Annotated in this window: 36 protein-coding genes, 2 pseudogenes and 1 other annotated feature (1 of these 39 only partly in view); of the genes and pseudogenes, 25 read left to right on the top strand and 13 right to left on the bottom strand. The window is 47.0% G+C overall.

The annotated features are described in order from the left end of the window. A protein-coding gene (locus GC096_RS14645; RefSeq protein WP_171631172.1) for an AraC family transcriptional regulator crosses the window boundary here: on the top strand, positions 1-687 show its 3' portion. It extends 99 nt beyond the left edge of the window; the window shows 687 of its 786 coding nt (coding positions 100-786); the start codon falls outside the window, past its left edge; its stop codon occupies positions 685-687. A 623-nt stretch (positions 688-1,310) separates the two neighbouring features. On the opposite strand, the gene GC096_RS14650 is transcribed toward GC096_RS14645, so the two are convergent. After that, positions 1,311-1,916, bottom strand: coding sequence for a DUF2087 domain-containing protein (locus GC096_RS14650; protein ID WP_171631174.1), 606 nt, complete (start codon positions 1,914-1,916; stop codon positions 1,311-1,313). Positions 1,917-2,063: 147 nt separating this feature from the next. Here GC096_RS14650 and GC096_RS14655 point away from each other — a divergent pair, with 147 nt between their 5' ends. From GC096_RS14655 to GC096_RS14685, 7 genes and pseudogenes are all read left to right on the top strand, one after another. Beyond that, complete coding sequence (locus GC096_RS14655) at positions 2,064-2,705, top strand: futalosine hydrolase (RefSeq protein ID WP_216626131.1); 642 nt, start codon at positions 2,064-2,066, stop codon at positions 2,703-2,705. 1 nt (position 2,706) lies between these two features. Further along, positions 2,707-3,549, top strand: coding sequence for a 1,4-dihydroxy-6-naphtoate synthase (locus GC096_RS14660; protein WP_171631176.1), 843 nt, complete (start codon positions 2,707-2,709; stop codon positions 3,547-3,549). 219 nt (positions 3,550-3,768) lie between these two features. After that, on the top strand, positions 3,769-5,526 hold the full coding sequence (locus tag GC096_RS14665) for a sensor histidine kinase (RefSeq protein ID WP_171631178.1): 1,758 nt from the start codon (positions 3,769-3,771) through the stop codon (positions 5,524-5,526). A 3-nt stretch (positions 5,527-5,529) separates the two neighbouring features. Then, positions 5,530-6,270 (top strand): response regulator transcription factor, encoded by a 741-nt coding sequence (locus tag GC096_RS14670; protein WP_171631180.1) that lies wholly within the window; start codon positions 5,530-5,532, stop codon positions 6,268-6,270. Positions 6,271-6,430: 160 nt separating this feature from the next. Next, positions 6,431-7,750, top strand: coding sequence for an ABC transporter substrate-binding protein (locus GC096_RS14675; protein ID WP_171631182.1), 1,320 nt, complete (start codon positions 6,431-6,433; stop codon positions 7,748-7,750). A gap of 179 nt (positions 7,751-7,929) precedes the next feature. Then, positions 7,930-8,886: a carbohydrate ABC transporter permease gene (locus GC096_RS14680; RefSeq protein WP_171631183.1), complete on the top strand. Its 957-nt coding sequence runs from the start codon at positions 7,930-7,932 to the stop codon at positions 8,884-8,886. 82 nt (positions 8,887-8,968) lie between these two features. Continuing rightward, positions 8,969-9,673: pseudogene (locus GC096_RS14685) on the top strand (carbohydrate ABC transporter permease); the annotation flags it as partial. Here the strand turns inward: GC096_RS14685 and GC096_RS39555 are convergent. Further along, a pseudogene (locus GC096_RS39555) lies at positions 9,664-9,732 on the bottom strand (hypothetical protein); the annotation flags it as partial. The pseudogenes GC096_RS14685 and GC096_RS39555 overlap by 10 nt on opposite strands. Positions 9,733-9,757: 25 nt before the next feature. Between GC096_RS39555 and GC096_RS14690 the strand changes: the two are divergent. Further along, a complete protein-coding gene (locus GC096_RS14690) occupies positions 9,758-13,456 on the top strand; it encodes an Ig-like domain-containing protein (RefSeq protein WP_171631187.1) in 3,699 nt (1,232 codons plus the stop codon). Between the two features lie 134 nt (positions 13,457-13,590). On the opposite strand, the gene GC096_RS14695 is transcribed toward GC096_RS14690, so the two are convergent. The 3 genes from GC096_RS14695 to GC096_RS14705 form a co-directional block, all read right to left on the bottom strand. Then, positions 13,591-14,547: a D-2-hydroxyacid dehydrogenase gene (locus GC096_RS14695; protein ID WP_171631189.1), complete on the bottom strand. Its 957-nt coding sequence runs from the start codon at positions 14,545-14,547 to the stop codon at positions 13,591-13,593. 47 nt (positions 14,548-14,594) lie between these two features. Beyond that, on the bottom strand, positions 14,595-15,605 hold the full coding sequence (locus GC096_RS14700; protein ID WP_171631190.1) for an RluA family pseudouridine synthase: 1,011 nt from the start codon (positions 15,603-15,605) through the stop codon (positions 14,595-14,597). An 87-nt stretch (positions 15,606-15,692) separates the two neighbouring features. Continuing rightward, on the bottom strand, positions 15,693-16,718 hold the full coding sequence (locus tag GC096_RS14705) for a LacI family DNA-binding transcriptional regulator (RefSeq protein WP_171631192.1): 1,026 nt from the start codon (positions 16,716-16,718) through the stop codon (positions 15,693-15,695). Between the two features lie 158 nt (positions 16,719-16,876). On the opposite strand from GC096_RS14705, the gene GC096_RS14710 reads away from it, so the two are divergent. The 5 genes from GC096_RS14710 to GC096_RS14730 all read left to right on the top strand — a co-directional run bounded on the left by GC096_RS14710 (position 16,877) and on the right by GC096_RS14730 (position 22,879). Continuing rightward, entirely contained in the window at positions 16,877-18,220 is a 1,344-nt protein-coding gene (locus tag GC096_RS14710) for an FAD-dependent oxidoreductase (RefSeq protein ID WP_171631194.1), read from the top strand. Between the two features lie 304 nt (positions 18,221-18,524). Next, positions 18,525-18,749, top strand: a complete 225-nt coding sequence (locus GC096_RS14715; RefSeq protein ID WP_171631196.1) for a hypothetical protein — start codon at positions 18,525-18,527, stop codon at positions 18,747-18,749. A gap of 166 nt (positions 18,750-18,915) precedes the next feature. Then, a complete protein-coding gene (locus tag GC096_RS14720) occupies positions 18,916-20,679 on the top strand; it encodes a B12-binding domain-containing radical SAM protein (RefSeq protein ID WP_171631197.1) in 1,764 nt (587 codons plus the stop codon). 121 nt (positions 20,680-20,800) lie between these two features. Beyond that, the gene (locus GC096_RS14725) at positions 20,801-21,226 is read left to right on the top strand and encodes a pyridoxamine 5'-phosphate oxidase family protein (protein WP_171631198.1); all 426 of its coding nucleotides are present in this window, start codon (positions 20,801-20,803) and stop codon (positions 21,224-21,226) included. A gap of 153 nt (positions 21,227-21,379) precedes the next feature. Then, positions 21,380-22,879: an IMP dehydrogenase gene (locus GC096_RS14730; protein WP_171631199.1), complete on the top strand. Its 1,500-nt coding sequence runs from the start codon at positions 21,380-21,382 to the stop codon at positions 22,877-22,879. An 88-nt stretch (positions 22,880-22,967) separates the two neighbouring features. On the opposite strand, the gene GC096_RS14735 is transcribed toward GC096_RS14730, so the two are convergent. The 3 genes from GC096_RS14735 to mnmL form a co-directional block, all read right to left on the bottom strand. Further along, the gene (locus tag GC096_RS14735; RefSeq protein WP_246302756.1) at positions 22,968-23,933 is read right to left on the bottom strand and encodes a type I phosphomannose isomerase catalytic subunit; all 966 of its coding nucleotides are present in this window, start codon (positions 23,931-23,933) and stop codon (positions 22,968-22,970) included. 72 nt (positions 23,934-24,005) lie between these two features. Then, positions 24,006-24,578: a tRNA 5-(aminomethyl)-2-thiouridylate-methyltransferase MnmM gene (gene mnmM, locus GC096_RS14740; RefSeq protein WP_171631200.1), complete on the bottom strand. Its 573-nt coding sequence runs from the start codon at positions 24,576-24,578 to the stop codon at positions 24,006-24,008. A 92-nt stretch (positions 24,579-24,670) separates the two neighbouring features. Next, positions 24,671-25,651, bottom strand: coding sequence for a tRNA modification radical SAM protein MnmL/YtqA (mnmL, locus tag GC096_RS14745; RefSeq protein ID WP_171631201.1), 981 nt, complete (start codon positions 25,649-25,651; stop codon positions 24,671-24,673). Positions 25,652-25,822: 171 nt separating this feature from the next. On the opposite strand from mnmL, the gene GC096_RS14750 reads away from it, so the two are divergent. Continuing rightward, complete coding sequence (locus GC096_RS14750; protein WP_171631202.1) at positions 25,823-26,455, top strand: WGxxGxxG family protein; 633 nt, start codon at positions 25,823-25,825, stop codon at positions 26,453-26,455. Between the two features lie 148 nt (positions 26,456-26,603). Further along, positions 26,604-27,368 carry a tRNA (guanosine(46)-N7)-methyltransferase TrmB gene (gene trmB, locus GC096_RS14755; RefSeq protein ID WP_171631203.1) on the top strand — a complete coding sequence of 255 codons (765 nt, stop codon included), beginning with the start codon at positions 26,604-26,606 and terminating at the stop codon, positions 27,366-27,368. Between the two features lie 57 nt (positions 27,369-27,425). Here trmB and GC096_RS14760 read toward each other — a convergent pair whose 3' ends face one another. Then, on the bottom strand, positions 27,426-28,553 hold the full coding sequence (locus tag GC096_RS14760) for an MGDG synthase family glycosyltransferase (RefSeq protein ID WP_171631204.1): 1,128 nt from the start codon (positions 28,551-28,553) through the stop codon (positions 27,426-27,428). A 3-nt stretch (positions 28,554-28,556) separates the two neighbouring features. Then, a complete protein-coding gene (locus GC096_RS14765) occupies positions 28,557-29,087 on the bottom strand; it encodes a phosphatase PAP2 family protein (protein ID WP_171631205.1) in 531 nt (176 codons plus the stop codon). A 690-nt stretch (positions 29,088-29,777) separates the two neighbouring features. Here GC096_RS14765 and GC096_RS14770 point away from each other — a divergent pair. The 4 genes from GC096_RS14770 (at position 29,778) to rplT (ending at position 32,392) form a co-directional block, all read left to right on the top strand. Next, the gene (locus GC096_RS14770; protein WP_171631207.1) at positions 29,778-31,013 is read left to right on the top strand and encodes a glycosyltransferase family 2 protein; all 1,236 of its coding nucleotides are present in this window, start codon (positions 29,778-29,780) and stop codon (positions 31,011-31,013) included. Positions 31,014-31,042: 29 nt separating this feature from the next. Continuing rightward, positions 31,043-31,187, top strand: a sequence feature (ribosomal protein L20 leader region). 52 nt (positions 31,188-31,239) lie between these two features. Further along, positions 31,240-31,740, top strand: a complete 501-nt coding sequence (gene infC / locus GC096_RS14775) for a translation initiation factor IF-3 (protein WP_056609101.1) — start codon at positions 31,240-31,242, stop codon at positions 31,738-31,740. A 32-nt stretch (positions 31,741-31,772) separates the two neighbouring features. Beyond that, positions 31,773-31,976, top strand: coding sequence for a 50S ribosomal protein L35 (gene rpmI, locus GC096_RS14780; RefSeq protein WP_028553997.1), 204 nt, complete (start codon positions 31,773-31,775; stop codon positions 31,974-31,976). Between the two features lie 56 nt (positions 31,977-32,032). Further along, positions 32,033-32,392, top strand: a complete 360-nt coding sequence (gene rplT, locus GC096_RS14785) for a 50S ribosomal protein L20 (protein ID WP_028553998.1) — start codon at positions 32,033-32,035, stop codon at positions 32,390-32,392. A 77-nt stretch (positions 32,393-32,469) separates the two neighbouring features. Here rplT and GC096_RS14790 read toward each other — a convergent pair whose 3' ends face one another. The 3 genes from GC096_RS14790 to GC096_RS14800 are packed head-to-tail and all read right to left on the bottom strand — an operon-like array spanning position 32,470 to position 36,393. Continuing rightward, positions 32,470-33,573 carry a GerAB/ArcD/ProY family transporter gene (locus GC096_RS14790; protein ID WP_246302757.1) on the bottom strand — a complete coding sequence of 368 codons (1,104 nt, stop codon included), beginning with the start codon at positions 33,571-33,573 and terminating at the stop codon, positions 32,470-32,472. Positions 33,574-33,609: 36 nt separating this feature from the next. Next, a complete protein-coding gene (locus GC096_RS14795; RefSeq protein ID WP_246302758.1) occupies positions 33,610-34,839 on the bottom strand; it encodes a Ger(x)C family spore germination protein in 1,230 nt (409 codons plus the stop codon). A 24-nt stretch (positions 34,840-34,863) separates the two neighbouring features. Then, positions 34,864-36,393, bottom strand: a complete 1,530-nt coding sequence (locus tag GC096_RS14800) for a spore germination protein (protein ID WP_171631208.1) — start codon at positions 36,391-36,393, stop codon at positions 34,864-34,866. A 520-nt stretch (positions 36,394-36,913) separates the two neighbouring features. Here GC096_RS14800 and ilvB point away from each other — a divergent pair. The 5 genes from ilvB (at position 36,914) to GC096_RS14825 (ending at position 43,284) form a co-directional block, all read left to right on the top strand. Then, positions 36,914-38,659, top strand: a complete 1,746-nt coding sequence (gene ilvB / locus GC096_RS14805) for a biosynthetic-type acetolactate synthase large subunit (RefSeq protein ID WP_171631210.1) — start codon at positions 36,914-36,916, stop codon at positions 38,657-38,659. Then, a complete protein-coding gene (gene ilvN / locus GC096_RS14810) occupies positions 38,656-39,144 on the top strand; it encodes an acetolactate synthase small subunit (RefSeq protein WP_171631212.1) in 489 nt (162 codons plus the stop codon). Before ilvB ends, ilvN begins: the two co-directional genes overlap by 4 nt. 146 nt (positions 39,145-39,290) lie before the next feature. Continuing rightward, a complete protein-coding gene (gene ilvC, locus GC096_RS14815) occupies positions 39,291-40,283 on the top strand; it encodes a ketol-acid reductoisomerase (RefSeq protein ID WP_028554004.1) in 993 nt (330 codons plus the stop codon). Positions 40,284-40,444: 161 nt separating this feature from the next. After that, positions 40,445-41,992 carry a 2-isopropylmalate synthase gene (locus tag GC096_RS14820; protein WP_171631214.1) on the top strand — a complete coding sequence of 516 codons (1,548 nt, stop codon included), beginning with the start codon at positions 40,445-40,447 and terminating at the stop codon, positions 41,990-41,992. A gap of 95 nt (positions 41,993-42,087) precedes the next feature. Next, positions 42,088-43,284, top strand: a complete 1,197-nt coding sequence (locus tag GC096_RS14825; RefSeq protein WP_171631216.1) for an aminotransferase-like domain-containing protein — start codon at positions 42,088-42,090, stop codon at positions 43,282-43,284. Positions 43,285-43,466 lie beyond the last annotated feature (182 nt).

The following is a 43,466-nucleotide window of genomic DNA, read 5'->3' on the forward strand; positions in this document are numbered from 1 at the left end:
ACACTGTGGCCAGATGGCTGCCAAGAGCTGATCTTTCATTATGGCGCCGATTATTCTGCTGGGGAGCAAGTCATGCCTAGGGCGTTTTTTATAGGCGCACTATCACGCTATCAGCCGCTTACCGCGGAGGGGGCCATCCGTTTATTCGGTGTGCGATTGTTACCATGGGGCTTGCGCGCCTTCAAAGAGATGGATCATCGTTCATTGATCGATAAGTTCCTGCCTCTCACTGATCTATTTCCCGAACAAGAACTTGCTGAGTTGGTTCCTCAGTTGGCAGAGGCAGATTTGGACGAAGGCATCGCTTTGCTGACGGCTTATCTCTATCGTCATTTCCAACCAGAAACCAAGCATGCCGCGATGATTAATATATTGTCCAAACTATATCGAACACCGATGGAGCAGGATGTTCCCATCAGCGTCGTCGAGAGTGGATACTCTCAGCGGCATTTTGAACGGATTTGTTCAGAGCTCGTTGGCATGTCACCCAAGCGATTAAATGCCGTATCCCGTTTTAACTTGGCTCGACTGCAAATTTTCTTCAACCCAACGATTGATATCGCCAGCTGTATGGGTCAGTTCGGCTATCATGATTACGCGCACTTTTCCAAGGAATTTAAGAGGTGTCTCGGCGTTACACCGACGGTGTATAAGAAGTGGTTGTTGGGGCTTGGGGTGGTACGTTAATGGTTTATGAGTGACAGCTGATACATATCGACCCAGCGGACACAAGCGACGTAATCGATGCAATCGACACACCAGAAACACCAGAAACACCAGAAACACCAGAAACACCAGAAACACCAGACACACCAGACACAGAGGAGTAGGAGGAGGACAGGCGGACGGACACACACACACAGAGGACACAGAGGAGGAGAGGACAGGGGACGGACACACACAGAGGACACAGTACAAGCGACGCAATCGATACAGTAGATCAAACGACACGGCTTCGGAACAGCAACCCAACAGAATCGAGCAACCCGACACCCCCGCCCCCCTCGATCCATCTGACTTTGCAAAAACACATGCCTTCAGATGGCCGTTTAGAAAAATAACTGTATTTTCTCCATCTAATTTAGGAGTATTTGGGCTAAGTTGTGAAGTAGCTGTATTTTCTCCAGTTAATATTGGCCATTTCCTTCTACAGGCGAGAAATAGATCATATTAACTGGAGTTTTTCCATTTAAATACCAAAAACTTTGAATAGTGTCGAAAATAGCTGGAGTTTTTACAGTTAAAGTTGCAGGGGGGAGAGGTGGGATTGCTAAAGAGTGACAAGACTGACAAGAGTGAAGTACCACGAATTACGAAAGTGTTTCCCACTTCGCCCACATTTCCCTAGGGTTCAACTCGTAAACTTCACTTTCCCGAAACATAAACTGGTGCATAATCAACTCGCGGCGCAAGGTAGCGAAATCTGGATGATAGTTTTTGAGGAAGAGGTTAAGCTCTTTTTCGGCGTAGGAGCGGCCTTTTTCTAGTTCAGTGACTAGATGCTCTAGGACAATTAGTTTTTTCTTGAGCTGAGCTGGGATATGTTTGAGCTTACCATCGAGCGTGAAAAAGTTCCGTAAAACAGACTTCTGAAGATTTGCATTTTTGTCTTCCGTTTCCATGGATGCGGGAGCCTCCTTTTTGTTTTTGAAAATCAGGTCAGCGGTCGTCTGACCGTAGCTACGAATGGAAGCGTCATTCAAGGTGAAATAAATCGTGTTTTTGTCACGGCGTTCATGAATCAAGTTGGCTTCGCGAAGTTTTGAGGCATGATGGGTAATGGTCGCGGGAGTAACGCTCAGCTTCTCAGCCAGAGTTTGCCCATTCGTTTCGCCGTCCGCCAACAAAATAAGCATACGAATACGCGTAGCATCCGACATGGCTTTGTGATAGGTGATGATTTTATCTAATTGCATAGACGAGAACAACTCCTAATAATCTAATTAGACATTAATCTAATTAGATAATAATTAAATTAGTTTGGCGTGTCAAGCGTGAAAGTTTCCTTCTAGACAGGGGTCATGTAAAATACAAGTAGGGAAGTCAAAGCTTAAAGGGGAAGAATGATGCGAATACTCGTCATGACAGCAGTTGTTCCTGAACGAGATGCCATACAGCGCGGTCTTGGTCAGGATAGCAGATTTGAATATGCTTTAGCCGGTGTGGGGCTTGCAGCAGCGGCGGTGAATGGTGCCGTTGAGCTTGCCAAAGCCGATTATGACTTATTGATTATCGCTGGTATTGCAGGTGGTTTCGTGGGACAAGCGGACATTGGCTCGCTTGTTATTGCGAGCGAAATCATCGCAGCCGATCTTGGCGTGGAGCTGCTGGATGGCTTCAGCAGCTTGGACGAGCTGGGCTTCGGCACCACGCGCATCAGCGCGAATACCGAACTGGCCCAGCGTGTGACGGCGGCGCTGCAAGCCGCCGGTTTGCAGGCGCTAGCGGCGCCGGTGCTGACGGTGGCCACGGCCACCGGAACAGCGGCAACCGCCGCTGCGCTGGCTGCGCGCGTGCCTGGCGCTGCCGCCGAAGCCATGGAAGGCTTCGGCATAGCGACAGCTGCGCAGCAGCGCGGGGTGCCCGTGCTGGAGATCCGCGCGATCTCCAACGCGGTCGGCCCACGTGACCGAGACGCCTGGCGGATCGGTGATGCCTTGAAAGCTTTAGAAGCAGCAGGTTCAGTCTTAGCGGAGGTGCTTTAACATGAAAATAGCGTTCTCACCTTGTCCAAACGATACCTTTGTTTTCCATGCCTGGGCGCATGGCTTAATTCCAGGTGCACCAGAACTCGATGTCCTCTACGCGGACATCGATATTACGAACCGTCTGGCTGCCGAAGGCACTGGTCCCGACGTGCTCAAAATCTCCTACGCAGCCCTCCCATGGGTGCTGCAGGATTACGCCCTGCTGCCCTGCGGCGGCGCCTTGGGCAGAGGCTGCGGCCCGCTTGTGCTGACGCAGCCAAACGGCAATGCCACCCCCGACCCGGCTGCCCTTAGCGGCCGCCGAGTAGCCGTGCCAAGCGAACGCTCGACGGCGTACTTACTGTTCCGCCTATGGGCAGAACAGAACGTGCCTGGCGGCGTTGGCGAAATCGTGGTCATGCCGTTTCACGAGATCATGCCCGCCGTGCGGGACGGCCTCATCGATGCCGGCCTCGTTATTCATGAAGCGCGGTTTACTTACCCGTCGTACGGGTTAGCGCTTCTAACAGATTTGGGCAGCTGGTGGGAGTCCGACACCGGGCTGCCAATCCCACTGGGCGCCATCATTGCGCGGCGCACCATGGATTTGAAGGCGCTCGCGGGCTGGGCTCGCGCCTCCGTTGAGTACGCGTGGGCGCATCCGGAAGCTTCGCGCGACTATGTTATGCAGCATGCGCAAGAGATGGACCCGCAGGTCGCGCAGCAGCACATCGACCTATACGTCAACGAGTTCACCGCTGATCTCGGCGATAGCGGCTATGGCGCTGTCTTAACCTTGCTCCAGCGGGCAGCGGAGACAGGTCTTGTGCCGCAGATGGATTATGCGGCTTTACTGAAATAGCATGGGTATGGAACTAGGCTGTCTTCCTCGTAGTTGAATCTACTTGGATAGACAGCCTTTTTGTGTTCTTTGTATACTCACGTAGCTCCGCGCAATACTCCTCATTTACATTTTTTTACACACTCAAATATAAAGTAAAGTTAAAGTAGATTTGTAGTCATCGAGCAATCATAATTGGCGTATGCAAGAACACTTAGGTTATGAGGTGAATGATTTAGCATGCCAACGAAGCTATTTTTATCTTTACGGGGCAAGTTCATTATTTTATTTGCTTTGCTCATTACGGTTCCCTTCTTTATTAGCGGGTGGATTACCTACTATCAATATATCTCGAATGTTGAAGAGGATTCCCGCAGATATACGCGCCAAATTATTGAGCAGGTCCACATTAATCTTGATCGATATATGAAGGACATGGATCGCATTACGATGGCGCCTTACTATAACCAAAACGTAATGAATATTCTGAGAAAGCACCCAAGGCAAAGTAACTCCGTATTTGTGACTTCCGATGAATACAGCAAGATGAATTTGATGATTTCTTCACTCACCTTTGATAGAAGTGAGATAAGGAGCATCTTAATTTTTGCGCTTGACGGGAACTTGTTTAGCAATCTGGAGACTACCATTGATCGTTACTGGGAAGCTTCAAGCAACCCGTGGATGGCAGATGTTCAGAAGGGGGACGGTTCAATTGTTATATTGCCGCCTCATGACGCAGGCTACTATTTGGATGGCAAAGAAAGGGTCATTTCCATTGCACGTGTTGTTAGAGAAATCTCCACCAATGAATATTTGGGGATCGTGAAAGTTGATCTGACTGAGATGGGCTTCAAAAGCTTGTTAGATTCCACGAATTATAACGGCAAGAGTCAAATTTATATTTCGGATCGTAATGGTGTTGTGATCTACCCGATTGATGGGGGGGATATGGATAGTTCATTGAGTTGGAAGGAAATTAACAACAGCAAAGAACAAATTTCGGCAAAAGTAAGCTCTGAATTTACGGGTATGCAAGTGACGGGCTTTATTCCGAAAAGTGAGGTGACCGCGGGGGCTCGCAAGCTAGTGAGGTCTACGATTATCGTTTCGGTTATTTCGATGCTAGTTGCTTACCTCCTAGCCGTTGTAGCTTCAAGCCGATTAGTGAAGCCTATTCGACATCTTCAGAAGAAAATGAAGAAGGTGCAGATGGGTGATTTCGGGGAACGAGCTGAAGTCGCCTCCCATGATGAAATTGGCCATCTGACAGGCGGCTTTAACATGATGGTAACAGAAATCGAGCGCCTGATTAAAGAGGTGTATGAAAGCAAGCTTCGTGAAAAGGATGCCCAGCTATCGACGCTCGAGAGTCAAATTAATCCCCATTTCATCTACAATACGCTGGAATCGATCAACCTGATGGCTCTGGAGTCGAATCATCCTAAGCTATCAAGTGTTGTCGTCAGTTTAGGCAGGCTGCTGCGATTTACGGTAGATAAGGATGAGCGCCTTGTCTATCTGAAGGACGAGCTGCTATTCGTGGAATCCTATATTCAGATTCAGTCGTATCGATTAGGTGGACAGCTTCAGATGGAGCTTGATGTCGACATGGGGCATGAGGAGTATCTCGTTCCCAAATTAATGCTTCAGCCTCTGATCGAAAATGTCATTGAGCATGCCATGGAAGAGGACCCTGTCATCGTCCGAATCGCCACATATGTAGAAGAGGATCACTTTGTCATCACTGTTTCAGACGATGGTAAGGGGATTAGCGAGGAAAGAATGAGGCAGGTAGAAGCTCATATCTACAAGGAAAGCAACGAACACGGCGCAAGGGATGGCTTCGGATTCAAGAAGAAAGGCTTCGCACTGCGAAATGTTCACTGGCGAATCCGACTATTGTTCGGACCGGAATATGGGTTGTTTTTGGATAAAACCGATAGGCAGGGCACTCATTTTATTGTGAGAATTCCATTGCAGTGGGAAGGGGAATGACCAATGCTTCGAATTTTATTAGTTGAGGATGAGATTAATCTTCGGAATGGTTTTCGTCATTTACTTGAGTATATCATAGGCGGCGTTCAGGTAGTTGGGGGAATGTCCAATGGTGTGGAAGCGATTGAATGGCTGAAAACAAATACGACAGATGCCGTCATTACGGATATCCGTATGAAGGAAATGAACGGGATTGAGATGATGCGGAGGCTTAGTGACCAATACCCTGAACTGCCAGTTGTCATCGTTAGCGGGTACAGTGATTTTGAATATGCACGGGACGCACTAAGGTATCATGCTGCTGATTATTTATTGAAGCCTGTAGACAAGGCCGAACTAGCCATTGTTATAGATCGATTAAAGAAGGAGCTTCTCAAAAATAATCCCCTGCAAGCCGAAATTGCCACTTCTGCAAAGGAAGGGCAAGAGGAGCGGCAAATCATAAGAAAAGTTAAGGAGCTTATCGATAGTCATCTAGATCAGAACATCTCACTGCAATACTTGGCTGATCAGGTTTTCTTAAACCATAGATATTTGTCCGCATTGTTCAAGTCGGAAACGGGACAGAACCTATCGGAATACTTGACGCAGCGCCGAATAGAGAAGGCCAAGCAGCTATTAAAGACGACACATATGAAGGTTCAAGACATCGGAAGAATGTCGGGATATCCCAATGGCAAGTATTTCATGTCATTATTTAAGCAGGTCGTTGGGTTAACGCCATCAGAATTTCGAGACCAATAGGAGTACGAATATTCATGCAGATTTTAAAACCAATATCGATACAATTCGAACCTATTCTGAATTTTAGGCCATAAAAGAGCGGGTTCGTTTTCTTTATAATAAAGTTTGTAAACGTTTCACTGAAGCGGTTACATAATACAAATTAAAGGGGAACCCGAATATGAATAAAAAGTTTAGCTTACTTATGGGCACGCTGCTAGTCACAACATCAGTAGTAACTGCCTGCGGTACCAAAACAGATACGCCGGCAGCAACCGGAGCTGCAACAGCACCAAGTTCGTCAACAGAGGTGAAGGCGCAGAAGCCTGTTACACTGAAATTCAGTATATGGGGCAACGATACCCACAAGAAAATGTATGAGGATATGATTGCTAAATATAAAGAGAGTAACCCGAACATCAGCGTGGAGATTACGATCATTCCTTTTGCTGACTACCAGCAGAAACTATCGATCATGCAAGCATCGAATTCAGCTCCAGACGTCGCATGGCTCGCAGAACGTATGATTCCGCAATTCATTCAGGGCGGTCAGCTTCTTGAAGTAACTTCTTTGAAAGCGGATACGGCGTATAAATTTGATGAGGTATATCCGACAACGCTTGAATTGTTAACCAAAGACAGTAAAATCTATGGCATTCCATTTTCTACACCTACATCGATGATCTACTACAACAAAACGATGTTCAAAGCAAAAGGACTGGCAACGCCAACTGAGCTGTATAAGCAAGGGAAATGGAACTATGAGGAGTTCCTCAAAGCGGCCAAGACATTAGCTGACCCTGGAAAGGGTGTATATGGAACGAATTTTGTACGCAATGGCTGGACCAACTGGCCGGATGCCCTGCAAACCGTATTTAATTCATACGGTGCCGAACTGTTAAGCAAAGATGGTGCGAAGTTTACTTTGAACTCCAAAGAGGGCGAGCAGGCGCTTCAGTTGTATTCGGATATGATCTTCAAGGATAAAGTGCATCCGAAGCCAGGGGATCAAACGACGTTCGACACGGGGAAAATTGCCATGCAAAAGGAATTGTTCAGCTATATGGGTAAAGCTAAGGCGATCAAAGACTTCGAGTGGGATATCGCGCCATTGCCTCAGGGACCTAAAGGTGCGGGCACTACAATGGGATATGCTGGCGTTGTCGTTATGAAGGACAGTAAATTCCCGAAAGAAGCAACAGACTTCTTAAAATATATTACGAATAATGAGAATATGAACATTACGAGCCAATATTTCGTGCCAAGCCGCAAGTCGATTTTGGAATCGGAATCATTCCTGAAGCAAGGGCCATCACCTGAGAGTGTGAAGCTTGCCGTCATCGATCAAATGGTAGGCGCTACTACGTTGCCAGCTCACAAAAATTGGCAGCAAATTGATACCAAGATGCAAACGATTCTTGATTTGCTCTATGCGCAGTCGGGTACGGTGAAGGATGTATTGACCAAAGCCGAAAGTGAAGTAAGCCCGTTGCTCAAATAAAGAAACGTCACGGTAGTGGAGAAGTTAGAGGAGAAGGAAGGTCTGACCGCGAGTGATGACCGGATTCTGACTAGATGCCTGAGCATGAGTCACATCCCTTTTACTCGAAGCTTCTTGCACTGCTATGGATTTCGTGCGCTTATGGATCGAATAACTTACAGAGAACGGAGAGAAACAACATGGATTCCGCAGGTGCGAAATTGACCCCATCCCTGCAGACAGGGCAACCCGTTTCCATCAGGAAACGTGCCAAGAGCCGCCTTGCTTCAAGTGGGGCATGGTATGCATACTTATTTATTTCTCCGATGGTACTCGGATATATCATCTTCTTATTGATTCCAATTGTGGCTGCATTTGGCATGAGCTTCACCAATTACTCTCTCCTTCACGATACGGAATATGTAGGGTTGGATAACTACGAGAAAGCATTTCTGAACGACCCTTTATTTTGGAAGACGGTTTGGAACACATTGTACTTTTCGGCGGGGCTCATTCCCTTGAATTTGATGCTCGCGCTTGGTTTAGCACTTCTGTTAAATAGAAAAATACCAGGAATCAGCCTGTTTCGAACCGCTATATTCACGCCGGTAGTGACTTCGATCGTCGTATGGGCGATTGTGTGGAAATACATTTTTGCGACGGATGCTGGCTTGATCAATCAAATACTGCTGTTATTTAACATACAGGGACCCGCATGGCTTTACAATTTTGGCTTGGCGATGCCAGTAGTTATTGTAGTTAGCGTATTGAAGAATGTAGGTCTGAATATGGTGATTTTCCTTGCTGCGTTGCAGGAGGTTCCCAAAATGTACTACGAAGCTGCCAAGATTGACGGAGCCTCGCGCATGAGAACCTTCTGGAATATCACCTTCCCGATGATCTCACCAGCGTTTTTCCTGGCGCTTATCCTAACCTTAATCGGTTCGCTGAAGGTATTCTCCCAAATCCAAGTCATGACGGACGGTGGTCCAGGGACTAGCACCTATGTGCTTGTGTACTATATTTATCAGCAGGCGTTTAAGCAATTTGAATTCGGTTACGCATCTTCAATCGCTTTCATTTTGTTTTTCCTAGTGCTGATCTTGACCATCGTGCAATGGAATATGAGAAAGAGGTGGGTGCATCATGAACAATAACCAACAGGGTATACTTCGAAACCTGCCTATTTATACAGCGCTTTCCCTTATATCACTCGTTATCTTGTTTCCATTCCTGTGGATGATCACGACTTCACTTAAGGATCCGACTAAAATATTTCTGTTTCCGCCGCAATGGATTCCTGATCCCATTTCTTGGTCCAATTTTAAGCAGGTTTTCGTTAAACAGCCTGAGTTTCCTCTTTATTTCTTCAATAGCGCTTATATAGCCATCGTGGTTACCATAGCTACTTGCTTGTTTGCGGCACTGGCTGGGTATGCGTTTGGCAAGATGAATTTTCGTTTCAAAAATATCATCTTCCTCATCCTCCTGACCGGCATGATGATTCCGACGGAAGTAACGGCGATTCCGATGTTCGTGTGGATGTCTAAGCTGCATCTGACCGACACACACTTCCCGTTAATTGTTCCTTCCGTATTAGGTGCAGGCGGAATATTCGGCGTATTTTTACTTCGCCAATTTTTCATCATGGTACCCGATGAGCTGGAGGAAGCGGCGAAAATTGATGGCTGCACACCGTGGACAACATTCTGGCGTATCATGCTGCCGCTTTCTACGCCGGCGTTATCCACGCTCGCTATTTTTACATTTCTTCACAGCTGGGATAACTATTTCGATCCATTAATCTACATTAGCGATAATAAATTATTTACTTTACCTGTTGGACTCAAGTTATTCACGGATACGGCAGGGACAGATTGGCACTTATTGATGGCAGCCTCCGTTATGGCGACTGTTCCCCTATTGCTTGTGTTCTTTATCGCCCAGAAGCGATTTATCGAAGGTGTAGCATTGACTGGTTTGAAATAAGTAGAGAAGACAATCTACCATTAAAAAGGAGCAAGACTGATGCTAAAAAAAGCGATAGCCAGTTTGATATGTTTTATCATGGTGCTGAGCATTGTAGTCGTTGTTAAACCTAAACCTGCATCCGCTTTAGCGGGTTTTCCAATTTTCAAATATCAGGGGCAAGTCTTGGATCCACTGAAATTAAAGTATAATCCGACAGACGAGATTATATTTCCGCAGGTTATTAACGCGAGGGAACATATCGCGAATCCGTTAGGCAATTATTATTTGTACTATGCTCCTCACGATGCGCCAGGAGGAATTAATCTGGCTTATTCCGATTCCTTGGACGGGCCCTGGACGGAATACGAAGCTAACCCGTTAATTTCCAATGTTTGGTCTCCTAATTACAGTGTGTCGCATGTGTCCTCACCATATATGATATGGAACGATGCAGCACAGAAATATTACATGTATTACCATGGGGAAAATACGACGACAAGGGTTGCCTCAACCTTAGACGGCATCAACTTTACGTATGAGCAAAAAGCGCTTGGCACTAGTGATTTTGTTGGCTTGATGGAAACCTCCTATGCCAAGGTGTTCAAGTACACGATTCCCTCCAAAAATAATACTTACATCATGCTGCTGATGGGTAATACCACAGCGAATAAAAGAAACATTTATCTGGCATGGTCGAATGATGGTCTCAACTGGACAACACAAAAGAATCCATTGATTACTTCCAATGCATCTGAAGGAACCAACTTGTCCGGTCCCACTTATTTTCCATGGAATGGCAAGCATTATGTAGCTTACCATGCGTCTTCGGGCAATGTGCATATTACCGAGGTTGGTGCTAATTTTGACCTGGAGAATCATCTGGGCATACTGCATGACTCTGATGACGTGATTGACCGGGGACGAACAGCCTCGGCTAACTTTGTATATGACGGCGAAGACTTATACATGTTCTATGAGCAGGGCGACCGATTAGGCGGGGTGCTTGCCTATGCCAAGATGGACCCGAATGCAGTTGAGCCTATAGACGAGATACCTCCACTGCCGCCAGGCCCATTCAAATATTTTAATGACGATATGAATAAGTATTCACGAGGCTGGTCCAAATTGGTCAATGGCCCTGGTTCCGTAACGCAGGACAGCGGGAATGTGAAAATTATAGACGCGAGCACCGGTTTTTCAACGTATTTACTGAAATCCGATTTCACACCTATGGTGGGAGCCTTCACTGTAGAGTATAGAGCCAAGGTAAATGCGGCAAACACCATAAACGAATTTACAATCAGAAGTGGAAATTATCAGATTGGACTTTATTTAAAGTATGGCGCACAAGGTACGGCACAAAATAAAGCGAGCAGCCCAACAAAGACAACTACTTTGGATACAACCGTGTATCATGATTACAGAGTAGTTGTTCACGCTAATTATACCTATGACTTATACATTGACGGTCAACTAGCCTGGGCTGGAGCAGCCAGTTTAGGTACCGGCGGCAATGTGATGAAAATTGGCGGAGACACGTCTCCGATCGCTGATATTACATTGGATCATGTCAAAATGGGCAGTGGAGAAATCATTCCAGGAACAGCGGTTATTAATGCGGTATCACCCGTGGACGTGAATACGTATGTCAACGTTGCTCCAACATTGCCTTCAACCGTTTCTGTTACGTATAGTGACGAGTCGGTCGAAACGCTGCCAGTTACGTGGGACAGCCTAACACCTGTTCAATATGCGGCAGAAGGTACCTTTACTTTACAAGGAACTGTAGCGGGGACAGCCATACGAGCGGAGGCGCATATCACAGTAGGAGCTAGTCCGGCTGCTATTGTCAGCTTCGAGCCTAAATTGGTTACGACCGCTGTAGGTACAGCGCCAGTATTGCCTACTCAGGTGACTGCCGTGTATGATAATCAGTCTCAAAAATCACACCCTGTCATCTGGGATACTGTGGCACCCTCGCAATATGCGCAGGCAGGAAGCTTTGTTGTGTATGGTTCAGTAGAGGGGACAGATGTGAGAGCGGTGGCTCAAGTCACAGTTAATCCTAACCCAGTGATTGTTAGTATCCATCCGATTGGGGTGTTAACAACGAAAGGCATAGCTCCAGAGCTTCCTACAGTAGTAACAGTCGTGTATGATGATCAATCTACTTCATCGCAGTCCGTTACATGGGATTTCGTGGAGGCTTCCCAGTATGCTGGGGCAGGCTCGTTTGTCGTAAATGGGGATGTCGCAGGCACAAGCATTCGTGCAGTAGCGAATATTACGGTAACGGAAATTCCGGCTGTTATTTTAGCGATAGAGCCTGTTGCCGTAAGCACGACAACCGGGATAGCGCCGATATTACCGACGGTTGTAACGGCCGTATATGATAATCAGCTAACCTCACAGCTTCAGGTTGTTTGGGACAACATCGCTCCAAAGCTTTATGCACAAGTAGGTGCCTTTGTAGTTCAAGGATCAGTATCCGGAACTGCGCTGCAAGCGACTGCGAATATAACGGTGACAGCCAGTAAAGACAATGGGGGAAACACGGATGATGGCACGGACAATACGTCTAACGGATCGGGTAGCGGCGGCGGTATCATAACTGTACCTGTCAAAGAAGAGCCCAAGGATCCGAATACATCTACAGTTACCATCCAAGATCTAGACATGGTTAACGCCATTGAGGGAGCTACGAACGGAACGATAAGCTTAAGCGTTCCAGCAGAGTCGACAACGAAGAAGCTTGTCATACAAGTTCCCGTTGCGTTGCTGAACAAAGCGGATGCAAGCCAAGTGAAACAGATCGCATTCCATGCAGGGACCTCTAAGGTCATCCTACCTATTCAAGCATTGAAGCAACAGGCAGGGACAGATGCGAAGAATATTCAGGTTGTCGTAACGAACGTTGAACAAGGAGTGCTTTCCGAACAGGTAAGGCAGTCCATTGGGAGCGGCAGTGTATTTCAATTTGACTTGCAAGTGGATGGAAAGTCGATTAAGGATTTGCGTGCCGAGGTTGCCCACATAGCCCTCAACTATAAGCTGAAACCGGGTGAATCTCCAGAGAAAGTAATCGTAAGCTATGTGAACGCATCAGGGAAGTTAGAAGTTCTTGTGAATGGGGCATACAATGCAGCTACAGGACAAGTGGAGTTCTCAACTGCAGCGTTTGGCAACTATGCTGTATTCTACAAGGATGTTACCTTCCAAGACATCAGTGAAGTATCTTGGGCGCAAGCAAGTATTGACGCTTTGGCAGCGAGAGAAATAATCCGTGGTGTGAGTGAAACGAGCTTTGTACCGAATAGCCCGGTTACAAGAGCAGAATTCGTGACACTGCTGATAAGAGCCTTCGGCTTCGATCATGAACAAGCTACGTCAAACACCTTCTCAGACATTGATCAGGAAGATTGGTACTACAGCTCTACTACGACAGCTAGGCAGCTTGGTATCATAAGTGGCAGAGAAGATGGAAGCTTTGGTGCAGGGGATGAGATATCCAGACAAGATATGGCGGTTATGGCTTATCGCACCTTACTGGCGCTAAACGCAAGTATCCAGACGAATGCTGGCTCCAAGGTCTTTGACGATTGGGCTGAAATCTCGGATTATGCGGTAGAAGCAGTCAGCACCATGCAAAAAGCAGGTATCCTTGAAGGAAGTGATGGCAGCTTTATGCCGAACGAGAACACGACAAGAGCGCAAGCGGCTGTGATCATTTACCGTTTATTGACTAAGATAAAATAATAGAACGATCGACAACTAAAAAGGACTGCCGCCAAAGCTTCGAATTCACGAACCTTGGCGGCAGTCCTATATGGATTTGAATCCATGTTGTGTATTCCAATTTAAAAACTTGGGAAGGGATGCTAATCCCAACCCTACCCGATCACATTCACCGGCCGACCCTCTGCAAAACTCTGCGCATTACTGCTCGCAACAGCCATCAACCTAGCTCTAGCTTCCTTCGTTGCCCATGCGATATGAGGCGTAATGATCACATTATGCGCATGCAGCAAGGGAGTATCTGGCTTTGGCGGTTCAACTGTTAGTACATCAAGTCCAGCGCCTGCTAGGCGACCTTCATTCAGCGCCCGAGCCACATCCGCTTCGTTAAGCAATCCACCTCTGGCCGTATTAATCAGAATGGCCGACGGTTTCATCATAGCAATCCGTTCCGCATTGATCAGCTCATTCGTTGCAGGTGTCAATGGACAATGCAGACTAATCACATCAGCACGCTGCAGCAGCTCGTCAAGTGTTACCCATTCAATGCCTTCCACGGGTTGTGGCACAGTGCGGCCACTGCCAGTTGCAATGACCTTCATGCCCATCGCCCCAGCAATAAGCGCCGTTTGCTTGCCGATCTGGCCGAGACCAATCAGTCCCATCGTTTGACCGCTTAACTCTATGAGAGGAGAGACACTATAGCTGAAATCAACCGACCCAGCCCACTCCCCTTGAAGCACACTATCACTATGGCGCTGCACCCGATGGCAGAATTCCAATACGAGTGCAAAAACCAACTGTGCAACCGAATGCGTGCTATACGCAGGAACATTGGTCACTACAACACCGCGCTCTTTCGCGGCTTGGACATCTACGATATTGTAGCCAGTCGCCAAAACACCGACATATTTCAGCTTAGGAAGCTGCTCCAGCGTTTGCGCGGAGAGAGGTGTTTTGTTCGTTAGCACCATGTCAGCATGTGCGGCGCGTTCTACAATTTCGGACTCAGAGGTACGTTCATAGACCGTCAACTCGCCAAGCGCTTGTAAACCACTCCAGTTCAAATCGCCTGGATTTAACGTATAACCATCAAGTACAACAATGTTCATGACTCTACTCCTTCGTCGGTTTGCTTAGAGTACTCCCAAACTATTTTCTACTTCTTCACACCAGGCTCTTTAAAAGGGTTCAAAAACAGCTTCGGTATATGCGTCTCAAAACGCATTAACTTACCTGTCGTCGGGTGTAAAAAGGCCAGCACACGCGCATGCAAACCAAGTCGATTGATCTCTTTCGAATTGGAGCCATACTTTTTATCCCCAGCAACGGGGTGCCCGATATCCTGCATATGAACGCGAATCTGGTTTTTGCGGCCGGTCTCCAAATTCACTTCAAGCAGCGAAAAGCTCTTGTTCGCTTGCAGCGTTTTGTAATGTGTGACCGCATGCTGTCCGTCGTTGGGGTACGGTGTAGAGAACATTTTGAGCGATTTCGCATGTTCTTTGAGCCAAGAAGAAATCGTTCCCTCTGGCTTGCGCACCATGCCTTCCACTAGAGCCACATACGTCCGCTCCTTGACGCTCTCTTGCCACGTGTTTTGCAGGTGCTGCTGTGCCTGTTCGTTTTTGGCAAACATCATCACACCAGATGTGTCCCGATCTAGCCGATGAACGACAAAAATCCGCGCCTTCGGGTCATGATTCCGCACATGCGCCGTAAGTTGGCGATACGCCGTAATTTGATTTTCCTGCGTATCCGTTGCAATGGATAGAAGTCCTGCATCCTTTTGAATGACAATGACATCGTTATCTTCGTGCAAAATCGTCATACCAGCGAGCGGAATATCCTCGACGACTTTATCCTTGTTGATCGTGACCGTCATCTCTGGTTGCAAGGGGTAATTATAAGCCGTTACCGCTTTGCCATTCACTGCGACTTGTCCACGAGCGAGGATAGCTTTGACCGCATTTCGACCTAGACTTGATAGCTTTTCTAACAAAAAGGGTAGAAGCTCTGCAGCTTCCTTCACCGTATACTGGCGAGTGCTCGACTCCTGACCACCCTTAACTGCGCCTGCTTGCAACGAGTGGGTCTGCGCTTTCTGAGCACCGAATTTGGGCTTATGGCTAGGACTTCCTTTTGGACGTGAACCTTGTTTCTTTTGCATTAAAATACCTCCTAGTACGATGGCTTACCTTCCGGTCAGATCATTCGACCTCCAATATACCACGTTCATAAAAGCAAATGAAATGATCTACAGCTTTTGTAACGTACTCCCCGTGAAAAAATCCCCCTGCAGCCGCACATGCTCAAAAGGTAAATGCGGATTGGCAATCCGCCATAGCATGCGATCTGCTGCGCGATAGCCGGCCTCTCGAATCGGCAGCTGAGGGCGAGAACAGAGCGGCAGCGTATCGCTTTGCTCATTCAAGAGGGCAACCAGGGAGCATTGCTGAGGCACATTAACCCCTAATCGGCGAAGCGTGTGATAGACAGGCGCGGCTTCTTCATCAATGCCACAAATGACTGCCGTTGGCTGACGCAGCTGATACTTGCTCTCAAAATCCTGCAGCCACTTCTCCGAACCATCCCGCTCTACCGCGTGCTCACTCGGATCCACCGGCAAGCCAGCCTCTTTCATCGCTTCGGCAAAAGCCTGCCACCGAATAACGAATCCGCGTTGATCCTTCGTATCACCTACATAAAGGATGTTCCTGTGGCCCATTCGCACCAACCTTCGCACCGCCTGATAAACAGCCTCGTACACATCCCAAATGACACTGTCGACCCTAGACTCCGGTGGAGGAAAGTTCAACAAAATCCGCGGCAGCTGCAGTTCTAACAGTTTTTGCTCCAAGAGATCCCAATTCATCCTTGGTGCGATAAACACCCCCTCCGCATATAACAAACCTTCTTCTTCGGCCCAGTCATCAAATTGCGAGGGCTTCAATTTAGGTGGCATAAGCAGCGGTTGAACCGTGTGGCCAAATTCCATGAAGCGTTCATGCAAGCCTTGCAGCAACAAGCGATTGAAGTTCAAAGATTGCTTGTTCTGGACGAGCACGAACCTGCGTTGTACAACGGGATACGGTGAGATGAGATCTTGCTGAAGTGTTTGTTTCTGATCTTTGGTCATGTAGCCCAGCTCGCGTGCGAGTTTGAAAACTTCACTTCGTGTCTGCTCTGACATGCCAGGCAGTCCGCGGAGCGCTTTGGATACCGTTTGTATCGTTAAACCGAGCTGTGCGGCCAAATCGTGGAGTGTAATTCGTTTGCGCATACTTCTTAGATGCTCCTTTTCTGCTACCTTCTGTACCTCCAATTTTAAACTAAATTTAAACTAAAAAGAAGGTTAATTTTAAACTACACTAAGAGAGAAGCAAGGCATGGAGGACGCATTCGGAATACCAAACAATGGACCTAAGGGAGCGAAGTCAGATGATCAAACAGATAGAAGCAGATGTGGTTGTAGTAGGGGGAGGCCCAGCGGGTGTCAATGCGGCGATTGCAGCAGGGAGAAGCGGAGCCAAAACCGTTTTGATAGAGAAATACGGCTTTATTGGCGGCATGTCGACGGCTGCGTTGGTGTATCCTTGGATGACGTTTCATACAACGGATGGCAAACAAGTCATTGCAGGGCTCGCGCAAGAAATTATTGACCGCCTCATGGCGATGAACGCATCCCCGGGACATCTTCGGGATACCGTTGGTTTCGTGAATACGATCACACCGTACCACCCTGAAATATATAAAGTTCTTGCTGTGGATATGCTCAAAGAAGCGGGAGTTAAGCTGCTTTTCCATAGCTTTGTCGATCATGTGGAGACCGTGGACAATCGCATTCAATCGGTACAGTTGACGTCCAAATCCGGCCGAATTGATGTAAGTGGCAAAGTGTTTATCGATACAACAGGTGACGCTGATCTCGCGTATCTGTCTGGTGCGCCATGCCTCAAAGGGCGTGACGGCGATAAAGCAACACAGCCAATGACGATGAAATTCAGAATGCGGGGAGTGAATCTGCCTGCCGTGAAACAATACATGATTGACCACCCGGATGAGTTTTATAAAAAGACGCCTTTCTCCGAGCTCGCTGATCTCCCTCTTTCTGGTGTACTCGGCTATTTCAAACACTGGAAGGAAGCGAATCTTCCGATCAATCGCGATCAAGTGCTGTTCTTCACAGGTCCAGAGGACGACGAAGTACTGGTCAATACTACGCGTGTGCAGGGGCTGGATGGCACCAATGTGGAGGATTTGACAGAGGCCGAGGAGCTTGGTCGCAAACAGGTGTTGATGGTTGCTGAATTTATGCGCAATAACCTGCCAGGCTTCGAAAAAGCCTCCATCTCCAACGTTGGCGCACAAATTGGTATTCGTGAAACACGCCGGATCGATGGTCAATATGCGCTGCAAGTGGATGATGTTGTGCAGGGCCGTCATTTTGATGACGTTATCGCACGCAGCGGCTATCCGATCGACATCCACGATCCGTCCGGCAAAGGCGTAACCGCAGCTTGGGTCAAAGGGGACGGTGCCTACGACATCCCGTACCGCTGCCTGCTGCCGCAAAAAATCGAAAACCTGCTCACCGCAGGTCGCTGCATCTCCACCACGCATGAAGCGCTGGCGACTACGCGTCTTACGCCAAGCTGCATGGCCACGGGCCAAGCCGCAGGCTCTGCAGCAGGGCTCGCTGTGAAGCACGGCGTGCTCCCAGCGGAGATCAATGTAGCAGAACTACAGGCTGTCCTCGAGAAGGACGGAGCTTTGTTGAAGTAAGTAAGGCGTCCCGTCAATTTTAGCGTGAAAATATACAGTTAATTTCCTGCATATTTAGATTGAATCTACTTTAAATGGAAAACCTCCAGCTATTTTTCGGGTTCCTAGCGCTTTTGCGTAAAATCCCCGAAATTAACGGGAAGTTTTCCATTTATTTTACATTTTCATTCGAAAATTGTGAAATTAGCTGTATTTTTTCCAGTTAATCCTATGCCAGGACGGGACGGAGGTTGGGCACCCGAATACGCCCCCTCAAATCAGGGAACACTAGCACGTACATATCCAACGTGAGAGGCGGTTTCCTATGCTTTTATACCAATTAACGCAATGGTTCGAAGAACGCACCAGCCTACAGCAAGCGCTGCAACGTGAACCGGCAGAATCGGCCGGCGAAATCAGTAAGAAAATTCAAGAGGTCGAGCAGCAGCTTTACTCCCACGCCGAACGCTGGAAAAACGCCATCGAAGAAGCCTCCTACCTGCAATTCCCTTATGAAGTCCCCCATTTGGACGACGACATGGTTCTTTAATGATTTGTTATTTGCATAATCGCCACTAAAGTCGTCCCGCATGGGAGGGCTTACCTTTGTATTTCCGCGGTTTTCGTGTAGAATTAGTAGAGGTAGTTCAAATAGTCCACTTTTGAACACGAATTAGAAGGCACGATAACCCAGAATAGAACGAGGTTTTTTCCATATGAACGTACTTTTATCCACACTGAACGCCAAATTCATTCATACCTCCTTGGCTTTACGCTATCTGAAAGCGTTCTGCGAGAAGGATTTTGATGTTGAAATAACCGAATATACGATTAAAGATCCCGTTATGAATGTGGTCTCTGACATCTATCAGAAGGCGCCAGACGTGCTGGGCTTTTCCTGCTACATATGGAACATCGAAGAGACGATCAACATTATCAAAATGATCAAAAAAATCCGTCCCGAACTCATCATCGTCCTTGGTGGACCTGAGGTTTCTTATGACACGGATTACTGGATGGAGCGCATCCCTGAGGTGGATTTCATCGTCATGGGCGAAGGGGAAGAGACCTTCCACCAGCTGCTGACAGAGATCTCAACAACGCGCAAATACCACTTCGTCTACGGCGTTGCCTACCGCAAGGAGCAAGAAGTGATCCTGATGCCGGGCAGACCGAAGTTGAAGCTGGATGATATCCCGTCGCCACATCGCTTCAAGGAAGATCTTCCGAGTTTAGCGAATCGTGTTGTCTACTTCGAGACGAGCCGTGGTTGTCCGTTTTCCTGCCAATTCTGCCTATCGAGTATCGAGGTGGGTGTGCGGTATTTTGACATGGAGCGGACCAAGGCGGATCTGCTGTACCTGATTGATTCGGGCGCAAAGTTGATCAAATTCGTGGATCGTACGTTTAATATTAAACGGGATTATGCGATGGAAATCTTTGAATTCCTTATTCAAAATCACCGTGGCACTGTGTTCCAGTTCGAGATTACGGCGGACATTATGCGTCCTGAAGTGTTTGATTATTTGGCTGAAAATGCTCCTCCGGGTACGTTCCGTTTCGAGATCGGCGTGCAATCGACGAATGACACGACGAATGACCTCGTACAGCGGAGACAGAACTTCTTCAAGCTGAGCCGTACCGTGTCTAAGGTGAAAAACAGTCTCAAAATCGATCAGCATCTCGATCTGATTGCCGGACTGCCAGAAGAGGATTATAACTCGTTCCGTAAGACATTTAACGACGTTTTCGAGCTAGGACCGGAAGAGCTGCAACTTGGCTTCCTCAAAATGCTGCGCGGAACAGGCATGCGTAAAGATGCTCATAAATATGGCTATAAGTATATGGATCACGCACCTTACGAGATTCTCGGCAACGACATCTTGCCATTCACCGACTTGATTCGCATCAAGCGCGTGGAGGATGTGCTCGAGAAATATTGGAACGCTCACCGGATGGATTATACGGTGAAGCATCTCATCGCGAAAGAATTCGCATCCGCGTTCGACTTCTTCCAAGAATTCGGCGACTTCTGGGAAGGCCGCGGCTGGCAGAAGATCGGGCATCAGCTCGAGGATCTGTTCACTCGCTTACGTGAGTTCCTGTTGCATCGCGGCACTACCAACATGCACATCATCGAAGGCCTGATGAAGCTTGATTACTTCCTGGGCCATAAATATAAGCCGCGCAAAATCTGGTGGGACTTCACCTTGGAGAAGTCTGAACAGAATGCGTACCTCAAACTGCTTGCGGAGCAGCCTGAGCTCGTCAGCGGAGATTTCCAGAGCCTCCGCATCAATGAGAAAGACCTCCACAAGCATGCAATGCTTGAGGTATTGCCGTTCGCTTTGCAGACGTATCTGCAAAGCGGCCAACTCGACGAAAGCAGCAAGGAGCTGCTTGTCGTTCACTTCCCGCCGGATGCGCAGAAGCCGGCGTCCTACTACACGATGCCGCTGCAGCAGCTGGCAACGATCTAACCTTCCATTCCCCTTCACGCCTAGCGTGAGGGGGATTTTTTCGTGGGAAACGATTGAACACGCGCCCATATGGGTAATCTAGGGTAGTTAAAGCAGTTTGAGACTGAGAGGAGAGCTGACTATGATCGAAACGAAAAAAACACAACTCGAAGGACAAATCATTCAAGTGCTGAACGCCAATCAGGTGTGCTCCTTTGCGACGATTGACGGTAATAAGCCGAAGGTGCGGTATATGGCTTTGTTTCACGATGGGCTGGAGATTTATTTAACGACGAGTAAGAAAACAGATAAAGTTGAAGAACTCCAAGATAATCCCCATGTGCATATTCTTGTGGGATATGACGGTAAGTCTACGCCGAACATTTTGCAAATCCAAGCTACGGCTAAGATCTCTTCGGACAATGCGCTGCGCGAGAAGTTGTGGAAAGATGATATGAAGGAATGGTTTGAGGGGCCGCACGATCCTAACTATGTCGTGATGGACATTTCTCCGTCCTATATTGAATATTCGAGCAAAGGTTCTGAGCCCCAAATTTGGACGAAATAACGCCTTCTCGTAGCCTACTGAACATTTCCCTAAAAAATCCATTGACCACAGGCAAGGTTCAGTGATAAGATTATAAAAATTTACCTATGGATCAATTAAAGGAGAGACTTTGAGCATAGCTCAAAGATCCCTATATTTAGGAGGAAATGTAAAGTGGCTACGTATTATATGGAACCATCGCGTACGTTTAGTGAGTTTCTGTTGATTCCTAATCTAACGACGAAGGATTGTACACCGGCAAATGTTAAGCTGAAGACTCCGTTAGTCAAGTTTAATAAGGGTGAGGAGCCTGCCATCTCCCTGAATATCCCGTTTTCTTCTGCTGTCATGCAAGCCGTATCCGATGATGGAATGGCTATTGCATTGGCGCGTAGTGGCGGGATTTCGTTCATTTTTGGCTCTCAGTCGATTGAAGAGCAAGCACTGATGGTACGCAAGGTAAAAGGGTACAAGGCTGGTTTCGTCGTAAGCCGCTCCAACCTGACGCCTGAGCATTCGCTTAGTGATGTGCTAGCTTTGAAAGAAGAGACAGGTCACTCGACCGTTGCGATCACCGATGATGGCACAGCGAGCGGAAAATTGCTGGGGATCGTAACAGGCCGTGACTATCGTAGAAGCCGTGATCTGCTAGATCGTAAGATTTCGGAGTTCATGACACCTTTTGAAAAATTAATTTATGGCAAGTCCGGCATATCCCTCTCGGAAGCTAATAATCTGATCTGGGATCACAAGCTGAACTGCTTACCGATTGTGGACGATAACGGGAATCTCGATACGCTTGTATTCCGTAAGGATTATGACGAGCACAAAGAGAATCCGATGGAGCTGCTTGATAAAAATAAAAGCTATATTGTTGGCGCTGGAATCAACACGAAGGATTATTTGGAGAGAGTACCGGCACTTGTTGAAGCGGGCGTAGATATTCTTGTGATCGATTCTTCCGACGGTTACAGCGAATGGCAGTATGAGACTGTACAGTATGTGAAACAGAATTTTGATGTGAAAATTGGTGCCGGTAACGTTGTTGATCGTGAAGGATTCCGGTATCTTGTAGAGTCAGGTGCTGACTTTATTAAAGTGGGGATCGGCGGCGGTTCCATCTGTATTACGCGGGAACAAAAGGGTATTGGCCGCGGCCAAGCTTCCTCTGTGATGGAAGTTGTTGAAGCGAGAGATGAATACTTCAGAGAAACAGGTACGTATATTCCGATCTGTTCCGATGGTGGTATCGTACACGACTACCACGTGACACTTGCTTTGGCGATGGGTGCTGACTTCGTTATGCTGGGCAGATATTTTGCTCGTTTCGATGAGAGTCCGACAAGAAAGCTTAAAGTGGGTAACAACTTCGTGAAAGAATACTGGGGCGAAGGCTCCAATCGTGCCCGTAACTGGCAGCGTTATGATACAGGCGGCAAGAGCAAGCTTCTGTTCGAAGAAGGCGTGGATTCCTACGTTCCTTATGCGGGAAGTCTGCAAGAAAACTTGGACAAAACGTTGGGTAAAATCAAATCCACGATGTGCAACTGTGGTTCCTTGACGCTGGACGAGTTGAAAGCTAATGCGAGAATTGCTCTCGTATCGGCAACCAGCCTAGTTGAAGGCGGAGCACATGACGTCATCCTCAAAGAAAGCAGCCTTTCGGAAGAATAGGTTAGCTGTGATAAATAAAAAGCTCTCTGACAGTGTCCGTCAACCGCGGCTGCTATCAGAGAGCTTTTTTCATTTTAGCTTACGAAATTTATGGTAAGTAGCTGCGAATCATTGTCATGTTGCCCTCAAGTGAGTAGCTGCCTAGATCAGCTGGAAGCAAGAAACAGTCACCAGGCTTCGTCGCAATTTGACCATCTGCCCATTGCAGTGTCCCGTTGCCATCCGCGATGACAAGAATAACGAAGCTGTCTGGCGTAGTAGTAAGCTCCCATTGCGGTCCTACAAGACCTTTTTCCACGGTGAAAAAAGGAGAAGATGCGAGCGTCAACCATGTGCCTGCTTCCGCCAAATCCGTCTTCATACGCGTGGAGCCTGATCCTTCATACGCGATGACATTGAGGGAATCCTCGATGTGCAGCTCACGCATTTTGCCATCCAAGCCTGGACGGTTGTAATCATACAAACGGTACGTTGTGTCCGAGTTTTGTTGAATTTCTGCTACGAGTACCCCCGCACCTAGTGCGTGGACCGTACCAGCAGGTATGTAGAAGGAGTCTCCGGCTTCGACAGGAACTTCTTGCAAGCAATCCATAATGCGGTTCTCCGCAATCGCTTCTGCAAGGCTTTCCCGTGTTACGCCTTCTTTCATGCCATATATAATTTTAGCGCCTGGCTTAGCATCAAGAATGTACCACATTTCTGTTTTGCCAAGTTCACCAGCCGCGAGGTTCTCGTAGTGATCATTGGGATGAACTTGTACGGATAGATCGTCTTCACAATCTAGCAGTTTAATCAATAGTGGAAAACGGCCATTTTTCTCGGAAAATCCTTTTGAGCCGAACAGCGTTTTGCCATATTTCTCACGAATTTCGTCCAGACCTAAGCCAGCTAATTCGCCGTTGATTACTTTCGTCGTTCCGTTTGGGTGATCGCCGATCATCCAGCCTTCACCGATCGCGCCTTCTGGCAGCTCAAAGCCGAATCGTTCGAGGGTTCTGCCTCCCCAAACACGTTCTTTCATTTCAGGTTGAAATTGCAGCGGGTATGATTTCAAAACAATCCCTACTTTCTCCTAGTCTATTCTAGCAATCTGTCATTTATACCACTCTAGCATTATATCATGCGACTATCTTTTTTCTAGAGCCAAGAGATACGGCGCGGAGGCGCTCCGATTGGCAAATTGATACCGCAGCACTTGAAACGCTGCGAGCGGCAAGCTCTCCGCCCAGCGCTCGACCGCTGCGGCTTCTTCAGACCCGCCATCGTGCCCACTGTACAGCACGATGGTCACGATTCCACCTTTGCGCAGCAGTCGGAGGGCAGCTTCAAGAGCAGGGATCGTCGATGCCTGCTCTGTGATGATGGTTGTATCGGCTCCTGGCAAGTAGCCGAGGTTGAAGGTGACCGCGGCGACCTTGCCGTGGCGGTCTTGCGGCACCGCCGCTTCCATGAGCGCATGGCTGCATAAGCTCATGGTTACTCGGGCGTCTGGCAGCTCTTTGGCCAGACGCTGCTGCGTTTGATCCAGCGCGGCCTGCTGGATATCGAAGCCGTAGACGCTGCCGCGAGCGCCTACGAGCTTCGCCATGAACAAGGCGTCTACGCCAGTGCCAAGCGTGGCATCAATAACGGTATCACCAGGCCCGACACGTTGTCCGATTAGTTGGTGTACATAACTCAGAACTGAAACAAATCCCATGTATAGAGTGCCTCCAATGATTGCTTACTAACGCATGTCTCGACAATTTCCCAGGAAATAAGGAACGAGAGGACGTTGTATTTCAGGCATGTCTAGTATGCAGTAACGCCTTCAACACTTTCTTTCCCAGCCCAATACTTCCCTTGCCATGTATTTCGCTCCGTCAGTAATTTATCAAAAGCGTTCAACACTTCCCACTTCTTGAGGCTCCACATCGGTCCGATCAGCAGATCCCGCGGGGCATCTCCTGTGAGTCGATGAACGATCATCTCTGGCGGCAATATTTCCAACGTATCCACGATCAGCTTCACATACTCATCTTTCTCCAAGAACTGCAATAAACCAGCTTCGTATTGTTTCACCATTGGTGTTTTGCGCATGAGATGCAAAAGATGGATCTTGATACCTTGTACATCCATTTGAGCGACAGCTTTCCCTGTATCTAGCATCATCTCATGGGTTTCTCCAGGCAAGCCATAAATAATGTGTGCACACACACGAATATTATGTTTGCGCAATTTGGCTACAGCATCTAGATAACATTGGGTATCATGGGCGCGATTGATGAGCACGGAAGTGGATTCATGGACGGTTTGTAGCCCCATTTCCACCCATAAATAAGTGCGCTGATTCAATTCAGCTAGATATTCAATGACATCATCTGGCAAGCAATCTGGCCGCGTGGCGATAGACAAGCCGACGACGCCAGGCTGCTTCAAAATCTCTTCATAATACTCCCGCAGCTCTTCAACGGGCGCATAGGTATTCGTGTAAGCTTGGAAATAGCCAATATAGTTGGCTTCGGGCCATTTTTGATGCTGAAGATCACGGATCTTGTTAAATTGTGTGACCAGATCGTCGCGGCGACTTCCTGCGAAATCTCCTGATCCACGTGCACTGCAGAAGGTGCATCCGCCTGTTGCAATTTTGCCATCGCGATTCGGACATGTGAAACCAGCATCCAGCATGACTTTGAATACTTTACCACCTAGATTCTCGCGCATTTCATAATTCCATGTATGGAAACGTTTATCTCCCCAAAGCTGAGGTGATTCCTGAATCATTGTAGACATAGGACATGTATCCTTTCTTTCGTTGCTTCGCTTTCTTTCAACCTATATTGTAGCGAAATTTACACATGAAAGCGACCCCTGCCTTTCCAACAAGTTCCCCGATAAAACCACTCAACTACGAGCATGATAACTTTGCACCACAATTTCGAGCTGAGAGGGGAAATGAACTACATGAAAAAGTTTCGTACGATAACTTTGGCGGTAGCATTGACAACAGCTTTAAGTATGGGGGCAGCAGGTGTTCAGGCAACGCATATGGATACCGGTAATGCGGTCGGAACGGGAGCACCAATTGGGACACTGGGGACTGGGGCAACGGGGACTACGGCACCAACGGGCTACACAGGAAGCAACTATGATGCCACTTCACCAGGAATGGGGCTTGGGACGGGCGTCAGCAGTTTTAGCGGAAATGGGACGAATGGTGTTTATAATGGGAATCTAACGACTCCTAATTCGTACTCTGGCTATGGAACAACCGGGAGAGGCACTGGCGTTATGGACCATATGAATGGATATGGAACGAATCCAGTTGAAAGAGGGGCTAACGCGGTTGAGAGAGGTGTCGAACGCGGAGCCAATGCGGTTGAGCGGGGTGTGGATCGCAGCGCCAACATGGTTGAAAGAATGAGCACGAAAAGCATATCTACAACCCCTCCAAACACTTATGGTAAAACTTATCGTGCGACTTCAACGACAAGTACTTCTAAGGGTATGAATTGGGGTTGGTTAGGTCTAGTAGGTTTATTGGGCTTAGCGGGACTACGAAGCAATAACAGAGGAAGAGACGAAAGCTACAAATAAATATCTTCTAAGAGCGAAGCACCTTCCATTTCGGAGGGTGTTTTCTTTCATTCTTCCATTCATCTACTAGAGGAAAGTTTTGATTTTTTTTATAGAATCGTCTATGATTTGTATTCGAAAGCATGTACGTGTAGGAGGCAAATGAAGAATGCGTTTACGGGGCAGAAAAGGTATCAGAGAAGATATAGAACGTCAAAAAGAACTCGTTGTATTAAATGCCAAAGATTATAAGGGCAAATGGTCCGAGTTGTTCGGAAACAATAACCCGATTCATGCCGAGCTAGGTATGGGCAAAGGGCGCTTTATTAGTGAAATGAGCAAGAAATATCCGAATATCAATTTCATTGGTGTGGATATGTATGATGAATTGATTCGCAAGGCAAGTGAGAAAGCTAAGGTTGCACATGAAATTACCGTGGAAAATGAAGAAGATGCGGTGCTTAGCATTCCAAACTTAAGGCTGATGTTGTTCAATATCGAGCATATTGAAGAAGCATTTGCTGAAGGCGAGCTAGAGCGCGTGTATTTGAATTTTAGTGATCCATGGCCCAAGAAGAAGCATGCGCGCAGACGTCTAACGCATCCAGGTTTTGTTGCCAAATATCAACAAATTCTGAACGCCAAGGGCGAAATTCATTTGAAAACCGATTCGCAATCCTTATTCGAATTTTCCTTGAATTCTTTTGCGGATATGGGACTAAGAATGCGCAATATTTCGCTGAATCTTCACGTGGATGGCATTCATCCGGATCATGTGATGACGGAGTACGAAACGAAATTCGCAGGACAAGGCATGAATATTCACCGTCTTGAAGTTGTGATCGGACAAGAGGCATTGTCATCACATCAAGAGCAGTTGAAGGAAGCCGCTGCATCCGCCTTAGCCGCTGAATCGAAAGAATCAGCTGAATAAGATTCTAACCAAAAGAGACTATCCATGCTGCCATTGAGCAGCAAGATAGTCTCTTTTTCATCCTAACAGTTGGAGAATGACTTCTGAACCATCACCCACAGGCAGGTGACTCTTCTTATGTTGATTGGAAACGCGCTTGGCCTGCACATCCGCATAACGACTAGCCAGCATGGACAACCAATGCGAGATCGTATCAGCTGACTGAATCGATTCTCCGAAGCCATGTCTAGTAAAATAATGTACGTTTTCTTCCTCTTGGCCTGGAATGGGATCATAGAATAACATGGGAATCGATTTGGCCAGTCCTTCTGAACACGTCATTCCCCCAGGCTTTGTAACGAGCAGGTCGGAGACTTCCATCAACTTGCCAATCTCTTGTGTAAATCCGAGCAGGTGAATGTTGGGATGCTGATACCGCGGATCTGCCGCTAGTTTCGCAATGGCCTTGTGGTTATTTCCTAAGCAGAAAATAAACTGAATTTGGTCTCTCCACGTCAGTAAATGCTCACTCAATGAATCGCCGCCGATAAGCCCCCAACCTCCACCCATAACCAATACAGTTGGCCTCGATGAGAGATTGAATTGCTGTCGAATTAAAGTTCGATCATGGACTTCTCTGAAACTGGGATGCACCGGGATTCCCGTAATTTCGACATGCGCGGCCGCGATGCCATGAATGATGAGCTTATGTTTAACATCCTCGGAAGACACCATGTATTTATTCACCTCACGGCTGACCCATGTCCCATGAACATCGTAGTCAGTGATAACGGTGCATAAGGGGATATGCAAACCTGCTCTTTTCAATCTTGAAACAACGACGCTGGGAAAAGGATGCGTACATACGATGGCTTGAGGCGCCCAATGCCTGATCATAGCTGCCGTTTGTGCATAGAAAATGCGATGAAGGGCCAGCTGCGTCAACGGATTAAGCGATTTTTGATATTGAGCACGGTACAAGCGACCGTACAATTTAGGCTGAACAGCAATAGTTTTCTTATAAGCGCCTAGAATCCAAGGTGCCAGCGTGGGATGTAGGAATGAGCCGAGCTCCACAACACGCGTTTCGATCGTAGAGCAGCGCTGTTCTAAGCTGCTGGCTAGTGCGAATGCAGCTTGCGTATGGCCGGCACCGAAGCCTTCTGATAGGATGAGCACTCTTCTTTTTCGCGATACATGTTCCATGTTTTACCCCCAGAATGCGACTGTCACTACCGATACCGTCGTTCCAATCAAGCAACCTACGATACAATCCGATGGATAATGGAGTCCTAAGTACATCCGCGACATACCGACAACTAAGGCAAGAGGGATTAGTAAGAGTCCTAGCATGGGTAAAGCATATACGCAAGGGATAATTACCGAGAAAATAGCCGTGGTATGCCCAGAGGGAAATGAGTGATCCGTTAGAGGGTTTTTATGTGTAATGGTTTGAGGATGGACAAGATAAGGCCGAAGTCTAGGGTATCTCTTTTTCATAATGGCAACAGGAATATGGCTGATCGTTAAAGCCAACAGGGCTTGAATTCCAGCTACACGCAGGGAACCTTGCCCAAAAAAAGCCAAGCATAAAGAGATCATAATGGATGCTGTGGCACCGCCCAAATGGGTGATCTTCGTAAAGAATTGATCCAGAAAATGATGTTGGATCCGTTGATTGACGAAGTGGAATAGACGTGTTTCATGATCTTGAAGCCAATGGACAACTTTGCTGCTCATGAGTAACCGCCTCCTTCTAAACTTGGAAATGCTGCTCGCTACCTTCATCATACGATGTGTTTATTAGAGGAGGATTAACTGGATGATAAATATTCATAAATTCAAATTAATGTTGCACTAATCTGGCATTAACATTTGTATGATAGGATGGCAATTATCTTCAACCTGCCTCAGCCAAGTTCGTAGGTATGTATGGCTAGTGTTTCCGAAATTTGGAGCGGATATGCCGCCACAACTAGGCTTGATATGTCCTAATTGTGAACGACGGACTCTTACAGACTTTGTTATGCGAATGTTTTTAAGGTGTGTAAAGCTATCCATTAACAGGGTATTTAAGCAAAAGTTGTCAGCGAATAGCTGAGTAATTTATAATAAGGACGTCACCAGATAGAAAAGGCAGTGTTCGTCTAAATGGTGAACTTTTGGTACACAATATATGAAAAACGATGAAAACAAGACATTTTCGACCTGATTTCAAGCGCATGCTCTATTCGGTGTGTGCGAACCTCCCAAAAATCAAAGAACTGACGCTTTTTCGAAGTTTGCAGACTTTGACAAACAGGGGGAAAGAGAGGAAAATCAGAAACGATTGTTTCACCGTTAGTTTGTAAACATGAATGACCTGTACATAAACGCACTAGGCATACAAAAAGATAGCTGACGTGCACAAAAAAAGGGGGACTTTGCTTCATGCTAGACAAGATTATGCTTTCCGTTCAAGTCTTTTTGGCATTGATCGGTGCGTATCAGTTGTTTTTAACGTTTTTTGGTTGGTATCGTCCCAAAAACAAAAAGATGTTTGCTCCACAGAAATCGTTTGCAGTATTGGTTGCGGCTCATAATGAGGAACAAGTCGTCGGAGCTTTAATTGAGAACCTGAAGACCTTAGATTATCCGCGAGAGCTTTATGACATCTTCGTGATTTGTGACAACTGCACGGATAACACGGCTGACATTGCCCGTCACCACGGGGTGTATGCAATGGAGCGCCATAACCCGAACCTTAGAGGAAAAGGGTATGCGATTGAATGGATGCTCAAAGAGTTATGGAAGCGTGAGCGTCAGTACGATGGCATCGTGATGTTTGATGCGGATAACCTGGTTAGTCCAGATTATTTGATTCACATGAATAATGATCTGTGTTCAGGCTCCCGCGTGATTCAAGCTTACCTAGATACGAAAAATCCGAATGATTCATGGATCACAGGTTCGTTTGCGATCTCGTTCTTCTATGCGAACCGTTTTGTCCAAACGCCGCGTTCCAATTTAGGGCTTGCCAATTACCTTGGTGGGACGGGCATGTGCTTCGACTCCGCTTTGTTAAAGCAAGTAGGCTGGCGGGCAACAAGCTTGGTTGAGGATCTTGAGTTCTCCATGATGTGTGTGCAAATGGGGATTAAACCTACGTATAACTACGATACGCGTGTCTATGATGAAAAACCGTTAACGTTCAGTGCTTCTGCTAAGCAGCGTCTGCGTTGGATGCAAGGTCACTTTGAAGTGGCGAAGCGTTTCTTCTTCCCATTACTATGGCAAGGTATTAAGACAGGTAGCTGGGTGAAAATTGACGCGGCAATCTATTCGGCGAATGTATACAATTTCTTCTTCGGTGCCATTCTAACGGTTATGCTGTGGATTCAATCCATGACTTCTCACGGCACAGCTGATTCAGCACTGGTTCATGTCAACCCTGTGCTTATCAATTCAATCAGCTTGGCGATCTATGTGCTGCTTCCGATGGCGATGTTAGTTGAAAAGGCAAACAAGAAGACTTATAAGTACTTGTTGCTTTACCCGATTTTCATGCTGTCATGGTGGCCGATTACGTTCTATGCGTTCTTCACGCAAAACAACAAACAATGGAGTCACACAGAGCATACGCGTGTTATTCGGTTGGATGAAATGAAAAGTAAACAAGTGAGTTGACTTTTCTAGAATGAGATGATAATATGTTTCAAGTAAAGCAGAAGCGCCCGCTTCTCACCTGACTAACGTAACGTTGGCTGGTTTGAATGAATCATCATGTATATTCAATAGGTTTGTCTTAAACCTGTTATTGATGAAGATGTGGGCCCACTGTGCCCGCATCTTTTTTATATTTGGAAGAGAGTTACATACTTTATGGAGGTGGAACACGATTAGCAAAGACCATATGATTAATGACGAGATTCGTGTGAAGGAAGTACGCCTTATTGGGGCGGACGGAGAACAACTTGGTATAACACCAATTCGCGAAGCTCTTCAAATTGCACTTGACGCGAACCTTGATTTAGTAAACGTTGCACCGACGGCGAAGCCGCCTGTCTGCCGCATTATGGATTACGGCAAGTTCCGTTATGAAACGCAGAAGAAAGAAAAAGAAGCACGTAAGAATCAGAAGATTGTGGATATCAAAGAAATTCGCCTGAGTGCGACGATCGATGAACATGATTTCCAAACGAAGCTTCGCAACGCAGTTAAGTTTCTTGGTGAAGGCGATAAAGTTAAAGCAAGCGTTCGTTTCCGTGGTCGTGAAATTGCGCACTCGGAGATTGGTCGCAAAGTGCTTGAGCGCCTTGCTACAGAAACTGCTGAAATCTCCTCGCAGGAGCGTGCTCCTAAGCTTGAGGGAAGAAGCATGATCATGATCTTAACGCCAAAAGCGACAACTTAGGCGAGTATACTAAATTAGGAGGAACAAACAACATGCCGAAAATGAAAACACACAGCAGCCTGAAAGGCCGTTTCAAAATCACTGGCACAGGCAAAGTGATGAGATACAAACAAGGTAAGAACCACTTGCTTTCTGGTAAATCATCCAAGCAAAAACGCGTATTGTCCACGAACCCAACAATGGCTCCTGGCGATGTACGTCGTTTGCAACAACAACTGTCCCTTATCAAAGGTTAATTGTAACGCAGCATAAAATTCGAACATCATTTATATATCCCAGGAGGTAGTTCACAATGGCAAGAGTCAAGGGCGGATTTATTCGCGCTCACCGTCGTAAGAAAATTTTGAAATTAGCAAAAGGTTATTTCGGTTCCAAACACCGTTTATTTAAAACAGCTAAAGAGCAAGTAATGAAGTCATTGGTATATGCATACCGTGACCGTCGTCAAACAAAACGTAACTTCCGTAGACTTTGGATTACTCGTATCAATGCAGGCGCTCGTCAAAACGGCTTGAGCTACAGCAAATTGATGCACGGCCTTAAATTGGCTGGTATCGAAGTTAACCGTAAAATCTTGGCTGACCTAGCTGTGAATGATTCCAAAGCGTTCAACGATTTGGCAACAGCTGCAAAAGCGAAAGTAAACGCGTAAGCAATGCTTCGCGCCTAAGAGCTTGTCCCCTTCAGGGGGCAGGCTCTTTTTTATCTAATGGAGAATTGCCGTAGAACTCACATGTCTGATGTGGCCTGTGGGGCTGGAAGCTTCCGAAAACGGATCACGATAAACATGAGTAGGGGAATGATCACCTGAAATAACGGGTAAAGCTTCACGCTAAACTTAAGTCCTAGCCAAACGTGCACAGAATAGTTGGGTTCAAGGAATGAAGTGATGAAGATGAGGCAGCCCACAATAACAAGCCAGGTAGCTTTCCGTAAGAAAGGAAAGATGTGCGCGAAGGCATAGACAGCTCCCCAGAAGAAGGTTGTCATTTTGACAAATAGGCCAAGAAAGAGCAATAACGTGACAAGAACATCGAGGCGTTCAAATATATCCCCAACCTCAATGAGCTGGACAGTTTGCAGGAAGGGCAAAGTGCTGTTGGCAGACAGTGTGGTGCCGAGTACAGAAATGTTGATGATATTCATCAAAATCAAGAAGAGAGATACGATGGTGTAAGCCGTAAGACTTAGCTTTTTCACCTTCTTTTGTTCGGGCAGCATATGCCAAATCATGAAGAAGATAATGGTTTGCCCGAAAGGGAAAGAGACCATGTCCGGAAAGGCTGCTCGAAGGACGGGTTTAAAGCCATTTTCTAGGAAGGGCAACAAATTATCGAAATGAATCAAATGGGCGATGCTAATGAGGAAAATAAGTAAACCATAGCTGATAGCAACGATAGGAAGCAGCGCTTCTGTCACTCGAAATAGGGTATCTACCCCCATCATGATCGCGTACGAGGCTAACAGTAGGATGATGAACATGGTGATGTATTTAGGTGTTGTGTTCAGTAACGTTAAATTCGAGATTTCTCCGAAATCACGGACATTTCTCATGGACTCATAAGCAAAATAGATCGCAAAGGAAACTCCGAGGACACTGCCGGCGACTTTGCCGAAACAGATCCGAAGGAGTCCGATGATGTCCTGCTCAGGAGCTCGTCGTTGAATGGATACAAACATTAGCATTAAGAAGAATCCGGCTGTTGCTGCTGCCAACATGGCAAGCCAAGAGTCCTGCTTCGCACCGCTCCCTAGCGCGAATAACGGAGTGCTCCCGATTTCGAATAGGATGATCATAACAACGAGCTGATAGTTCGTAATGCGTTCTTCCAAGACCCTCTACCTCATCCCACTGTGAACTAGAACAGCTCACTCACCTGTTTCTTTGGACATTTCCTTGAAAGCTTTACCACTCATACCGATTCTTGTGATCTTCACTTTCACATTAGTTGCTAGTTCAAGTTTGGCGAAATGCTCCCCCCAATCGGGTTTAACCTGTTTCCAAATCTTGGGGTCGTGCTTATGTATTGCATCTGCGAAATGGAAGACATCTAGATTGTTCTGAACAGCGACTTGAAAGGCATCGGCCATGAGGCGTGTGATTTCGGCACTTGCGATTCGTTCCATGGTATGCAAATCCTTAGGCTGCGTAGGGTCATTCGGACAGCCATTCTCATTCAGGGTACCACTTGTATACACATCAACATGCATAACCAAATGGCCATCTTCAGAGAAGAAAGGCTTCAATTTGCTTTTACTCTGATCGACACGCAGTGCTGCTTTAATATCTTTGCTTCCTTCTGTACAACCAAAGAACAAGGTCGTCTGTTGAATGGTATTCCGAATCCAACTGATGCCATATTCCTGTTCGGCTGTAAACCAGCCAATTAGTTTGTCTTTTTTAAACACAGCCATTCTGCCAAGCCTAAGCTTATTGGTGAAGGATGTTTTCTTAAGCGTGGCAATTGTCGTATTCTCACCTTCACCAGAGATCACAATTTCGGGGACAAGTGTGAAGGGGGCGTCGCTTGCGATCCCCATCATCATTTGATACATGGAGACTTGTTGGAAATTAGAACCGTTTTCAGTCTCGTTGTGAATCATATTTTTGATGGCAGCTCCAGGCACTTTCTCCAGTGGAACAATTTGTTCCAGAATTTTGCGCCCTTCACCACTTGTCACTAGAATGCCCACCGTTTCGCGTGAATCTGAATTGCGCAGGTAGACGTCCAGTAACTGGGAAATACCTTCTTTGGCGGCCTTTTCACCGATGACAATCACACGATTATGTGCAAAAAAAAGAGATCTTGGCATCTCTAAGCTCGATTGCTGTACAGCCCCTCGGATCGAACCGCCGCTTGTAGAGAAAACCATGACAGGCGCTTGCTGCCCAGGGCTTCCCCCTGTATTCGGGTTGGCGATGGATTGCGGGATAACAACCTGATAGGAAACCGTCCAGACCTTTCCGTCCCAATCGATCGCGGTCGCTGAGGTGATAGCAAGTTGGTTCAGTTCTTTGCGATCCCAACAGCCTGTTAGCAGCAAACAGCATAAACTGAGGGTCATCAGACTCAAGTAACGGTTGAGCTTCTGATTCATGTCGATATCCTCCCAGAGCATGTCTTAGACGCGATCTTTTCTAGGTGGAGATGGCTTATCATAGGGCTTATTTCTGGTTGTGTTAGACCGGGTAAAAGGACGTAAGCCTGTTAACCAACGTGGCACCCGTATCAATGTGTCCTTGAGTGAACTCACAGTGAGTGGTGCGACAGGCGTCAAATAGGGAACACCAAAGGAGTGTAGCGAAGCCAGATGGATTAAGATGGCCATACAACCTGTCAAGATGCCGAATAAGCCAAATGAGCCTGCCAACAACATCAGCCCGAAGCGAATTAATCTGGCGGCAACAGCCATATTCAGTGCGGGTGTCACGAAGTTCGAAATCGCTGTAAAGGAAACGATGATAACCATGGCGGCAGAAACTAATCCTGCTTGAACAGAGGCTTGCCCAAGTACAAGCGCACCTACAATCGAAATGGCGGATCCAATCACGCGTGGCATACGCACGCCTGCTTCACGGAGCACTTCGAAGGTAATTTCCATAAGCAGCGCTTCTAGTAAGGCTGGGAAAGGAACGCCTTCGCGTTGTGCGGCCAAAGAGATGAGCAAGGTCGTCGGCAGCATTTCCTGATGAAACGTCGTGATCGCGATATAGAGGGACGGAAGCAGCATCGAGACGAAAAAGGAAATATAGCGAATAGCTCGTATGAACGTTGCAATGTCGAAACGCTGATAGTAATCCTCACTCGATTTCAAAAAGCTGAAAAAGGTAACGGGCGCTTGTAAAACGAAAGGCGTGCCATCGACAAGGATCGCAATCTGACCTTCGAGAATACCTGCGGCTATCGCATCAGGTCGTTCAGAATTCATGATTGTAGGAAACGGGGAGTAAGTGACATCCTCGATATATTCCTCAATAAATCCGCTTTCTAGGATACTGTCCGTATCAATTCGCTCTAATCGCGATGTGGCTTCTGTAACTACCCGTTCATCGGCAATACCCTCCAAGTAGCAAATGATGACCTCGGTTTGGGTATACCGGCCAATGCGCAAGGAAATAAATCGAAGATCAGGAGATCTAATTTTTCTCCGTATTAAAGAGGTGTTCGTACGAATATCCTCCGTAAAGCTTTCCTTTGGGCCACGTACTACAGTTTGCGTTTGAGGTTCTTCAATAGCTCTCTTGTCCCACCCTGAGGTACCAGCGATGATAACTTCTTCATAGCCATCCGCAATAAGAATGGTATTACCCCCTAGGAGGGCAGCGAGGACAGCGGTTCCTTCCTTACTCAAGGTTAGTTCACTGATCGTGATCGCCTGACACAACAAATCATGGAAGCAAATATCCTGCTCCCAATAGGATGTATTCTCATGAGCGGTGAGGAGAGGCTTTGACACGTGTTCATTCAAAATATCATTTTGGACAAGTCCATCAATGTAAAATAAAGCAACACTATTCGTTTCTGGATATACGCCAATTTCTAATTGTCGATAGTACACATCCGAACTTTTGCCTAATTGATCTTGAAGCCATTTGACGTTGTCTTGCAGCGATGTGGTCATGGGGAAAGGGACTTGCAGAGACGTTTTCATTGTAGGCCTCCTCAGAACTTTCCATAGAATTGGTATTATCTTCTCTCACTTTCCATTGTTTTATTCGATCTACCTATTGACTATTGGCTTTCAGATGCATATAATAATCTTTAATCATATTTGATATGGTGAAGCATACGAATGAATCGCTATGAAGAGGAAGAAGTAATAAGGGCACTTATGCGCAGAGAGCGTTGGACTTGCTGAAACCATCGCCTTAATCCCTTACGTACGAAGTCACCTCGGAGCTGTTTTCCTGAAACATGTGCATTATTCACACGTAGTAGGGAGAACCGGAAGAGCACACGTTATCGTGCTGAGGGTAATGTTCGTTCATGAACATTCCTGCTAAGGTTATGTGCTGTGAGGCATATAGCAAATTTGGGTGGTACCACGGAAGCTTAAACCCCTTTCGTCCCGTTGAACACGTTTAGTGCGTGTCCGGGATGATAGGGGTTTTTCTTATTTTCATGGCATGGTAGAAGATAACACGAATTGACTTTTCGAGAGGAGGATCACAATGAATGTTCAAACTGAACCAAAACGCTCTAAAGAAGAACTAATTGAGAAGCTGACGCAGCCAGACCTGATTACAGGCTCCGAGATTTTGCTAAGAAGCTTATTGCTGGAGGGTGTGGACTGCGTCTTTGGATATCCAGGCGGCGCTGTACTGTACATCTATGATGCGATGCATGGTTTTGATGATTTCAATCACTTGTTGACTAGACATGAGCAAGGCGCAATTCACGCAGCTGACGGCTACGCTCGTTCAACTGGCAAAGTTGGCGTATGTATCGCAACTTCCGGACCGGGGGCTACGAATCTAGTCACAGGTATTGCTACAGCATATATGGATTCTGTTCCTCTAGTCGTTATTACAGGTAACGTTGCAACGAACTTCATCGGTACGGATGCTTTCCAAGAGGCTGACATTACAGGTATTACAATGCCGATTACGAAGCACAGCTACTTGGTAAGAGATGTTAATGACCTGCCGCGTATCATTCACGAAGCATTCCATATTGCGAACTCAGGACGTAAGGGCCCGGTTCTCATTGACATACCAAAGGATGTCTCCGCTCATAAAACGATATTTAAGCCTGCAAAGGATGTAAGCATTCGTGGTTACAACCCTACGGTACAACCGAATAAGCTGCAAGTTGATAAGCTGATCAAAGCCATCGAAGAGGCTGAACGTCCAGTAATCATTGCAGGGGGCGGCGTTGTTTATGCGGATGCTTCCAATGAATTGATCGAATTTATTAATAAAACACGGATCCCAGTAGCCACGACTTTGCTTGGCTTAAGCGGCTTCCCAAGTGCACACGAGCTATGGCTTGGTATGCCAGGGATGCATGGAACGTTTACAGCGAATACAGCGATCCAGAATGCAGATCTATTGATTTCTATCGGTTCCCGATTCGATGATCGAGTGACGATGAATTTGAATGGTTTTGCTCCAAAGGTAAAAGTGATCGCTCATATCGACGTAGATCCAGCTGAAATCGGCAAGAACGTGAAGACGGATATCCCATGCGTTGGTGATGTGAAAGCCGTTCTGGAGTATGCGAATACGAAAGCGAAGCCTGCGAATAACGCTGCATGGATCGCTGAGCTGCAAGAAAGCAAAGAGAAGTTCCCGTTGAAATACGGCGAAACCGAAACTGAGCTTAAGCCGCAATACGTTATTGAAATGATCAGCGAAACAACCAAAGGTGAAGCGATCATTACAACGGACGTTGGTCAGCATCAAATGTGGGCTGCGCAGTTCTATAAATTCAAAAACCCTCGTTCCCTAGTAACATCAGGTGGACTTGGAACGATGGGCTTCGGATTCCCTTCGGCGATCGGCGCTCAAATGGGGAACCCTGATAAACTAGTTGTTTCCATCAATGGAGACGGCGGCGTTCAGATGTGTGCGCAAGAACTTGCGATCTGTGCGATCAACAATATTCCGGTTAAAGTTGTTATTATCAACAACCAAGTGCTTGGGATGGTTCGCCAATGGCAAGAAATCATTTATGAGAATCGCTATAGTCACATCGACTTGGCAGGAAGCCCTGATTTCGTGAAGCTTGCAGAAGCTTACGGCGTAAAAGGCTTGCGCGCAACGACGAAAGAAGAAGCGAGAAGAGTATGGCAGGAAGCCCTCGATACACCGGGGCCTGTCGTTATTGATTTCGTCGTACCGAAGGGCGAGAACGTGTTCCCAATGGTTAAAGCTGGCGATACAATTAGTGACATGTTAATGGGGGATTCGGAATGACAACTAAACATACAGTTTCCGTACTCGTAAACAATCAGCCTGGTGTCCTGCAACGTGTTTCTGGTTTGTTTGGACGCCGCGGCTTTAACATTGAGAGCATCACTGTAGGAGAGTCCGAGGAAAACGGACTTTCCCGGATGGTTATCGTAACCACGGGTGATGATAACACATTGGAGCAAATCTCCAAGCAATTGTACAAGTTGATCGACGTTATCAAGGTTGTGGACTTGAGCTCCAACCCAATGGTAGCTAGAGAACTTGCACTAATTAAAGTAAATGCTGAACCGCTTATGCGTCCTGAAATTCTAGGAATTGTTGAAACGTTCCGCGCGGCAGTTGTTGATATTGGTCCAGCTTCATTGATCGTGCAAGTTGTTGGAGATTCAGATAAAATAGATGCTATGGTCGAATTGCTTCGTCCTTATGGCATTCGTGAGCTTTCCCGTACGGGCGTTACTGCGATGATTCGCGGTTCGGTTAAATAAATTTTTACCAAGAAAAACCAAGTGTTCTACCAGCAATAACTTCTCCTTGAGTGGGGGTTTCAGCGAAGTACCACGGTAAATCGTTGAAACACCCACTCAAGGGGTAGACAAAACGGATTCATTATATCAAAGGAGGATTTATTCGAATGGCAGTTACTACTTACTATGAAAAAGATGCAGACTTAGCGGTACTTAAAGGTAAAACGATTGCGGTTGTTGGTTATGGTTCCCAAGGGCACGCACAAGCACAAAACTTGCGTGACAGCGGGTTGAACGTTATTATCGGACTTCGTGAAGGCCGTTCATGGAACGCAGCTAAAAACGATGGTTTCGAAGTTGTATCTGTAGAAGAAGCAGCACGTCGCGCTGATGTTATCCAAATTCTAATGCCGGATGAAACGCAAGCTCGCGTTTACAAAGAGTCGATTCAACCGAACATGAAAAAAGGCGCAGCTATCATGTTCTCCCACGGATTTAACATCCATTTCGGACAAATCGTTGCTCCTGAAGGTACAGATGTATTCTTGGTAGCTCCTAAATCCCCTGGTCACATGGTACGTCGTACGTACGTTGAAGGCTTTGGTGTACCTGGCTTGATCGCAATCGAGAAAGATGCGACTGGCAATGCAAAAGCAATCGGTCTTGCATATGCAAAAGGTATCGGCTGTACACGTGCAGGCGTTATCGAAACTTCTTTCCGTGAAGAAACAGAAACTGATTTGTTCGGTGAGCAAGCTGTTCTTTGTGGCGGTGCTTCTGAGCTAGTTAAAGCTGGTTTCGAAACATTGGTTGAAGCAGGTTATGCACCAGAAATGGCTTACTTCGAGTGCTTGCACGAATTGAAATTGATCGTTGATATGATGTACGAAGGTGGACTTGCTTCCATGCGTAGTTCCATCTCCAACACAGCTGAGTACGGTGACTATGTAACAGGTCCTCGTATCATCACAGCTGAAACGAAAAAAGCGATGAAAGAAGTTCTTTCCGACATCCAACAAGGTAAATTCGCACGCGATTTCATCTTGGAAAACCAATCCAACTTCGCATTCATGAACGCTACGCGTCGTAACGAAGCTCAACACCCAATCGAGGTTGTTGGTTCCCAATTGCGCGAAATGATGCACTGGATCAAAAAATAATCTTAGGCATTATTGAATCTTATAGGCTGTACATTCCACAGGGAGTGATTGAGGAGAATTTCCCAATTGCTCCCTGTGAATACTATAACGACATGGAAAAAATATGTTAGCAAATGCTTGCGAAGCAAGTTTTCTATCGAAAACTTTTAGGAGGTGACACGGTGCGTAAAATTTACATTTTTGATACAACCCTTCGTGATGGTGAGCAGTCACCAGGTGTGAACTTGAACACTCAGGAGAAGGTTGAGATCGCCTTGCAGCTAGAGAAGCTTGGTGTGGATCGTATGGAGGCTGGTTTTCCTGCGGCATCCCCAGGGGACTTGGCAGGTGTGAATGCGGTCGCTAGAGCGATTAAGAACGCTTCTGTTATCGGCTTGTCCCGTGCAAGAGAGAATGATATCGAGGCTGTGCGTGAAGCCCTTCAAGGTGCACAAGATCCATGTATTCATCTTTTCCTTGCTACGTCTCCGATTCACCGTCAGCATAAGCTGCGGATGGAGAAGCACCAGGTGCTAGAAACGGCTGAAGCGGCGATTAAATATGCGAAGAAGTATTTCAGCAAAATTGAGTTCTCACTCGAAGATGCTGGTCGTACGGAGCTGGACTTTATCGCGGAAGTAACAAGCATGGCGATTCGCGCTGGCGCTTCTGTCGTGAATATTCCAGATACAGTCGGTTATATGACACCGTATGACTACGGTAATATTTTCAAAATGCTGAAAGAAACAGTCCCAGGCATTGAGAAAATTCAATTGAGCGCGCACTGCCATGACGACTTAGGCATGGCGACTGCAAATGCGCTAGCTGCTGTTCTGAATGGTGCCGATCAAATCGAAGGCACAATCAATGGAATTGGTGAGCGCGCAGGGAACACCTCGATCGAGGAAGTTGTCATGGCGCTTGAAACACGCCAAGACTTCTACCAAGCGAAGACTTCACTTGTGCTGAACGAGATCTACCGCACCAGCCGTCTAGTCAGCAAACTGACAGGCATGGTGGTTCCAGGCAACAAGGCGATCGTTGGCGCTAACGCCTTCGCGCATGAGTCCGGCATCCATCAGGATGGCATGCTCAAAGAGAAAACAACATACGAGATTATGTCTCCTGAAACGATTGGCGTGAAGGAAAGTAAGCTTGTTATGGGCAAACACTCCGGTCGCCACGCGTTCCGTGAGAAGTTGATTGATCTTGGATACGAGCTCGGCGACGAGCAAGTAAACGCAGCTTTTGCCAAGTTTAAGGATTTGGCAGATCGCAAGAAGCAAGTAGAAGACGAAGATATCCGTGCTCTGATCGAAGAAAAATTGATCGAGACACCGGAAATTTTCGCACTTGGCACGCTTCAAGTTGCTTATGGCAACCAAATGACGCCAACCGCAACAGTTCACGTTCGCTTCCAAGATGGCAGCGAAGTGGCTGAAAGCGCGGTAGGTAACGGTTCCGTTGACGCAATCTACAACGCGATTGATAAAGCGACGAAGGAAAACGTTGAGCTTGACGACTACTCCATCAAATCCGTTTCGCACGGGAAAGATGCGCTTGGTGAAGTTCACGTGGTTCTGAAACAAGATACGATTTCCGTACAAGGGCGCGGTATTTCAACAGACATTCTGGAAGCAAGCGCGAAGGCTTACCTAGACGCTGTGAACAGACTCATTGAGAAACGCAAAAACCCAACAAGCAACAGAAGCAACGTTACGTTAATATAATAATCTCTTAGCTTTCATGGCAACCCGGATAAGCACCTCACCTCCACGATTCGAGGAGGGGTGCTTTCTACAAATGCGAAAGGATGCGTCCCTGTATGAAATATCGATTTTCTAAATCGTTGGAAGGCTTCTCATCGTCAGCTGTAAGAGAAATTCTTAAGCTAACTCAAGGGAGCTCGATTATTTCCTTTGCTGGCGGATTGCCTGCTGAAGAGTTTTTCCCATTAGACGCGGTTAGCGATGCGTTCACGAGAGTTGTTGGCGGCGGGAAGTCTGCGCTGCAATACGGGTTAACAGAAGGCTACAAGCCTTTGCGCGAATCCTTATGCAAGCGGATGGCAGCGAAGAACATGCTGGTTACACCAGACGAGATGCTGTTGACGACAGGATCGCAGCAAGCGATCGATCTTTTGACCCGTGTATATATTGATGAAGGCGATGTCATTCTCGTTGAAAGTCCAACGTATTTGGCAGCGATCCAAGTGTTCCAAGCCAAAGGCGCAAAGATCTACTCCGTTGACAGCGATAGCGACGGGATGATCATGGAGGATTTAGCGGCTAAAATTGCGAAGCATAATCCGAAAATGGTCTACGTTATTCCAACCTTCTCGAACCCTGCGGGTCGTGCATGGAGCTTGGAACGTCGTCAAGGCTTGCTGGATATTTGCCGCGGCGCGGATGTGCTCATTCTGGAAGATGACCCGTACGGGGAGATCCAGTTTGACGAGAGCGAAAGCTACCCAACTGTCTACTCGTTAGGTGGAAAAGCGGAGGGTGGAAATGTTGTTTACACGAGCACCTTCTCCAAAACCGTAGCTCCTGCTTTCCGTACAGGTTGGGTGATGGGCGACGAGTCGCTGATTCGTCAAGTTGCACGCTTCAAGCAATCCGCGGATCTACACTCCAGTACAATTGATCAGCAAACGCTGTATCACTTGCTCGATCATTTTGATCTGGACGCACATATTTCCTTAATCCGTGAACAGTATTTGGATCGGATGAAGTTCATGTCAGGACTGCTCAAGGAGCTGAACTGGCCTGGTCTGAAATGGGAAGAGCCAAAGGGCGGCATGTTCATTTGGGTGGAACTTCCTGAGCAAATTAACGCAGCGGATTTGTTGAAAATCGCGGTCAAAGAAGGCGTAGCCTTTGTTCCCGGTGCTACGTTCTACGCGGAAAATCCACAGTACAACACGATGCGCTTGAACTACACGCATACAGATAAAGAAACGACCGTTCTGGGCATGAAAAAGCTCGCCAAAGCGATGGAATCGTATTTGCAAAACGCATAAAAAAGAGATGCAGCACCCAAGGCCGTTGGCTTTGGGTGTTTTTTTTGGCGCAGCGCGGCGGCTGCGTCGGGCGGGAAAGGAGGAAATAGCGGCCATTTTGGGCGCTATTTCAGTGTGTGCGGCGCCGATGGGCGCGGATAAGGCCCGAAAAGGGCCTTAAAGTGCAGCGCGGCGGTTACGCC

This window comes from Paenibacillus plantarum (assembly GCF_013141695.1).
GTDB lineage: Bacteria > Bacillota > Bacilli > Paenibacillales > NBRC-103111 > Paenibacillus_E > Paenibacillus_E plantarum.

Excerpts from the sequence above, each read along its gene's own strand:
- mnmM (WP_171631200.1), bottom strand. The coding sequence starts at position 24,578 with ATGGGATTTGTTTCAGTTCTGAGTTATGTACACCAACTAATCGGACAA.
- GC096_RS14660 (WP_171631176.1), top strand. The coding sequence starts at position 2,707 with ATGAAAATAGCGTTCTCACCTTGTCCAAACGATACCTTTGTTTTCCAT.
- mnmL (WP_171631201.1), bottom strand. The coding sequence starts at position 25,651 with ATGTCTACAATGATTCAGGAATCACCTCAGCTTTGGGGAGATAAACGT.
- GC096_RS14655 (WP_216626131.1), top strand. The coding sequence starts at position 2,064 with ATGATGCGAATACTCGTCATGACAGCAGTTGTTCCTGAACGAGATGCC.
- ilvB (WP_171631210.1), top strand. The coding sequence starts at position 36,914 with ATGAATGTTCAAACTGAACCAAAACGCTCTAAAGAAGAACTAATTGAG.
- GC096_RS14675 (WP_171631182.1), top strand. The coding sequence starts at position 6,431 with ATGAATAAAAAGTTTAGCTTACTTATGGGCACGCTGCTAGTCACAACA.
- ilvN (WP_171631212.1), top strand. The coding sequence starts at position 38,656 with ATGACAACTAAACATACAGTTTCCGTACTCGTAAACAATCAGCCTGGT.
- GC096_RS14750 (WP_171631202.1), top strand. The coding sequence starts at position 25,823 with ATGAAAAAGTTTCGTACGATAACTTTGGCGGTAGCATTGACAACAGCT.
- rpmI (WP_028553997.1), top strand. The coding sequence starts at position 31,773 with ATGCCGAAAATGAAAACACACAGCAGCCTGAAAGGCCGTTTCAAAATC.
- GC096_RS14680 (WP_171631183.1), top strand. The coding sequence starts at position 7,930 with ATGGATTCCGCAGGTGCGAAATTGACCCCATCCCTGCAGACAGGGCAA.
- rplT (WP_028553998.1), top strand. The coding sequence starts at position 32,033 with ATGGCAAGAGTCAAGGGCGGATTTATTCGCGCTCACCGTCGTAAGAAA.
- GC096_RS14700 (WP_171631190.1), bottom strand. The coding sequence starts at position 15,605 with ATGCAAAAGAAACAAGGTTCACGTCCAAAAGGAAGTCCTAGCCATAAG.
- trmB (WP_171631203.1), top strand. The coding sequence starts at position 26,604 with ATGCGTTTACGGGGCAGAAAAGGTATCAGAGAAGATATAGAACGTCAA.
- GC096_RS14670 (WP_171631180.1), top strand. The coding sequence starts at position 5,530 with ATGCTTCGAATTTTATTAGTTGAGGATGAGATTAATCTTCGGAATGGT.
- GC096_RS14795 (WP_246302758.1), bottom strand. The coding sequence starts at position 34,839 with ATGAATCAGAAGCTCAACCGTTACTTGAGTCTGATGACCCTCAGTTTA.
- GC096_RS14725 (WP_171631198.1), top strand. The coding sequence starts at position 20,801 with ATGATCGAAACGAAAAAAACACAACTCGAAGGACAAATCATTCAAGTG.
- GC096_RS14760 (WP_171631204.1), bottom strand. The coding sequence starts at position 28,553 with ATGGAACATGTATCGCGAAAAAGAAGAGTGCTCATCCTATCAGAAGGC.
- infC (WP_056609101.1), top strand. The coding sequence starts at position 31,240 with ATGATTAATGACGAGATTCGTGTGAAGGAAGTACGCCTTATTGGGGCG.
- GC096_RS14650 (WP_171631174.1), bottom strand. The coding sequence starts at position 1,916 with ATGCAATTAGATAAAATCATCACCTATCACAAAGCCATGTCGGATGCT.
- GC096_RS14765 (WP_171631205.1), bottom strand. The coding sequence starts at position 29,087 with ATGAGCAGCAAAGTTGTCCATTGGCTTCAAGATCATGAAACACGTCTA.
- GC096_RS14705 (WP_171631192.1), bottom strand. The coding sequence starts at position 16,718 with ATGCGCAAACGAATTACACTCCACGATTTGGCCGCACAGCTCGGTTTA.
- GC096_RS14720 (WP_171631197.1), top strand. The coding sequence starts at position 18,916 with ATGAACGTACTTTTATCCACACTGAACGCCAAATTCATTCATACCTCC.
- ilvC (WP_028554004.1), top strand. The coding sequence starts at position 39,291 with ATGGCAGTTACTACTTACTATGAAAAAGATGCAGACTTAGCGGTACTT.
- GC096_RS14770 (WP_171631207.1), top strand. The coding sequence starts at position 29,778 with ATGCTAGACAAGATTATGCTTTCCGTTCAAGTCTTTTTGGCATTGATC.
- GC096_RS14690 (WP_171631187.1), top strand. The coding sequence starts at position 9,758 with ATGCTAAAAAAAGCGATAGCCAGTTTGATATGTTTTATCATGGTGCTG.
- GC096_RS14665 (WP_171631178.1), top strand. The coding sequence starts at position 3,769 with ATGCCAACGAAGCTATTTTTATCTTTACGGGGCAAGTTCATTATTTTA.
- GC096_RS14695 (WP_171631189.1), bottom strand. The coding sequence starts at position 14,547 with ATGAACATTGTTGTACTTGATGGTTATACGTTAAATCCAGGCGATTTG.
- GC096_RS14715 (WP_171631196.1), top strand. The coding sequence starts at position 18,525 with ATGCTTTTATACCAATTAACGCAATGGTTCGAAGAACGCACCAGCCTA.
- GC096_RS14710 (WP_171631194.1), top strand. The coding sequence starts at position 16,877 with ATGATCAAACAGATAGAAGCAGATGTGGTTGTAGTAGGGGGAGGCCCA.
- GC096_RS14800 (WP_171631208.1), bottom strand. The coding sequence starts at position 36,393 with ATGAAAACGTCTCTGCAAGTCCCTTTCCCCATGACCACATCGCTGCAA.
- GC096_RS14825 (WP_171631216.1), top strand. The coding sequence starts at position 42,088 with ATGAAATATCGATTTTCTAAATCGTTGGAAGGCTTCTCATCGTCAGCT.